General features: G+C 44.3%; 46 protein-coding genes and 2 riboswitches (1 of these 48 only partly in view). Of the genes, 22 read left to right on the top strand and 24 right to left on the bottom strand.

Going from position 1 to position 57,671, the window contains the following annotated elements:
- Positions 1-398, top strand: the end of a protein-coding gene (locus ACP7AA_RS10030) for a ribonuclease D (RefSeq protein ID WP_426223478.1). It extends 934 nt beyond the left edge of the window; only the last 398 of its 1,332 coding nucleotides appear in the window; its start codon lies off the left edge, out of view; it ends in the stop codon at positions 396-398.
- 51 nt (positions 399-449) lie between these two features.
- On the opposite strand, the gene ACP7AA_RS10025 is transcribed toward ACP7AA_RS10030, so the two are convergent.
- From ACP7AA_RS10025 to gcvT, 5 genes are all read right to left on the bottom strand, one after another.
- Positions 450-1,142 carry an esterase/lipase family protein gene (locus ACP7AA_RS10025; RefSeq protein ID WP_426223477.1) on the bottom strand — a complete coding sequence of 231 codons (693 nt, stop codon included), beginning with the start codon at positions 1,140-1,142 and terminating at the stop codon, positions 450-452.
- Positions 1,143-1,321: 179 nt separating this feature from the next.
- Positions 1,322-4,219, bottom strand: coding sequence for an aminomethyl-transferring glycine dehydrogenase (gene gcvP, locus ACP7AA_RS10020; protein ID WP_426223476.1), 2,898 nt, complete (start codon positions 4,217-4,219; stop codon positions 1,322-1,324).
- A gap of 82 nt (positions 4,220-4,301) precedes the next feature.
- Entirely contained in the window at positions 4,302-5,060 is a 759-nt protein-coding gene (locus ACP7AA_RS10015; protein ID WP_426223475.1) for a nitroreductase family protein, read from the bottom strand.
- 274 nt (positions 5,061-5,334) lie between these two features.
- Positions 5,335-5,715: a glycine cleavage system protein GcvH gene (gene gcvH, locus ACP7AA_RS10010; RefSeq protein ID WP_144297111.1), complete on the bottom strand. Its 381-nt coding sequence runs from the start codon at positions 5,713-5,715 to the stop codon at positions 5,335-5,337.
- 69 nt (positions 5,716-5,784) lie between these two features.
- The gene (gcvT, locus tag ACP7AA_RS10005; RefSeq protein WP_426223474.1) at positions 5,785-6,987 is read right to left on the bottom strand and encodes a glycine cleavage system aminomethyltransferase GcvT; all 1,203 of its coding nucleotides are present in this window, start codon (positions 6,985-6,987) and stop codon (positions 5,785-5,787) included.
- A 168-nt stretch (positions 6,988-7,155) separates the two neighbouring features.
- Positions 7,156-7,306: riboswitch (glycine riboswitch) on the bottom strand.
- A 54-nt stretch (positions 7,307-7,360) separates the two neighbouring features.
- Positions 7,361-7,496, bottom strand: a riboswitch (glycine riboswitch).
- Positions 7,497-7,843: 347 nt separating this feature from the next.
- Here gcvT and ACP7AA_RS10000 point away from each other — a divergent pair.
- Both ACP7AA_RS10000 and ACP7AA_RS09995 read left to right on the top strand, forming a co-directional pair.
- Positions 7,844-8,164, top strand: a complete 321-nt coding sequence (locus ACP7AA_RS10000; RefSeq protein WP_201565121.1) for a YcgL domain-containing protein — start codon at positions 7,844-7,846, stop codon at positions 8,162-8,164.
- Positions 8,165-8,516: 352 nt separating this feature from the next.
- Positions 8,517-9,188 (top strand): hypothetical protein, encoded by a 672-nt coding sequence (locus ACP7AA_RS09995; protein ID WP_426223473.1) that lies wholly within the window; start codon positions 8,517-8,519, stop codon positions 9,186-9,188.
- 151 nt (positions 9,189-9,339) lie between these two features.
- Here ACP7AA_RS09995 and ACP7AA_RS09990 read toward each other — a convergent pair whose 3' ends face one another.
- Positions 9,340-10,287: an IS256 family transposase, variant Zn-binding type gene (locus tag ACP7AA_RS09990; protein ID WP_426223527.1), complete on the bottom strand. Its 948-nt coding sequence runs from the start codon at positions 10,285-10,287 to the stop codon at positions 9,340-9,342.
- A 240-nt stretch (positions 10,288-10,527) separates the two neighbouring features.
- Here ACP7AA_RS09990 and ACP7AA_RS09985 point away from each other — a divergent pair, with 240 nt between their 5' ends.
- Both ACP7AA_RS09985 and ACP7AA_RS09980 read left to right on the top strand, forming a co-directional pair.
- Positions 10,528-11,394, top strand: a complete 867-nt coding sequence (locus tag ACP7AA_RS09985) for an AAA family ATPase (protein ID WP_271133945.1) — start codon at positions 10,528-10,530, stop codon at positions 11,392-11,394.
- 106 nt (positions 11,395-11,500) lie between these two features.
- Positions 11,501-12,724, top strand: coding sequence for a vWA domain-containing protein (locus ACP7AA_RS09980; RefSeq protein ID WP_426223472.1), 1,224 nt, complete (start codon positions 11,501-11,503; stop codon positions 12,722-12,724).
- 126 nt (positions 12,725-12,850) lie between these two features.
- On the opposite strand, the gene ACP7AA_RS09975 is transcribed toward ACP7AA_RS09980, so the two are convergent.
- The 3 genes from ACP7AA_RS09975 to ACP7AA_RS09965 form a co-directional block, all read right to left on the bottom strand.
- On the bottom strand, positions 12,851-13,693 hold the full coding sequence (locus ACP7AA_RS09975) for a phosphodiester glycosidase family protein (RefSeq protein WP_426223471.1): 843 nt from the start codon (positions 13,691-13,693) through the stop codon (positions 12,851-12,853).
- A gap of 91 nt (positions 13,694-13,784) precedes the next feature.
- Positions 13,785-15,587 (bottom strand): FMN-binding glutamate synthase family protein, encoded by a 1,803-nt coding sequence (locus tag ACP7AA_RS09970; RefSeq protein WP_201618750.1) that lies wholly within the window; start codon positions 15,585-15,587, stop codon positions 13,785-13,787.
- Between the two features lie 297 nt (positions 15,588-15,884).
- Positions 15,885-16,712: an IclR family transcriptional regulator gene (locus tag ACP7AA_RS09965; RefSeq protein ID WP_426223470.1), complete on the bottom strand. Its 828-nt coding sequence runs from the start codon at positions 16,710-16,712 to the stop codon at positions 15,885-15,887.
- A gap of 175 nt (positions 16,713-16,887) precedes the next feature.
- Between ACP7AA_RS09965 and ACP7AA_RS09960 the strand changes: the two genes are divergently transcribed.
- Positions 16,888-18,072 carry an acyl-CoA dehydrogenase gene (locus tag ACP7AA_RS09960; RefSeq protein ID WP_426223469.1) on the top strand — a complete coding sequence of 395 codons (1,185 nt, stop codon included), beginning with the start codon at positions 16,888-16,890 and terminating at the stop codon, positions 18,070-18,072.
- Between the two features lie 317 nt (positions 18,073-18,389).
- Positions 18,390-19,589 (top strand): CaiB/BaiF CoA transferase family protein, encoded by a 1,200-nt coding sequence (locus tag ACP7AA_RS09955; RefSeq protein ID WP_426223468.1) that lies wholly within the window; start codon positions 18,390-18,392, stop codon positions 19,587-19,589.
- A 52-nt stretch (positions 19,590-19,641) separates the two neighbouring features.
- On the opposite strand, the gene ACP7AA_RS09950 is transcribed toward ACP7AA_RS09955, so the two are convergent.
- Complete coding sequence (locus ACP7AA_RS09950; protein WP_426223467.1) at positions 19,642-20,418, bottom strand: IclR family transcriptional regulator; 777 nt, start codon at positions 20,416-20,418, stop codon at positions 19,642-19,644.
- 262 nt (positions 20,419-20,680) lie between these two features.
- Here ACP7AA_RS09950 and ACP7AA_RS09945 point away from each other — a divergent pair, with 262 nt between their 5' ends.
- The 3 genes from ACP7AA_RS09945 to ACP7AA_RS09935 all read left to right on the top strand — a co-directional run bounded on the left by ACP7AA_RS09945 (position 20,681) and on the right by ACP7AA_RS09935 (position 25,299).
- A complete protein-coding gene (locus tag ACP7AA_RS09945; protein ID WP_298871671.1) occupies positions 20,681-22,153 on the top strand; it encodes an NAD-dependent succinate-semialdehyde dehydrogenase in 1,473 nt (490 codons plus the stop codon).
- 164 nt (positions 22,154-22,317) lie between these two features.
- Positions 22,318-23,580: a 4-aminobutyrate--2-oxoglutarate transaminase gene (gabT, locus tag ACP7AA_RS09940; protein ID WP_426223466.1), complete on the top strand. Its 1,263-nt coding sequence runs from the start codon at positions 22,318-22,320 to the stop codon at positions 23,578-23,580.
- Positions 23,581-23,859: 279 nt separating this feature from the next.
- On the top strand, positions 23,860-25,299 hold the full coding sequence (locus ACP7AA_RS09935; RefSeq protein WP_201618743.1) for an APC family permease: 1,440 nt from the start codon (positions 23,860-23,862) through the stop codon (positions 25,297-25,299).
- A gap of 102 nt (positions 25,300-25,401) precedes the next feature.
- Here ACP7AA_RS09935 and ACP7AA_RS09930 read toward each other — a convergent pair whose 3' ends face one another.
- The 3 genes from ACP7AA_RS09930 to ACP7AA_RS09920 all read right to left on the bottom strand — a co-directional run bounded on the left by ACP7AA_RS09930 (position 25,402) and on the right by ACP7AA_RS09920 (position 29,055).
- A complete protein-coding gene (locus ACP7AA_RS09930; protein ID WP_281490076.1) occupies positions 25,402-26,775 on the bottom strand; it encodes an NAD-dependent succinate-semialdehyde dehydrogenase in 1,374 nt (457 codons plus the stop codon).
- Between the two features lie 291 nt (positions 26,776-27,066).
- Complete coding sequence (gene aguB, locus ACP7AA_RS09925) at positions 27,067-27,936, bottom strand: N-carbamoylputrescine amidase (RefSeq protein WP_426223465.1); 870 nt, start codon at positions 27,934-27,936, stop codon at positions 27,067-27,069.
- Positions 27,937-28,059: 123 nt separating this feature from the next.
- Entirely contained in the window at positions 28,060-29,055 is a 996-nt protein-coding gene (locus ACP7AA_RS09920; protein WP_426223464.1) for a Na+/H+ antiporter NhaC family protein, read from the bottom strand.
- Between the two features lie 8 nt (positions 29,056-29,063).
- Here ACP7AA_RS09920 and ACP7AA_RS09915 point away from each other — a divergent pair, with 8 nt between their 5' ends.
- A complete protein-coding gene (locus ACP7AA_RS09915; RefSeq protein ID WP_426223463.1) occupies positions 29,064-29,345 on the top strand; it encodes a cupin domain-containing protein in 282 nt (93 codons plus the stop codon).
- A 133-nt stretch (positions 29,346-29,478) separates the two neighbouring features.
- On the opposite strand, the gene ACP7AA_RS09910 is transcribed toward ACP7AA_RS09915, so the two are convergent.
- From ACP7AA_RS09910 to ACP7AA_RS09870, 9 genes are all read right to left on the bottom strand, one after another.
- Entirely contained in the window at positions 29,479-30,891 is a 1,413-nt protein-coding gene (locus ACP7AA_RS09910) for a glycosyltransferase (protein WP_426223462.1), read from the bottom strand.
- A gap of 161 nt (positions 30,892-31,052) precedes the next feature.
- Complete coding sequence (locus tag ACP7AA_RS09905; protein ID WP_426223461.1) at positions 31,053-31,937, bottom strand: TIGR03915 family putative DNA repair protein; 885 nt, start codon at positions 31,935-31,937, stop codon at positions 31,053-31,055.
- 52 nt (positions 31,938-31,989) lie between these two features.
- Positions 31,990-33,258, bottom strand: coding sequence for a putative DNA modification/repair radical SAM protein (locus tag ACP7AA_RS09900; RefSeq protein WP_426223460.1), 1,269 nt, complete (start codon positions 33,256-33,258; stop codon positions 31,990-31,992).
- Between the two features lie 119 nt (positions 33,259-33,377).
- Positions 33,378-33,992: a hypothetical protein gene (locus tag ACP7AA_RS09895; protein WP_426223459.1), complete on the bottom strand. Its 615-nt coding sequence runs from the start codon at positions 33,990-33,992 to the stop codon at positions 33,378-33,380.
- A gap of 184 nt (positions 33,993-34,176) precedes the next feature.
- On the bottom strand, positions 34,177-35,106 hold the full coding sequence (locus ACP7AA_RS09890) for a hypothetical protein (RefSeq protein WP_426223458.1): 930 nt from the start codon (positions 35,104-35,106) through the stop codon (positions 34,177-34,179).
- A 413-nt stretch (positions 35,107-35,519) separates the two neighbouring features.
- A complete protein-coding gene (gene greA, locus ACP7AA_RS09885; protein ID WP_079691347.1) occupies positions 35,520-35,996 on the bottom strand; it encodes a transcription elongation factor GreA in 477 nt (158 codons plus the stop codon).
- A 355-nt stretch (positions 35,997-36,351) separates the two neighbouring features.
- Entirely contained in the window at positions 36,352-39,606 is a 3,255-nt protein-coding gene (gene carB / locus ACP7AA_RS09880; RefSeq protein WP_426223457.1) for a carbamoyl-phosphate synthase large subunit, read from the bottom strand.
- 156 nt (positions 39,607-39,762) lie between these two features.
- Positions 39,763-40,995 carry a glutamine-hydrolyzing carbamoyl-phosphate synthase small subunit gene (gene carA, locus ACP7AA_RS09875; RefSeq protein WP_296175659.1) on the bottom strand — a complete coding sequence of 411 codons (1,233 nt, stop codon included), beginning with the start codon at positions 40,993-40,995 and terminating at the stop codon, positions 39,763-39,765.
- Positions 40,996-41,443: 448 nt separating this feature from the next.
- Complete coding sequence (locus ACP7AA_RS09870) at positions 41,444-41,992, bottom strand: phosphatase PAP2 family protein (RefSeq protein WP_426223456.1); 549 nt, start codon at positions 41,990-41,992, stop codon at positions 41,444-41,446.
- A gap of 270 nt (positions 41,993-42,262) precedes the next feature.
- Between ACP7AA_RS09870 and ACP7AA_RS09865 the strand changes: the two genes are divergently transcribed.
- Positions 42,263-42,799 (top strand): gamma carbonic anhydrase family protein, encoded by a 537-nt coding sequence (locus tag ACP7AA_RS09865; protein WP_201625378.1) that lies wholly within the window; start codon positions 42,263-42,265, stop codon positions 42,797-42,799.
- Positions 42,800-42,947: 148 nt separating this feature from the next.
- On the opposite strand, the gene ACP7AA_RS09860 is transcribed toward ACP7AA_RS09865, so the two are convergent.
- On the bottom strand, positions 42,948-43,394 hold the full coding sequence (locus ACP7AA_RS09860) for a hypothetical protein (RefSeq protein WP_201565097.1): 447 nt from the start codon (positions 43,392-43,394) through the stop codon (positions 42,948-42,950).
- A 216-nt stretch (positions 43,395-43,610) separates the two neighbouring features.
- Here ACP7AA_RS09860 and ACP7AA_RS09855 point away from each other — a divergent pair, with 216 nt between their 5' ends.
- The 3 genes from ACP7AA_RS09855 to ACP7AA_RS09845 all read left to right on the top strand — a co-directional run bounded on the left by ACP7AA_RS09855 (position 43,611) and on the right by ACP7AA_RS09845 (position 45,892).
- Positions 43,611-44,312, top strand: a complete 702-nt coding sequence (locus ACP7AA_RS09855) for an HAD family hydrolase (protein ID WP_413499992.1) — start codon at positions 43,611-43,613, stop codon at positions 44,310-44,312.
- Between the two features lie 116 nt (positions 44,313-44,428).
- Positions 44,429-45,524 (top strand): peptide chain release factor 2 gene (gene prfB, locus ACP7AA_RS09850; RefSeq protein WP_201625376.1). Its coding sequence is split into 2 segments (ribosomal slippage): positions 44,429-44,500 and positions 44,502-45,524, totalling 1,095 coding nucleotides; the frame shifts between segments, so codons are not numbered across the junction.
- Between the two features lie 83 nt (positions 45,525-45,607).
- A complete protein-coding gene (locus ACP7AA_RS09845; RefSeq protein ID WP_426223455.1) occupies positions 45,608-45,892 on the top strand; it encodes a pyrimidine/purine nucleoside phosphorylase in 285 nt (94 codons plus the stop codon).
- 109 nt (positions 45,893-46,001) lie between these two features.
- On the opposite strand, the gene ACP7AA_RS09840 is transcribed toward ACP7AA_RS09845, so the two are convergent.
- Positions 46,002-46,454: a GNAT family N-acetyltransferase gene (locus ACP7AA_RS09840; protein ID WP_426223454.1), complete on the bottom strand. Its 453-nt coding sequence runs from the start codon at positions 46,452-46,454 to the stop codon at positions 46,002-46,004.
- 179 nt (positions 46,455-46,633) lie between these two features.
- Between ACP7AA_RS09840 and ACP7AA_RS09835 the strand changes: the two genes are divergently transcribed.
- The 7 genes from ACP7AA_RS09835 to ACP7AA_RS09805 all read left to right on the top strand — a co-directional run bounded on the left by ACP7AA_RS09835 (position 46,634) and on the right by ACP7AA_RS09805 (position 57,670).
- A complete protein-coding gene (locus ACP7AA_RS09835) occupies positions 46,634-47,767 on the top strand; it encodes a DNA topoisomerase IB (RefSeq protein WP_426223453.1) in 1,134 nt (377 codons plus the stop codon).
- 203 nt (positions 47,768-47,970) lie between these two features.
- Positions 47,971-49,719: an AMP-binding protein gene (locus tag ACP7AA_RS09830; protein ID WP_426223452.1), complete on the top strand. Its 1,749-nt coding sequence runs from the start codon at positions 47,971-47,973 to the stop codon at positions 49,717-49,719.
- A gap of 86 nt (positions 49,720-49,805) precedes the next feature.
- Positions 49,806-50,597 (top strand): SDR family NAD(P)-dependent oxidoreductase, encoded by a 792-nt coding sequence (locus ACP7AA_RS09825; protein ID WP_426223451.1) that lies wholly within the window; start codon positions 49,806-49,808, stop codon positions 50,595-50,597.
- A gap of 210 nt (positions 50,598-50,807) precedes the next feature.
- Positions 50,808-51,299, top strand: coding sequence for a L,D-transpeptidase family protein (locus tag ACP7AA_RS09820; protein ID WP_426223450.1), 492 nt, complete (start codon positions 50,808-50,810; stop codon positions 51,297-51,299).
- Between the two features lie 464 nt (positions 51,300-51,763).
- Positions 51,764-54,361 carry an ATP-dependent chaperone ClpB gene (gene clpB, locus ACP7AA_RS09815; RefSeq protein ID WP_201565089.1) on the top strand — a complete coding sequence of 866 codons (2,598 nt, stop codon included), beginning with the start codon at positions 51,764-51,766 and terminating at the stop codon, positions 54,359-54,361.
- Between the two features lie 210 nt (positions 54,362-54,571).
- Positions 54,572-55,822, top strand: a complete 1,251-nt coding sequence (locus ACP7AA_RS09810; protein ID WP_426223449.1) for a PQQ-dependent sugar dehydrogenase — start codon at positions 54,572-54,574, stop codon at positions 55,820-55,822.
- 198 nt (positions 55,823-56,020) lie between these two features.
- The gene (locus ACP7AA_RS09805; protein ID WP_426223448.1) at positions 56,021-57,670 is read left to right on the top strand and encodes a BCCT family transporter; all 1,650 of its coding nucleotides are present in this window, start codon (positions 56,021-56,023) and stop codon (positions 57,668-57,670) included.
- Position 57,671 lies beyond the last annotated feature (1 nt).

Here is a 57,671-nt window from a genome sequence, read left to right as displayed (position 1 = left end):
TGCGCGAGCTGGCACATAAAACCACGATGCACCGTAGTATGCTGCGCCTATATGGTGAAGAGTTGCTAAAGGTCATTAAGGAAGCAAAAAATCTGCATCCTGCTGAACATCCAGACTGCCTATTACCACCGTATCGCTCAAAAAACAAAGTACTGTCAAAAGCGGTACAACACGCGATAGATAAGCAAGCAGAAAAAATCGGCGTACCTGCTAATGTATTGATGCGTAAAAAATGGCTCGCACAGCTCTATGAAGTGATTGCTTTTGATAAAGATTTAAGCGAATTGCCAGAAGGGTTAAAAGGCTGGCGCAATGAGTGGGTGATGCAAGCCTTGATTCCAGTGATTAAGGAGCATAAAACCGAGTTGCAGCAGGGTATGGGTATCAATGTTCGCTAAACGATAAAGAGTAGCGTTTATAAGTGCTTAGTGTCTATAAATGCTTAGTATTTATAAATGCTTAAGATCGCTATGGTCAAACTGTCCATGTTGTAAAAAATATTTGGTTTGTGCGGCCACTGTTTTATCGACCAGCATTCCAGTGTGCGAGACTGGTAATACGATATGGTCAGTGGCTGCCTCTATTTTGGTTTCTTCTATATATACTGTGCCATCGTGTAGCAGATGTTCTGCTGATGGCATGTTATTTGTCTTACACAGTTTGCGATTATGATACTGCAAAAATAACTGCCCTAAGCCATAAGGACGACTACCGGCAATCACGCCTAAGGTAATATGCTCCGGTAAGGGTGCGACCGTGCCATCTAGCGCATCGACGTACGAGCGCCCCACCACAGCTGGCGTCAAGCGCCAAATATAATCTGCACAAACACTCCCTAAATGCGGTGTCCCAAGCGTTACGCAGCGTCCAATTTGCCATTGCGGATATGCAGTGACAAAATCACGAATAATCAAACCGCCCAAACTATGACCGACCAAATCTATCGGTTGGTCTGGATGATGATGGTTTTCTAGCCAGTCATTTAGGCGGGCGCTATTGGTTTTGATGCCGTCACGCATACTACGATAGCCATATTGATGGGTGTCAAATCCTGCTACTTGCAAGCGTTTGGCCAATGGCCGCATAATCCAAGCGGTTTGATGCAGACCATGAATCAGAATAACGCGGTTTTTTTGTTGCATGTTATTTTCCAAAAGTTATTTTACTGATGTTTTATTATATTAGACTCTAGCCACTAATTTAAACGCTAATCACATGACCTTTTAAATTACTAGCCCAGAATAGGCAAAATAAAAACCTCCAAATCAGCTACTGACTTGGAGGTTTGTTTTTATATTAACTGTTTATAGTTGTTTGAAAACTACATATAGTTTTCGATGCTTGGGCAAGAGCACATGAGGTTCTTATCACCATAAGCATCATCAACACGTGCCACACTCGGCCAGAATTTATGGGCACGAATATAAGGCAGTGGGAAGGCAGCCGTATCACGACTGTACGGATGCGACCATTCGCTGCTGGTAATCATCGCTGCGGTATGCGGTGCATTGACCAACGGGTTGTCCTCTAACGTCCAACCATCGTCGCCAGCTTTGGCTTTCATCGCTTCGGCTTTGATAGATTGTAGCGCACTGATAAAACGATCTAATTCTTCTTTCGACTCAGACTCAGTGGGCTCAATCATCAAAGTACCTGCTACTGGGAAACTCATCGTTGGTGAGTGGAAACCATAATCCATCAAGCGCTTAGCAATATCGCTTTCAGTGATGCCAGTTTCTTCCTTCAATGGGCGAATATCGATGATACATTCATGAGCGACGCGACCGTTTTTGCCGGTATAAAGAACAGGGTAGTGGTCTTTAAGCTGGCTGGCAACATAGTTGGCATTTAATAGCGCAAGCTCAGTTGCTTTTAGCAGACCATCACGGCCCATCATGGCAATATACATCCATGAGATAGGTAAGATACTTGCTGAACCATAAGGCGCTGCTGATACGGCTGAGCAATCATTTTGCGCATTATGCACAGGGCTCAACGTATGGTTGGCCATAAATGGTGCTAAGTGTGCCTTCATACCGATAGGGCCCATGCCTGGACCGCCGCCGCCATGTGGGATACAGAAGGTTTTATGCAAGTTCATATGCAGTACGTCTGCTCCAACATCAGCAGGCTGCATCATGCCGACCTGCGCATTCATGTTGGCGCCATCCATATAGACCTGACCACCATGCTTATGAATCAAATCACAAATATGACGAATGCCTTCTTCAAACACACCATGCGTTGATGGATAAGTAATCATTAAGGCACCTAGATTGGCGCTGTGTTCTTCACATTTAGCGGTCAAGTCGTCGATGTCTACGTTACCGTTGTCATCGGTTTTGACCACGACTACTTTCATACCCATCATCATGGCGGTAGCAGGGTTGGTACCGTGCGCTGACATTGGAATCAAGCAAACATCACGATCCGTTTCACCCAATGACTCATGGTAACGACGGATTGCTAATAAACCAGCATATTCGCCTGAAGCGCCAGAGTTTGGCTGCATAGACACTTCATCAAAACCTGTGATGGCTTTCAGTTGCTCTTGCAAGCTATCAATCATCGCAATGTAGCCGGTGACTTGATCGCGCGGTGCAAATGGATGTACATTGGCAAATTCAGGCCACGTAATCGGCAGCATCTCACTAGTCGCGTTCAATTTCATGGTACAGCTACCAAGTGAAATCATGCTACGGTTCATTGCCAAATCTTTGTCTTCAAGCGATTTTAAGTAGCGCAGCATTTCATGTTCGGTATGATGTGAGTTAAACACTGGATGGGTCAAGATGTCATCGGTACGCAAGTGGGCGCTATCAAGTGATACGCTAGCTGCTTCAGGTAAATCATGTGATTTACTAACAAATAGCTGAGTTAAAACGTTAAAGTCCTGCGCATCGCTGATTTCACTGAATGCGACGCCCAATTTACTGTCGCCCAAACGCCATAAGTTATAGCCAACATTGTCCGCATTTTCAAAAATCTGCGTCGCCAGCTTCTCTGAACCACAATCAATAACAACCGTGTCGAAGAACTGCTCATGTACCACGTTTAGATTGCTGTCGTTAGCTTGTTTAATAACATTTGCAAAGGCAGTAGCAAAGGCATGAATACGAGTAGCAATACGCTTCACGCCACCTGGGCCATGATAAACCGCATACATACCGGCTAGATTAGCAAGCAATACTTGTGAGGTACAGATGTTTGAGTTGGCTTTTTCGCGGCGGATATGCTGCTCGCGGGTTTGTAATGCCATACGTAATGCAGTATTGCCTTGTGAGTCTTTTGAGACACCGATGATACGACCAGGTGCTGAGCGCTTGGCTTTATCAGAGAACGCAAAATAAGCGGCATGTGGACCACCAAAGCCCATTGGAATACCAAAGCGCTGCGTACTTCCCAAAGCAACGTCCGCACCCATATCAGCCGGTGACTTTAGCAGTACTAAGCTTAGTATGTCACTAGCAACGCTGACGTAGGTTTTATTTTTCTTCACCGCCGCGATAACGTCGGTTAAGTCTTTTACATCGCCCTCAACACCGACGTATTGAAAAATAGCACCGAAATAATCACCTGATTTAGCCAGTTCGAAATCACCAACAACCACTTCCCAGCCGAAATATTTGGCACGAGTATTGATGACGTCTAAGGTTTGTGGATAGATACGGTCATCAACAAAAAACTGGTTTGATTTGCTTTTGCTTACACGCTTTGACATCGCCATCGCTTCTGCCGCAGCCGTTGCTTCGTCAAGTAATGACGCACCAGCCATCTCCAAACCAGTCAAATCAATACAAACTTGCTGGAAGTTTAGCAATGCTTCTAGGCGACCTTGGGCGATTTCTGCTTGATAAGGGGTATAAGCGGTGTACCAACCTGGATTTTCAAGCACATTACGCTGAATAACCGCTGGCATGCGCACAGGCGAGTAACCTTGACCGATATAGCTCTTATTAACCGTGATGTCGTCTGCCATGGTACGTAATTTAGCAAGCGCGGCATGCTCACTCATCGCCACAGGCAAATCTAGCTCTTTATGTAAGCGCACAGGTTCAGGCACGGTATCGTTAATGAAGCTCGCCATGTCTTTATAGCCAACTGCGCTGAGCAGGTCAGCTTGCTTGGTCTCATTTGAGCCTAGATGACGATAGACAAATTCAGCTTCGTTGAATAAACCTTTAAAGGTATCAAACGTTGGGTTTTGAGAAATAGTCATGAGAGTCCTTGGTTAAGGGAGTAATAAAGGGATGGCTAAAATAACTAATAACAATAACAATAACTAATGACGACTTACGATTTTATACGTAATGGACAAACTGCTCTTGGTTAAAGCGGAACTGGGTGTTGTAGACGCCATTATCAGCGCGCTCACCAGCACCAATCATCATAATGATATGCTGGTCGTTGCTTAAATTTAATAAGCGTTTCATCGCAGGCTCATCAAAGCCGCCCATCGGGCAGCTATCAAAACCGTGCGCGCGTAGGGCAAGCATTAAGTTTTCAGCGGCAAGGGCGGTATTGTTGGTGGCCCAGTTTTTGGTGTCTTCAAAAGTATAATAAGGGGACTTAATCGGACCTTTTACGCGTCTAAATACTTGCGTTGCGCCCCATTTCGCCGCTGATATTACGTTAATTGGTCCGCGTAAAAAGTCCATGGCCACGACTTTGGTGTAGTAGTCTTTGACTTTTTTGGGTACGGGTGTATCAGGGTATTCGCGCAATATCTGCTGAGCGTGATCCTGCCAGATATCGGTACGCGCAACGACCGCAATTAAGCGTGCGGCGGTTTTTGCCGCGTTTTGATTCATGCAATTCTTTACCGCGCGTTTGCGATTGTTAGCATCGTCAATCACATAAAATTCCCACGGCTGTAGATTACTCGAGTTCGGTGCTAGCATGGCCAAACGCAGACAATCTGCTAACACATCGTCAGGTATCGGTGTATCGGTAAAACGACGAACAGAACGACGTGATTCAACCACTTCGCGAAACGCTTGCAGCTGCGGGGTATGAGTAGGCGTCGCAATATTGTCTTTAAGGTCAGTGCTAGAGGTCATATTAGAATCCATACTGGGGATTGAATAATCAACTTAGGTCAGTATTGAGTGCAACTTTTCAATAGTGTCTGACAAGTGGTTAATACGAGTAATCGAATAGCGATTGGCAGTAGTCAATTGAGCGATAAATAGGTTAAAAAAGGCGTACAGATATCAGCTGACGCCAATATCTGTCATAGCAAGTTACATTTTTCAAGCGACATTTTTAAGATTGCAAATAGCGATATTTCATTTCAGTCAAATAGCGCTTTTCAGCAAGAAAGCAAAGCTGATATTACAGCTCGTTTTCGTACTCATCAGCAGTTAGCAGCGCTTCGTAGTCAGCGATGTTGTCAGGCTTCATTCTAAAGAACCAACCTTCGCCGTATGGGTCAGAGTTGATGATTTCTGGATCATCTTCTAATGCTTCGTTGATGGCAACGACTTCACCTGAGAGAGGCGCGTAAACGTCAGAGGCCGCTTTTACTGACTCTACGACTGAGATTTCGTCATCAACGGCGATGATGTCACCCACGTCTGGCAATTCAACAAACACCACGTCACCCAATAGGTCTTGAGCATGGTCAGTGATACCAACAGTGATAGTACCGTCGTCTTCTAGGCGTAGCCACTCGTGGCTGGCGATGTATTTTAGTTCTGCTGGGATATTGCTCATGGTCTCTCTCCTAAGTGATAGAGGATGGTTAACAAAAATAGTGGAAGCTAATAATAGAATTTATAATGACTAAGAGTCAAACTGCTGCTTGCCATTACGCACAAAGGGCAGCTTGACAACGCGGACGTCGACGAATTTACCCTTGCCGCGCAAATCGACCTGCACGCTATCGTCATCTGATAAGCTGGCAGGAACGCGGGCGATTGCAATTGAGTTTTTTAGGCTAGGGGAGAAGGTGCCACTGGTAATAAGACCAGTTTGCTCATTGTCCGTGCCTTGATTGATGGTGACGGTCATGCCTTCACGCAATACGCCGCGCGTCGTCAATAGTAAGCCGACTTGTTTCATGGCGGTGTTGTCGTCTTTTGCTTGCTGACGTTTGCTTACTAAGGCTTCACGACCGATAAAATCACGCTCGTCTTTTAGCGCCAGCGTCCAGCCCATGTTGCACTCATAAGGGCTGGTTTCTTCATTCATATCATGACCATAAAGGTTCATGCCCGCTTCCATACGTAAAGTATCACGCGCGCCAAGGCCAGCAGGTTTAACGCCATTGGCTTTTAATTGCTCAAAGAACGCTGGAGCATCATCGCCATGCATAATCACTTCGACGCCATCTTCACCAGTGTAGCCAGTACGAGCAACGAACCAATCTGTGCCTTCGATGTCTGTTAAATCAGCACCAACGAAAGGCTTAAGTCCCGCCAAGGTATCCGCCCAGCTCGGTTTAACTTGCGCCAGTTTTTCAACCGCATTTGGTCCTTGTACGGCAATCATCGCAAGCTCTGGACGCTCGGTAATAGTAATGTCAAAGCCTTTAGCGACTTTTTCAAACTGAGCCATGTCTTTATCGCGAGTAGCAGCGTTTGAGACGATACGGTATTCGGTAGCGTCTGCATTCATCAGGTAAACGATTAAGTCATCGATGATGCCGCCTTGCTCATTGAGCATGCCAGAATATAGCGCTTTACCGACGGTTTTTAGTTTATCAACATCATTGGCAAGCAGCTTTTGTAGCCATGCTTTAGCGTCAGCGCCTTTAACATCGGCGACGACCATATGTGAGACATCAAACATACCGGCATCGGTACGTACCGCTTCGTGCTCTTCGATTTGTGAACCATAATGGATTGGCAATTCCCAACCAGAAAAATCCACCAGTTTGCCATCACTATCAATGTGAGACTGGTAAAGAGGCGTGCGTTTAGGGGCTGAAGTACTTGCGCTTTGAGGGCTGGCGTTTTGAGAATTGGCGTTTTGAGTGGCGGTCATAACAAATCCTTATGTGTACATCAGTCGTACTCGGTAGAGTAATGAGCGATGTGCAGTATCATAGTAGCGAGAAGCAATATTGCAGGGTGCAAGCATTGCAACCAAGGGTAGCACAGAAAAAAAAGATAAAGCAGTAAGCCAAACCAGCGCTGAACGTCGGTTTAAGCAAAAGCCCTATCTGTCCTGTAACCTGAGATTTTCAACACGAACCATCATTTTTTTAAGCATCTATTTGCAAAAAAATAGCAATGATGTCGCATTTTCTCCCCTTCGGTGGGTAAGGCGTCGTCCGTCCTTACCGCTCTCCAGATTTGTTATGCCTTGTGTTTGGGTGTGCTACGCGATTGACGGTAGACAGCGAAACAGTCGTGGCATGTGTTTTTCAGTCCTTTTACCTGAGCGATTGGCAGGGTATATGCGCCTTCGGTGGTCTTGTTACAACTATCAACGCAACTCATTAAATGAGTGCATCTGACATCGTGCCCAAGACTCTCTCCTGAAAAACGCTTTTATTATGAAAGGTTAATGGTTTTTTTACAAGCCACCGCATGGATTAAAGTGAATAATTTAACCAAAATGCGCTTTTTTAGAGGTATTTAGGCAAATAAACCGCTAAAAAGGTCAATTTTTTGCGCCTGTACAAAGCAACATAAGGCAATCAAAAGCCATCTCGTTAAAGCCTGCTACGCAAAGCCACTATTGAAAGTCGGGCAAATTATGCTAGGCTAGCAACCATTATTCCCATATTCCTAATTCATTTCATCTAAGCTATTTAATACAGGCTATTTAATACCAGTCATTTGATAACTGTTTTAATTGATGGTTTTTAACCTTTCGTGCTCAATAGGTGCCCCTTATGCATTGCGATATTTACAAATTTCCCAAACACAATGATATGTACGTCTATATTGCTCGTCCTGATTATCCTAACGATACCGACGAGATTAAAGACTGGCTTGGCGTATTACCAAAAGACTTCCGTGCAGGCTTAGGGCGCAGTCAGTTTGTCATGCATCTAGATTTGGCAACCACGGCAACGCTTGCTCGTGTTGATAAAGAAGAAGTATTGGCGAAATTACAATCACAAGGCTATTTTGTACAAATGCCGCCGCAAGATGTTATGCGCCGTCAAGCCGAGTTGCGCGCCCGTGAAGCACAAGACAATATCTACGATTAATGCGCTTGTTTTAAAGTATTTCTTTTAAGTTTTATGGCAAGCTTCTTTTATAATGTGTCTTATTTTATAAAGCAACTGAAGGTAAATATAGGTCAGCGGCCAAGTGGCAGCAATTCATAAACACTCATAATCGGTGTTAATAACAAGCCAACTGGCGATGCGACCAATTGATAAAAAACGTTACCAAACAGTGGTCAGCATGCACTTTATTTAGAAGTCGTGATAAACTAGCAGCCTATTCAGTACAGATGTCGATGATGTAGTCGGCCCCATTTTTAGTACGACAGAACGTACCCTATACCGCTAGACACATAACGTGTCGCCGGTGATAAATGCAGGTAACCAAACACGTATGGACTGGTTTAAAAGTATCTTACACAGCTTACCATTGGAAGCCATCAGTGACATTCTCGGCGAGATTGCGATTTGGTGGGGGCAGCTGGTAAAAGACGTTCCAGCCGCAGACCTACCCATGTATGCGTATTTGGGCGGTGTCATCATCGTCTTGATACTTTGGCTACTGGTTGCTCGGGTCTTGCCGCGTCCACTCGGCGGTATGAGTTGGATGATGCTCTTTGCTGTTTTACTAGCTCCCGGTACAGCGCTTGGTGACCCTAGCGTGATTGCACCAGCCAGTATTAGCGTTGTCTATGCCATTATGATGAAAGACACGGCTGGCGCGATTGCTAATATGTTGCCGATATTGGTGGTATTGGTCGTCGGCTTGTTTGTGGGTTTTGTTTGGCAACTGATTCGCGGCGCGTTTGAGTCAAGCTTAGATAAAGCCCGCAGCCGAACGGCAGAAGATACGCAAGCGACGATGCAGCTAACCACGGGTAATTACTTAACAGACAATGCGAGTTTAGCAGAGTCATCCGATGACTCAGTATTAATGTCTAAGTCTGAAATAACCAAACCTGAAATGGCTAAGGCGGAAATAAATAAGCCTGAAGCTGAAGTCAGTTTAAAAAAAGACAATAAGCCATTGAAGCAAGCGGATAGTAATAAATCTAATAAGCTTTAAAGTAGAATTAAGCTGCATTAGTTAAAATAGAAGACACCGTGTGTGTCTTTTTTTATGTGAAGCCTTTTTTATGTAAAAGCATTTTTTACGGTGTAATGGACAAAATTCATGCTAAAAAGTAGAAGGTAGTCGCTAATGGACATAATTCATGCTATTTGAGTGATTTTGCCCCTAAAAAGTCTTTAATAAACCGCAACTTACGCTGCTCATTTAGACCATGATGACTGTGTAATTGTCGCTTTAACTCACTGAATAACCCTTCAAGAGAATTGATGGTATTTGGTATGTCTAAGTGCTCATATTCTTGATAAGTGAATAGCCAATCGCTATTGGTTCTGAGGCTGCGATAAGCACTTCTAAGACGCTTATGCGTGTACCAACTTCTACCCGTATCTTCATTGGTACTACGCTCACTCAGATAGTCTTCATGAGTTAACATCCAATAATCTAAGTGCTCTATGAAGTCAGCTTTATTAAGCTGTGTTAAGTTTAAAGTGAGCCGTCTAAGCTCAATACTTGCGATATTCTTAGGTCGACGAGTGAGGTAACGAGTCACTATTTGCACCTGATGAAACTGGCACATCTGGCAAGGAGTGTGGGTAAACAGGGTTCTAAGCCCTCGTCTACCATCACAGGTAATGCTTTGTACATCAACGCCTAACGATGCTAGATGATCAATTCCTTGCTTGTAGGCACTGTTGGTTTCATGACTGACTATCGCGTAGTAAAGAACGGCTTTAGTGGTATTGTCCATAAAAACCATTAAACCGAACTTACGACCGAAGTAAGTGGTATCCATAATGATATTAGCAGTATTCGGTCGCTTAACTTGATACTGGGTACTGACTTTGTCTAAGCGTCTTTGAATGGTTTTAAGACTACAGCTATACTTGTCAGCCAGTTGTTTGTAGGTCTGTTTTCCTTGGGTGTATTCAGTCCAAAGGGTTTGGTTATTGAGTCTTTTGCCACCTAAAAACTGCCGTCTGCAAACTAGACATTGGTACTGTTGTTTGCCTAGCTTGCGTCCATTCTTCTTGGTGTGTTTATCACGACAAAAAGGGCAGTTTTTTGATTCATGGCGTTGATTCCTTGCAAATATAGACAGTATATAGCGTTAGACCCTACGCCAGCATGAATTTTGTCCATTACACCTTTTTTACCGATTGAGGATATAAGTAATTAATGACTATTAAAACGATATCAGTATTATTTTTTTAGCAACTGCGAACGCATGAGTATTTTGGCAATTAAGGCAGCTGTGCTAGTCTAATTCATTATTTCTTATTCACCAATTGCCCCTCAATCCCTGTAATGTATAACAATAACTGAGACTTAGTTTATGACAAACACGACCGATAAAACCAAGAAAACCTTTACCGGTACGCAAAGCTATATCGCTACCGATGATTTGCAGTTGGCAGTCAACGCAGCGATGACTTTACAAAAGCCGCTGCTTATCAAAGGCGAGCCGGGCACCGGTAAGACGTTATTAGCTGAAGAAGTAGCAGAGAGTTTGGGTATGCCGCTGATTACATGGCATATCAAATCAACCACCAAGGCGGAGCAAGGTTTGTACGAGTATGATGCGGTATCGCGCTTGCGAGATTCGCAAATGGGTGATGATAAGGTTTATGAGATTGGCAACTATATCAAGCCGGGTAAGTTATGGGATGCCTTTACCAGTAAAGAGCGCAGTGTGTTATTGATTGATGAGATTGATAAAGCTGATATCGAGTTCCCCAATGACTTGCTGCATGAGCTGGATAAGATGTCGTTTTATGTCTATGAGACAGGTGAGACCATTACCGCCGAGCAGCGTCCTGTAGTCATTATCACCTCAAACAATGAAAAAGAGCTGCCAGATGCGTTTTTGCGTCGCTGTTTCTTTCATTATATCGACTTCCCAGAAGAAGCAACCATGCGTCAAATCATTGAGGTGCATTTCCCTGATATTCAAGAAAAGCTGGTCAATGATGCATTAGATATCTTTTATAAGCTACGTAATGTTCAAGGGCTTAAAAAGCCACCCTCAACGTCAGAATTGGTTGACTGGTTAACGTTATTATTAGCCGATGATATGGCACAAGAAGAGCTGCAAGAAAACTTGCGCGGTGAAAAGTCTATCCCGCCATTATATGGTGCACTGCTTAAGAATGAAGCCGATGTCAACTTATTGCAGCGTTTTGCCAATATGATGCGTCGCTAAGCGACAGACCATTTGTCATGATTGAAGTTAATGAAACGGCTTTATTCGTAACCATATCAGCAACGTCGCCAGATAATAATGTCAGCCAATAAGTGATACGTGTCTTATGTTTATCAAATTGTTCTATACCCTACGTACTTACGGCGTGCCCGTCAGCACCCGTGAGCTGCTTGACCTAAACGCTGCGTTAGATCAGGGGCTGATGATGCAGCCGCATCCTGAGAATCCAGAGCTATCTACCTTTGCCAGTCGCGAGGATATGTATCGGCTGATTCGCCTCTGTATGGTCAAAGATGAGCGTCACTTTGATAAGTTTGACCGCGCCATGGCAGACTATTTTGAAGGGGTGGATAGCCTTGATATGGACGAGCTGTTGGCCAAGTTGACGGACGTCCCAAAAGAATGGCTCGATTTAAAGCTCGACCCAAAAAATCTGACCGAAGAGCAGCGGCGCTTGCTAAAAAAATACGGCTCGCTAGAGGAGTTGATGAAAGCGCTTGAAGAGCGTCTTAAAGAGCAAAAAGAGCGTCATCAAGGCGGTAGTAAATGGGTCGGTACAGGTGGGACATCGCCATTTGGTGCCTATGGCGACCATCCAGAAGGGGTGCGCGTCGGCGGTGAATCGCGTAAACGTAGCGCTGCCAAAGTTTGGGAGCAGCGAAAATATCGCAACCTCGATGATGATAATCAGCTTGGTACGCGCCAAATTCAAATGGCACTGCGTAACTTGCGCCAGTTTGCGCGTACCGGAAGCGCGGATGAGCTAGACATTCATGAGACCATCAAGCGCACCGCCAAAAAAGGCATGCTCGATATTCATATGCAAGCTGAGCGCCGTAACCGCGTCAAGGTACTAATGCTATTTGATGTCGGTGGTAGTATGGATATCCATGTAGAGGCATTAGAAAAACTGTTTTCAGCGGCGAAGAATGAATTTAAAACCTTAGAGTTTTTTTACTTTCATAACTGTTTATATGATTATGTTTGGAAGGATAATAATCGTCGTCATAGTGCACCGATGCCTACCTTTGAGCTGCTCAATAAATACGGCCGAGAATATCGCGTGATATTCGTCGGTGATGCATCGATGTCGCCCTATGAGCTGATGACGGTCGGTGGTAGCGTTGAATATATGAATAATGAGGCGGGTATCGTTTGGCTTAAGCGGGTGCTGGCGCATTTTGATAAAGTCGCTTGGCTGAATCCTGAAAACCCCGCGTACTGGCAATATACGCAAACCATCGTCGAGATTAAAAAACTGTTCGATAATAAGATGTATCCGATGACTTTACATGGTGTGGAAGACATGACCAACTATCTGGCGCGCTAACGGCTAACTATAGATAACGATAAGAATCCTTTGCTTTATTTCTTATTGAAACACGCATAAAAATAGCCGTTATAAAATATAGCGGCTATTTTTTCTTTATATTTTTTCGTTTTTACCTTTCCTTTTCTAGTTTTTTGTTTCTATCAGTCCAATCATAACGCCCATCTCTTTTTTATCATGCTTATCGATAGTCGGTGCATACAATGCCGAAGCAATGCCGCCATCTAAAAATAATGCATTTGGACAGTTTAAATCATCCTTAAACAGGGTGGCAAATTGATAAAAGCTCACAGGCTCTTCGCTATTGACAAATTGTAGGCTGCCATCGCTGCAAACACCGGCACCATTACGCAGTTTAATCGAGGTACTGTCAGGATTGAACTGCGGGTGAATCTTATTATTGATGACCAACATGGGACCTGATTGCGTCGCATACCAAGGCTGTGCTGTACCACTTTTGAGCTGCTTATCTAAAGCATTGCTTTCAGTAATTTGCACCTTGCCAGACTTATCCCACCACATAACGCCATTGGGCAATAAGTGAAAGTTGCCGCCGCCTTCTTTAATATTTAACGCCCGCAGCTCTTTACCTTCGATAACCGTATAGCCAATCGGCGCATAATTTTCATTATACATACCGGCGTTCATGGCAAAATTCAGCGTTTGCTCAGACGGTAATCTCGCTAACAAAGTATCAAAAGTCAGCAGCGGCTGGGTGTTATTAGCACTGCTATTTGCTTGCTGCCAAAACAGCTGTAAAGAATAGCGTGGGTCTGATAACGTCTGCGCGTCGATACGACAAGCGCTATAAGTAAAGGGCACGTTGTGCGACTGGCATGACCAATGCTTTTTGCTATTATCAGTGCTGCTATCATTTGTGTGGTCTGTTGGCTGACAGGCGCTGATGCTTAATGCAATCAGCGCTGCCGTCAAAAGAGTGTGGGATGAAGTGAAAATGGCGCTTGGCATCAATGACTTGCCTTGTGGCAGGTGGATAGAAGTTATCTATTGTAATGCTTCTACCATATTTTGTCGCTTATTTGCTGCTTCGCTTATCCATTTAGTCATCTGTATGGGGTAAGTCGCGAAAAGTATTATTGACGTTGCCAATTAACATGCCACCATCGATGATGTCTACTGAATCATCAGGGTGTTTCGTGGTCGGCGCGCTGGTTTCTTTGCCTCTATCGCGCGAGTCTTTATTATAAGCAATCAGCGCATCGTTATTGGCAAGGAAGCTATCAGGATTTGCCATGACCCACATTTGGTTAAAGACGTCGGCGCGAGCGTTTTGCGCAAGCAGTGCGCCTTGGTCAGCAAAATAAAAGAATTTTGATAATAGCTTAATTTGTCCATTATCTAAACGGCGCGCAATATGATAAGGCTGTAATTGACTTGGATGCTGGAGGCCAACCGCGCCAACGATGCTGGCCAGTGATTTCAGCGTATTTTTATGGAAGCTTGCCACGCGCTCAGCTTTACTTGGCACATCGAGCGCTTTTTGGCGATACGGGTCTTGGGTCGCAACCCCCGTCGGGCAAGTGTTGGTATGACACGAGCGTGATTGAATACAACCAACGGCAAACATAAAGCCGCGCGCTGAGTTACACCAATCAGCGCCAAGCGCAATCATGCGCGCAATATCGAAGCCTGAGACGATTTTGCCACTGACGCCAAGCTTGATTTTGTCACGGATACCGGCGCCAACCAAGGTATTGTGTACCAATAAAAATCCTTCAACCATCGGCATACCGACGTTGTCCATAAATTCAACGGGCGCTGCACCTGTGCCGCCCTCTGCGCCATCGATCACGATAAAATCAGGATAGTTGTTGGTTTCAATCATGGCTTTAACAATCGCCATAAACTGCCAAGGTTGACCTACGCATAGCTTAAAGCCGACAGGTTTGCCGCCTGATAAATCACGTAGCTGCTGCCAAAAAGCAACCAACTCTCGCGGCGTGCTAAAAGCGCTATGCGAAGAGGGCGACACGCAATCTTGACCGGTTGGTACTTCACGGGTATCAGCGATTTCTTGGGTAATTTTTTCGGCGGGTAACACACCGCCTTGACCGGGTTTGGCACCTTGTGAGAGTTTAATCTCAATCATTTTTACTTGCGGGTCAACAGCTTTTTCGGCAAACGACTGCGGATCAAAATTACCCTGAGCATCACGGCAACCAAAATAACCGGTGCCGAGCTCCCAAATCAAATCGCCACCAAATTTACGGTGATAAGGGCTAATCGCACCTTCGCCGGTGTCATGGGTAAAGCCGCCCATCTTCGCGCCTTGGTTGAGCGCCATAATGGCATTGGCAGATAAACTACCAAAGCTCATTGCCGAGATATTAAATACCGACATATCATGCGGCTGCTTACAACGATCACCACCGACCACGATGCGAAAATCTTTGTTTTCTAACGGCTGGCTGACGGCGGATTGTAAAAACCACTCTTTATCATGGGCGTATAAATTGTCTAGCGTACCAAAAGCATTGGTGTCACTGACGTTTTTGGCACGTTGATAAACCAGCGCGCGCTGCTGGCGTGAAAACGGCACTTGTTCTTTATCGTTTTCCAATAAATATTGGCGAATTTCAGGGCGGAAGTCTTCGAGCACGTAGCGGATGTGGCCGGCAACCGGATAGTTTCTCAAAATAGCGTGCTTTAACTGTGTGATATCGTAAATCCCCAAGCACACACCGAAGCCGCCAAGAATGATTAGCCACCAATTCGTCAGTAACAGTCCGGCTAAAAACAGCAAGACCGCGGCAGCAAAGGTACTATAGCGCAAAAATACGCCGACTAAATAAGGAGAACTGGTTTTTGATTCTGGATTCAAATTGGTACGAGATTGGGGCATAACGATACTCAACAGTAAAACATTGGAATTAAAAATGCGGCAGAAAGTTATTTCGTAACTTTGCCGCTATTCATTATTCAGTATAAAAGGATTGGATAATACTCATTAAAACAAATTAAAGCGCCACCAACTTAAACACTGACAATAAAGGCAGGGGCTCAAATTGATGGCGTACATCATACGCCTATAATATCACGGCTCCATATTAATTGAGTAACGGCTTGCTAATAATGACGTGATAACGCCGTTTTTAAAGGTTTTAGCATGGCATAAACGGCTTATTAGCCAGATAAGCGCTTAAATACCGCGCCCAATTTTTTCTGCTAGCGCCTGCAACTTAGGTACAATCGTCGCCGCATATTCATCTGCTTTCCAGTTGGCACTCGGCACACTGGCATTGAGCGAATACGCATACTGCCCAGTGGCAACATCAAATACACCAACGGCCACGGCCAATATATCGGTAGAAAACTCACCGTCTGATACCGTATAACCATGCAATCTATAATGCTCTTCTGCATCAGATAAAGCCAACTGCGCGTGTTTATAATCCTCTGTAGATAAGTGCTGTTGTAAATTACTAAGAATCACACTCTGTCTTGCTGGCGAGCTGGCCGCATAAAAAGCGCGCCCAATAGCAGTACGGGCGACGGGCACTGCCGAGCCAACTTGCAAATTGACTGACAGGCGAGCAGGGCTACGACAACAAGCGTGATAGCGCATTTCTCCTTCGACTTCGGTTGCTAAATTCACCGATACTTCATTGCTACTGGCAAACTGTCGTAGCAACGGCTCAGCTGCCGCCACCATGTCGTGACGACTCCACGCCGTTGCGCTGAGTCTCACCGCGCTACTGCCTAATTGATATTGTCCATGCTCGGTCATGCGTAAAAATCCAAGCGTCATCAAAGTATGAATAAGACGGGTGATGGTCGCTTTTGGCAAGGAAGTCATTTGACACAATTGCTGGTGGCTGAGTTGCTCATGCTGCTCAAAGGCTGCCAATAAAGTCAGTCCACGCCCCAGTGCGGTGACAAACTGCCGGTCGTTATCGTCCTTACTTTGCTCAAGAATGGTGGTCATTCGATCGAGTAGTGGCAGAGCTGCCGATACATTTTTTGTCATTTTATGCTCATTTTTTTTGATAAAGGTTTACAGCGCGGTAAAACTTTGCTTAAATAGATTTAAATTATGAAACTAAGTTTCGCACAGCGGAATAAGCAAGTCAATAACCTGTGCAGTCAATTTACTTATTAATCACTACTCGTCGGTCAGGAAGACTGACATCAAGGAGATCCACATGGCAACATCTACGCGTCCAAGTTTCGATTGGGAAGATCCGTTTTTATTACGCAACCAGTTGACTGATGAAGAGCGCATAGTCACGGACAGCGCCCGTCAGTTTTTTCAAAAAGAGTTGATGCCTGGCATTTTAGAGGCTAATCGTAACGAGAACTTTGACCGTAATATCATGCGTCAAATGGGTGAGATGGGCTTGCTTGGCGTAACGATTGAAGGTTATGGCTGTGCTGGTTTATCAAGTGTCGCTTACGGTCTGATTGCCAAAGAAATCGAAGCCGTTGACTCTGGCTACCGTTCAGCGATGAGCGTGCAATCAAGCTTGGTCATGCATCCTATCTGGGCGTACGGCACCGAAGAGCAAAGAGAGAGATATCTGCCTAAGCTTGCTACTGGCGAATATGTTGGCTGCTTTGGTCTGACTGAGCCGGATTCAGGCTCAGATCCTGCCTCGATGTCGACCCGTGCGCGCGCGGTTGATGGCGGTTATGAGCTGACAGGTAATAAGATGTGGATTACCAACAGCCCTATCGCTGATGTGTTTGTCGTTTGGGCAAAGGACGATTCCGGTGAGATTCGCGGTTTTGTTTTAGATAAAGGTATGAAAGGGTTATCAGCGCCGAAGATTGAAGGTAAGTTTTCACTACGTGCTTCAGTCACCGGTGAAATCGTTATGGACAAGGTATTTGTCCCTGAAGCCAATGCTTTCCCAGATATCCGTGGTCTAAAAGGTCCATTTGGTTGCTTAAATAAAGCCCGTTACGGTATCGCTTGGGGCGCGATGGGGGCAGCTGAATTCTGCTGGAAAGCAGCACGCCAGTACACGCTAGACCGTAAACAGTTTGGTCGTCCGCTCGCCGCAACGCAGCTCGTACAATTGAAGCTTGCCAATATGCAAACAGAAATTACCTTGGGTCTACAAGCGGCATTGCGTGTTGGTCGTCTGATGGATGAAGACAATGCGGCGCCTGAGATGATTTCACTGATTAAGCGTAATAACTGCGGTAAGGCGCTCGATATCGCGCGTATTGCTCGTGATATGCATGGCGGCAACGGTATTTCGGATGAGTTCCACATTATTCGTCATGTGATGAACTTAGAAGCGGTTAATACCTATGAAGGTACGCACGATATTCATGCGCTTATCCTAGGTCGTGCACAGACTGGCATTCAAGCGTTTTATTAATAAGTGCTAGCTAGTCAATGCTAGCCAGTTTTAGACCATTAACGTACGTTGCTGTTTGGCTTTTTATAAGCTGTTATAAACAGGAACGTACGTTTCTGAGTTTTTAAGCATTTTTTAAGCACTGTTCTTATGCATAGTTCCTATGCATAGTTCTTATACATTGTTTTCATCCATCGTTGTTATGCATCATTTATTTAGCAGTGTCTATTCTTAAAAGGTATTCAGGCATTGAAGAAAAGACAGTAAAAGCTAAATGATACATGGCAATTTTTTATCAAATTTTTATCAAAGAATAAGTTACATAATAAGGGAAGATTATGACTGATATGGCAAATGGTGCATTACACGGTATCAAGGTGCTCGACTTGTCGAGAGTGTTGGCCGGTCCTTCTTGTACTCAAGTGCTTGCAGATTTGGGCGCTGAAGTCATCAAGGTTGAGCGTCCACATATTGGTGATGAAACGCGTCATTGGGCGCCGCCAAAATTCAGTGATGATACCTCCGCTTATTACGCCACTATTAACCGCAATAAAAAATCTCTCACCGTCGATATCACCACGCCTGCCGGACAAACCATTATCAAGCAGCTTGTTGCCGATAGCGATATCGTCGTTGAAAACTTTAAAGTGGGTGGTTTAAAGAAATACGGCTTAGATTATGACAGTCTAAAACAAGACAATCCGCGCCTTATTTATGCGTCATTAACGGGTTTTGGTCAGACAGGTCCAGACGCCAAGCGCCCCGGTTATGACTATATTATTCAAGGCTTGTCAGGACTGATGAGTATTACTGGTCCAAGCGATGGCGAACCGCATAAGGTAGGCGTGGCAGTCGTCGATTTATTCGCCGGATTGCAGCTGACCATCGGTATTCAAGCGGCCTTATTAGCGCGTCAAAATACGGGACTTGGGCAGCATGTCGATGTGGCATTGCTTGATAGCGCGCTTGCGATGCTCGCCAACGTCGGTATGAATTATTTGGCATCCGACAAAGTCCCGCCAAGACTCGGCAATCAGCATCCTAATATCGTGCCTTATCAAGTGTTTGCAGGGCAGGGTGACGCGCACTTTATCTTAGCCTGTGGTAATGACAGTCAGTTTGCCAAGCTTTGCACTGTGTTGGGCGTTGATTGGCATAGCGACAGCCGTTTTGCGACCAATCCTACCCGGGTTGCCAATCGTGAGCTACTTTGTGATGAGTTAGCTAAGAAGTTTGCCGAGCAACCTCGCAGCTATTGGTTAGAGGTGTTAGATAAAGCAGGTATTCCTTGTGGCGCGATTCATAATATCTCTGAGGCATTGGACATGCCGCAAGCGCTGGCACGTGAGATGGTGGTTGATTTTGCCAGACAAGGCAGCCCTGTTCGTGCCCTTGGGAATCCGATTAAATTATCCGCCTCACCAGTTACTTATCGTACGCCGCCACCGCAATTGAGCGAGCATACCGATAGTACGCTTGCTGATTTGGGCTATGACAGCGACATGATAGCCAAGCTGAAAGCCGATGGGATTGTTTAAGCTTATTTTTAAATCATAGATATCAGTAGCGGACGTTTAATAATATTTATTGCTATCTCAGTTTTAAATACTCGGCCTTAAAACCCAAACGCTGCTCAATTTGCTCTGCCAATTCAATCAGTACCGCACTGACCTCAGCTCGCTTGGACTCATACTCTGCTTGTAAAAAGCTGACAGCCATACCTGCTACCGCGTTGCCTGAGGCATTGCGAATATAAGTGCCTAAGCAATACATGCCCTCGCGCAGTTGTCCATCGTCAAGGGAGATGCGACTGTTTTGAATAGCCGTCAGCTCAGTGGACAAGTCATTAAAGTTATCGACACCATGCTGGGTAATAGGCGTAGGGAAACCGCTGGCATAGATGGACTTTATGCTGTCCATAGAAAAGGTGGAAAGCATGGCTTTACCAGTAGCAGAAAATACTGCTGGTACGCGAACACCAGCGCGGAAAGTAAAGCCAAGCGGAGCAGGCGCTTCATGGCAAGCTAAAAATACCACTTCACCAAAATCGAGTTTGGACAAAGTCACCGTATGTTGAAGCAGGGTAGGATACTGGACAATAAGGTCTTTAAATAGCTGAATGACACCTTGCTGCTGCTCATACTTACCCGCCCAATACATCAAATACGAACCCAAATGAAAGCGGCTGTCGCTGTCTTTATAGATCACATGCTTAGTCAGGAGGGTTTGCAAAATATTGTGGGTCGAGCTACGCGGCAGGTTAAGCTCTTTGGCAATATGAGCCGCTGTTAAAGGCTGGGTGCTATCGGTAATCAAATCTAAAATCTGAAAAGTCTTGTCCAAAGCAGGAACGGCAGTGGTGCTCATAAGGAACCTATAAAAGTCGGTAAAATTAAAAAAACATCAAAATAAAGCGATAAATCATCACAAAGTTGATAATAGGGGTTGCAAATATGCGTCCATCATTCTTATAATGATGTCTCATATATAGAATAGATGTTCAGTATATTGAACAAATAACAAGTTATCAATAATTATTTAAGTTATAACCTTTTATTTATTGTTAGTTTTTTATCGCTATAAATTTGCAAACCCTATCTGCAAAATAACATTGACAAGGAGTGTCAACATGTCACAACTGCCACATACGCTACCGCTATCAAACCCAGACCTACTCAAACAGCAATGCTTCATCAAAGATGGCTGGCATGGTGCTAGTGATGACGCCACTATTGACGTCAGCAATCCTTTTAACAGCGAGATTATCGGTAGCGTGCCAAGCCTGACGACCGACGATGTCAATGATGCGGTTGCGGCTTCTCATGAAGCGCAAATCACGTGGGCGGCCAAAACCCCAAAAGAGCGCGCTGAGCTACTACAAAAGTGGGCCGACCTTATCGATGCCAACAAAGAAGATTTGGCCATCATTATGACCGCCGAGCAAGGCAAGCCTTTAACCGAGTCACGCGGGGAAGTTGGCTATGCCAATAGTTTTATCCGCTGGTTTGCTGAAGAAGGCAAGCGTGTATACGGCGATGTTATCCCTGCCAATCAAGCACAGCTGCGCCATGTCATCCTAAAACAGCCTGTGGGTGTTTGCGCGGCTATCACGCCTTGGAACTTCCCAGCAGCGATGATTACCCGTAAAGCAGCCCCTGCCCTAGCAGCAGGCTGTACCATGATTATCAAACCTGCAACCGAAACGCCATTTTCTGCCTTGGCACTGGCTGCCTTGGCTGAGCAAGCGGGTATTCCTGCAGGCGTTATCCAAGTCGTCACAGGCAAATCATCAACCATCGGCGATATCCTAACTGGCGATGCACGCATTCACAAACTATCATTTACCGGCTCTACCGAAGTCGGTCGTACCTTGATGGCTCAATGCGCGCCAACCATCAAAAAACTGTCATTAGAGCTCGGTGGCAATGCGCCATTTATCGTCTTTGATGATGCTGATCTTGAAAAAGCCGCTGAAGGATTAATCGCCTCTAAATATCGTAACGCCGGTCAAACTTGTGTTTGCGCCAACCGCGTCTACGTGCAGGACAGTATCAAAGACAAATTCCTAGACGTATTTGTGAAAAAAGTCGCTGAGCTTAATGTCGGTAATGGCATGGACGAAGGCGTCGATATCGGTCCGTTGATTAATAAAAAAGCCTTGGAAAAAGTGCAAGCACTGCTAAAAGACGCGTTAGATAAAGGCGCAACCCTTATCACGGGCGGCAGCACCAATGGCGCATCAGAGCTGACTTATAATCCAACGGTGATTACCGATATCAGCAGTGACATGGATATCGCCCACGAAGAAATCTTTGGCCCTATCGCCACTATCTTTACCTTTAAAGATGAAGCCGACGTCATTCGTCAAGCTAACGATACTATTTATGGTTTGGCTGCTTACTTCTACAGTGGTAGTTATGCACGCTCATGGCGCGTTACCGAAGGTTTAGAGTACGGCATCATCGGTCATAATACCGGTCTAATTTCTACCGAAGTCGCACCATTTGGCGGCGTTAAGCAGTCGGGCTTTGGCCGCGAAGGCTCAAAATACGGCATCGAAGAATATGTTGTGACCAAATACTGGTGCTCTGATGTTAGTTAATAGCTGGAGCTAATAGTTAGCTATTTTATGTTTTAACCGTTTAATTTTCACTCAGTATTTAACGGGATTCAGCAGCAGGAATCCCCAATATTGCTAAACCTTATTTTATAAACCGCCATCACATCACTGGCATTTACGTAAAGAAGAAAGAAAAGGATATTCTTATGACTACTACCAATCAATCATTACTTGAGCGCCGTAAAGCGGTTTTGCCAACAGGACTTGGCGTTGCCTTTCCTGTCTTTGCCGAAAAAGCAAAAAACTCGGAAGTTTGGGATATTGAAGGCAATCGTTATATCGACTTCGTCGGCGGTATCTCAGTATTGAATACCGGTCACAGCCATCCAAAAATCACGCAGCGTGTGCATGAGCAGCTAGACAAATTTACCCATACTGCCGCGCAAATGATTAACTATGAATGCTATGTTGAGCTTGCTGAAAAGCTTTGCCAAAAAGCCCCTATCAGCGGTCAGACAAAGGCATTCTTTTTGACCACTGGCGCAGAAGCCGTTGAAAACTGTATCAAGATTGCTCGTGCAAAAACCGGTCGTCCGGGTGTCGTCTCTTTCGTTGGCGGTTGGCATGGTCGCACGCTGATGTGCATGAGTCTAACGGGTAAAGTATTGCCATATAAAAAGAACTTTGGTCCGATGCCAGGCCCAGTCTTTCATGCGCTATTCCCAGCTGAAGAGCTAAATGTCACTGAAGCACAAGCATTGCATAGCCTTGAGATGATTTTCCAAGCGGATATCGACCCAAGTGAAGTGGCGGCGATGATTATCGAGCCAGTACAGGGCGAGGGTGGTTTCCATCAAGTGACGCCATCGTTTGCCAAAGCCTTGCGCGAGATTTGCGATGAGCATGGCATTGTGCTGATTTTTGATGAAGTACAGTGTGGTTTTGCCCGTACCGGTACCTTGTTCGCCAGTGAGCAGTTGGGCGTTGAGCCGGACCTAATGACCAGTGCCAAGAGCTTGGCGGGTGGTTATCCTATCTCTGCCGTTATCGGCCGCGCTGATATTATGGATGCGCCGCAAGTAGGCGGTTTGGGTGGTACTTATTCTGGTAACCCACTGGCTTGTGTGGCAGCTTTAGCAGTCATGGAAGTCATCGAAGAAGAAAACCTGCTTGAGCGTAGTGTTGAGATTGGCGATAAAATCGAAGCTTTCTTAAAGGGTTTAAACTTAAGCAGCATCGGTCATATTCGTCATAAAGGCGCGATGTTAGCGTTTGAGTTAATCGACAGTGATGGCAAGCCTGATGTTGAAGCAACGGCCAATTTAAAAGCCAAAGCATTTGAGCAAGGTCTGTTATTAGCCTCTTGTGGCATGTTCGGTAACGCCATTCGCGTGATGGTGCCACTAACGGTTGAAGATGAAGTGCTCCAAGAAGGCCTTGATATTATCAAAGGTATTTTGACTGCTTAAAGGCGTTAAGATTTAACAATAATGGATGCTTAAGGTTTGGATGATGACAGTTCTGCTTTGAGCGGTGGTTTTACAACGGCGCCTTGCAAGTCAAGACGCCGTTGTTGTCTCTGCTATCAATATATAAAAACATTATCAAGCTTCTCAGTCGAGAAGTATGGAAAGATAAATATGAGGGGCGATGCCCTGTTACATAAATCCTGTTATATAAAATACATGTCACTCTAGGTGTAATGAGCAAAAGATTCACATGGATTAAACACGGACAAGGAGTAGATTATGTCTGAATTAAAAAAATCTTTAGGGACGCTAGACGTTATCGCGTTGGCATTTGGGGCGATGGTCGGTTGGGGCTGGGTCGTCTTAGCGGGCGGTTGGATTTTGTCTGCTGGTACGTGGGGTGCCATGCTGGCATTCTTGATAGGCGGACTGGCAGTGATATTGATTGGGGTGACTTATGCTGAGCTTGCCGCATCGATGCCAGTCACCGGCGGTGAGCACACTTATACCCATCGCGCATTAGGGGTCAATGTCTCCTTTATCTGCTCATGGAGTATTCTATTTGGTTACTTCTCAGTGGTCGCGTTTGAGGCGGTCGCACTCCCGACAGTCGTAGAATATTTTATCCCCAATTATAACCAAGGTTACCTCTGGACCATCGCTGGCTGGGATGTCTATGCCACTTGGGTCGGCGTCGGTATGCTGGGCTCCGTTATTGTAACGTGGCTCAATATCCGCGGTATGGAAGTCAGTGCTTGGTTCCAAAAAACGGCCGTATTAGGCATTTTATTCGTCGGGACGTTATTGTTTATCGGGGCGGTACTGTTTAATCCTGAAAGCTCAAACTCAGTACAAGCGCCAGCATTCATTGGTGGTATCGGCGGTATAATGGCGGTTATTGTTATGGTGCCGTTTATGTTTGTTGGCTTTGACGTTATCCCGCAGGCAGCAGAAGAGATTGATTTAACGCGGCCCAATATCGGTAAATTTTTGATTATCTCGATTATCGTTGCGGTGATGTGGTATGTGGGTATTGCGTGGAGTGTGGGCACGACTTTACCACTGGTACAAGCAGAGAGCTCAACCCTCGCCACGGCTGATGCCATGACCAATGCATGGCAAGGCAAATGGGCGGGTATTTTGTTAGTGATTGGCGGTGTGCTTGGTATTTTATCGAGCTGGAACGCCTTTTTAATCGGCGGCAGTCGTCTGCTGTATGCGATGTCCAGAGCACATATGTTGCCAGCCTTTTTAGGTAAATTGCATCCAAAATATAAAACGCCATCAAATGCCATTTTATTAATTGGCGGTTTGGCGACGCTTGCGCCGTTATTTGGTCGCAAAATGTTGGTTTGGATTGTCGATGCCGGTGGTTTTGGTATCGTTATCGCTTACACCTGCGTGGCTATCTCATTCTTAGTACTGCGCTACCGTGAGCCTGATATGGTTCGTCCGTTTAGAATACCAGCAGGCAAACTGGTCGGTATGCTGACGATTGTGCTAAGTTTTGGTTTATTGATGCTCTATATGCCAGGTATGCCATCTGCGTTGACCGCTGTTGAATGGTGGATTTTCTTTGGCTGGACCGTCTTAGGTATCGTGTTATATAGCTATGCAAGGATAAAATATCCTGGTATCAGTGAAGCAATTATGGCAGAAGAGCTACGCGAATTAAAAATTGTCAATCAGCTATGGTTAAAGGATAATCCAAAGAAATAGCTTTTATTTTAAACTGATTATAGTAATAAAATTCCGCTGCAAAAAAAGCCTAACAGTGAATGTTAGGCTTTTTATTATTCTCAAAATCAATCAATCAATCGATTAGGATTTATCACGAATCAATTTATAATTTAAAAACTCAGTGATACCAAGCGTACCAAGTTCGCGGCCAAATCCTGAGCGTTTGACACCGCCAAATGGCGTGTTTGCTTCACTACCAGAAGGAGCATTGATAGTAACCATACCGACTTCTAGTTTGTCAGCAATATCAGCAGCTAGGGCAGCATCTTGCGTTTGGATGGAAGCCCCAAGGCCGAAAGGCACGTCGTTGGCTATCTTAATCGCATGCTCAATATCACGCGCCTTATAGACGACTGCGACAGGACCAAATAGCTCTTCACGGTAGACATCCATAGACTCATCAACGTCTGTCAGTACGGCAGGCGCAAACCAAGCACCCGGCTTGTCTTTGACCATGCCACCTTTGACCAATACCGTTGCGCCGGCTTGAACGGCACTGTCTAGCTGCTCTTGTAAATTAACTGCCGCCGCTTTTGAAGACATTGGACCGATAAAAGTACCTTCATCAAGCGGATCAGCCAATGTCATGTTACGTACGGCATTGGTAAAGCCTTCGACGAATTTATCATAGACCGATTCAACGACGATAAGGCGTTTGGCCGCATTACAAGCTTGCCCTGTATTACCAAAACGACCTTCGATTGCGCCTTTCACAGCTTGTTCGATATCGGCATCGGCTGCGACGATAAAGGCATCTGAACCACCAAGCTCTAGCACTACTTTCTTCAGCGCGCCGCCTGCAACTTTAGCAACCGCCTGACCTGCGCGCTCAGAGCCTGTTAATGAGACGCCTTGTACGCGGCTGTCTTCGATGATGGTCGCTGCTTGCTCATTGGTGGCAAACACATTGTTATAGACGCCCTCAGGTAAGCCTGCCTCTTTTAGGATATCAACGATGGCTTCGGCAGTCTTAGGGCACTGCGGCGCGTGTTTTAGGATAATGGTATTGCCCGCCATAAAGTTTGGCGCGGCAAAACGTGCTACTTGATAATGCGGATAGTTCCACGGCATGATACCTAATAGAGCACCTACAGGGAGTTTTTCTACAGAAGCAGAACCACTATCAACATCGATGCTATGCGGTGCTAGTAGCTGCTCAGCGTTGTCTGCGTAGTAGCGATAAATCTCAGCAACCAAGCCAATCTCGCCTTTTGCTTGGGCGACAGGTTTGCCCATCTCATTGGCCACGATACGAGCCAGCTCATCTTGGCGTTCAAGATAAATATCGGCAATTTTATGCAGCAAGGCACTGCGTTCAGTGAGTGAAACCTGACGCCAGTCTTGATAAGCGCTGTGCGCTTGTTCAATAGCGTTTTGGATGTCTTGCTCAGTTGCTGTCGGGTAGGTGCCTTCTACTTCGCCAGTTGCTGGGTTGTTTACTTGATAATCGCTCATCATTATTCCTTAGGGTTAGATTCAAAATCCGTTTATGTTTTTTTCTATGCCTTTCTTTCTATGTGTGTATTCCTATACTTATCTATCTATACTTATCTATCTATACTTATCTTTCTGTGCTTGTCTGTTTAAGTTTATCTTTTTAAGCAGATAATGTTGGTTGCTGCTGAGTAACGTTATGAGTCTTGCTACCAGCAAAAACGATTTGTCTTATGCGTACATCCATAACCTGATGCTAAAGAAAGTCTATTTCAAGTGCTACAAAGGCTTCATTTAGGCATCGCTTATCATTTAGCCATGAGTCAGTAACGTGCCATACATTGATGGACGGCGATCACGGAATACGCCCCATTGGCGGCGCGCGATAGCCAGTTCATCTAAATCAAAAGTAGCAGTAAGAACTTCTTTTTTATCCTTCGATGCTTCTTGGATAATCTCGCCGCGACCATCGGTGATAAACGAGCTACCGTAGAATTCTAGCGTGCTGTCATTGCCATTTTGACTGATGGTTTCTGTACCGATACGATTCGCCGCGATAACTGGCATAAGGTTGGCGGCGGCATGACCTTGCATACAGCGCTGCCAGTGACCTTTTGAGTTAATGCCCAATGTCGGCTCATCGCCAATCGCTGTCGGATAAAACAGTAGCTCTGCACCCATCAGCGCCATGCTACGCGCGCACTCAGGAAACCACTGATCCCAGCAGATACCGACGCCGATTTTGGCATATTTGGTATCCCAAACCTTAAATCCAGTGTCGCCTGGGGTAAAGTAAAACTTTTCTGCATAAGGAATACCATCTGGAATGTGGGTTTTACGATACGTGCCCAGTATCTCACCATCGGCATCAATCACGGTGACACTATTAAAAAACGTATTGCCAGACTTTTCATAAAAGCTGATGGGCAATACTATGTCTAACTCTTTGGCCAATGCTTTAAAGTGGTTGATAGCGGCATTGTCGGCAACTGAAGTCGCCATTTTAAAGTAATCAAAATCATGAACTTGGCAGAAGTAAGGGGTTTCAAACAGCTCTTGTAGCAAGACAATATTAGCACCCGCTTTTGCAGCCTTGGTCACTAATTCAGTGGCGGTATCGATATTTTGCTGTTTATCCCAACCGCACGCCATTTGGGTTGTCGCAACGGTGACAGTTCTCATTATCTAATTCCTTTTAGTTATTGAGAGAGGTGGGCGGTCTTCTGAGAGGACTATCTATGGGTAATAATTGATAAAGTATTTATCCATAGATAGCGCTCATTGGAATGCTTGTAATAGTCCAAATTAAGCCATCATATAACCCAAGCCTAAGAACGTCACGACGGATAAACCCGCGCCGAGCATGGCATAGGGGAACTGAGTAAAGGCATGTTGCATCGGAGAGCAACCAGCGCCTTGGGCAGCCAATAACGATGAGTCACTAAAGAAACAGGCATGACTACCAAATGAAGAAGCTGACAATAAAGCCCCAATCATCAGTGGCGTGCTGACACCAAGTGCTAACGATATTGGGAATACAATTGGCATGGCAAGGACATATATTCCCCAGCTTGATGAGGTGGCAAAAGTTAGGAATGCCATGACCGCAAAGATAACAGCAGGGAAGATGACAATCGTCATATATGGCGTGATAGCCTCAACTTGAGTCTCAAAGCTTAAAATACCTTGTATCCAATACACCACAACCGTAATAAAGCAAGTCAGTAATGCGCCACGTAATAAATCAATTTCAAAATAAACCGTTGAAACAATCAATAAAATCATTGGAAAAGCAAAGTTCATGATATTGGCTTTAAACGACAGCTTACGTTTGGCTTGAATGTTTGAAACCAATTGCTCTTCTACAAATGCTTCAGGGACAGGATTACCCGCTTTGGCGCGAGCCTCGGCTTTTTTCATCGGACCCCAGTCACCCAAAATGCCATAAGCTACTAAGAATACAATCAACAGTGCAAACCAAGCATAAGCCATATAAGGAATGGCACTGATATAAAGCCCGATACCGTCTCCAGCCACACCATTCTCTTCTAATAGACCGGCAAAATAGACCGCCCAAGTAGAGATAGGAACGATGATACACATAGGTGCGGCGGTTGAATCGACAATATAAGCGAGTTTCTCACGCGAGACGTTATAGACGTCAGTGAGCTTTTTGACAGAAGTTGATACGGCTAGACAGTTTAAATAATCATCAATAAAAACCACGACGCCTAAGGCAAAAGTAGCTAATAATGATTGACGGCGTGATTTGATAAGACTTGATAGAGCTGAGCGAGCCAAGCAGTAAAGTGTCTTTAAAGCAGGTATATAATTGTAGCACCACCAAAAATCTTGGGTTTTTGATTGAGACTTATCAGCCAAATAGCTCCACGGAAGAAAAAATCGCTCACGAAGGTGAAGAGATTGGCACTGTCATTGAAGGCAAGGTATTTATTCGTATTGAAGAGACGACTTATCTGCTGAATGAAGGTGACAGTTATGTGATTGATACCATTAAACCGCACACCTTTATCAATCCTACTGACGGCGTAACTCGTATCGTAAGTGCGCATACGCCCACGACTTATTAAGTTAATGTTAGAGCTTAATTAACGTTATTGGGTATTTTAAAAGAGTTTTAGAAATTATTCATTATCATGTAAAGCGCTACGTCTAAAAATAGAAGCAGCGCTTTTTTGTTAAAAATGAGGACTTGTAAGCATGCTATTCGGTATTGTCTTGAGTTGCTTTTGAATCATCAGCTGGTTTGGTTATTTGTGTAATTTTAGGCTCTAATACTTTAGTATCTGTCGCTTTCATGTCTGCGGTTTTAGCCTCTAGCACTTTAGCATCGGTCGTTTTAGTAGTGTCTTTAAGCAGCCTGACTTTGGTGATTTTATCCGCTGGTTCGATTTTTACATAAGGGGATTCAGGAATGGATTTAGACGCCTTGCTAAGGCCTTTCTTAATTTTTTTAATCGCCGCTGCATCCGCCTGCGCTTGTTCTTCTGCAAGCGATTGGTCATATAACCCTTGATAGACGAGTAGCGTTTGTTCAATCATTTCACGCATGGTGAATTTATTGGTCATCTCAGGACGGGTAACACTCTCTAGCTGGTTACGCACCGCTTTACAGAGCGCTTTGGCATTATATTTTTTCACCAATCCTTGCGGATATAAGGGTTGTAAAATTTCGCTAAATGCCGCTTGATCCCAGCCAATGACTGGCGTACCTAAATGAATCGCTTGCAGGGCATTGATACCGATAGATTCAGGCTCGTTAGCAAGCGCCATGACGATATTTGCGGCTGACAGCCACTCGCGCATGTCGTTACGCTTACTACCGACATAGGTAATACGCTCAGAAAGCCCTAACGTATTGCTACGTTGGCGAAAGTCTTCATGCGCGACGTCGCCCTCGCGGTAATCTTCATCCATAATAATGGCGTGAATATTGGGAAACTGTTCTTGTAGATTGCCCAGAATATCAATCAGCCATTCTTGCCCATATTCATTGCCAATGATGGTCGGAAAGACCAGCCATTTTTTGTGCTCAAGCTCAGGATATTCAGCAAAAGTGTGCCGCAACCAATAAACAGAAGGATTATGCCGATACGGATAACGGCGCGTATCGACACCGCGATAGATACGCTTAATGACCTTGGGTTCTAGATCTTCACGGCGCAGGCCTTTTTTTAGATAATTGGTGACGCTATCAGAGACCGTGATGATGGTATCGACATCAAGCAACGCTTGCGAGTATTTATTAATCGGATAAAAGCCATACATGGTCGAGACCAGTTTTGGTCGACGCTTGACGCGCGCGCGGCGCAGTGCCAAATGCAGTATCCATGCGGGTGTGCGTGAATGCACATGAATGACGTCGGGGTCGTATTTTTCAATCAGGCGGCGCAGCGGGGCAACTTGTAGCAGCGACAGCCAAGATTTTTTATTCATATAGAGCTGATGGTAGATATTGCCGTCACGCTTTAGACGTTTGACCAAGTCATTTTCTTCATCAGCGCTGGAGATAATGATGGAAGTATGCTCATTTTTAACCAAAGCGCGTCCAAGATGAAAAATACCGCGCTCGGATTCATCATGCTTTAAAGACGACAGTAAGCGCATAACTTTCATAATAGCGTCGGTCACCAAATAAGATATCAAGCTGCTATTGTCAGTTAAAAGTGCCGAAAACTCAACCACCAAGATAAAAAGATAAGGTCGGATTTGCTATACTTTTTTTAGCTAAGATTAATCATTTAATGACTGTTAACCTTATTCTCAATCTTAATAAACTAGCGGCGTTTTTGTAGATGCTCAGCATTTGGCAGCACTTGCTTCTCACTGAGATATTTCCAATAGCGCTGCGGCAAATATTGCTTATGCAGCCGCGGATTTTTACGCTCCTTGATATTGACGTTGGTAAAGTAACCTTGCCAAAACTTTTGATAGCGCTGCTCATCTTGACTATGGATACTAGCAGGATTACGCAGTACGGCATCGTCTAGGTCAGTGATGGTTTGCAAGGCAGCAGGGCGCGACGGCGTACTTTTACTTTTATCATAATAAATGCCATAGCCGCGCGCCACATCATAAATCGCCCAATGCTGGTCTTGGTAGCGCTGCCGAAAATGCTCGCCAATTAAGGGTAACACATTAAAATCAGGCTCAACGCGGGCAAAGTAAATGTCATCAGTCGTATGCTCAAAGCGCACAAAGGCTTCCATGCGGTGCTTTTCTCTACCGACAGACTTGACGGTTTGTACCAGATCCAAGACATTCAGGTTACCCAAATCTTCCATAATAGCGCGGCTAGGGTAGTCGATGGCATATTTAACCACCTGAAATAAAGTCGTGCCGATATGGTCTTTTTCTGATAAAAATCCCCACAGAATATTACGCATACCTGAACGACCTAATAATTTATGCAGTTTTGTTAGTACGCGTTCGGCATAGTCTTCATTAATGGTAACGCTGTCTGCCTGAGCGATTAACGAGGGGACATAGCAGTCTTGAGCAATTAACTGTAAGGATTCATCATCTTGTAAGCGATTGGCATACACATAAAATACCGCACTCAGCCAACCTTCAAAACTTGGCTCATAAAGCACAATACTGGGTGTCAATTGACCTAGCTGATAGTTTTGGTTTCTGGCAAGCTGTAACAGTGATTGCGACATTATGTATCCCAAGACAATCTCATTATTGTAGTTAACTTTATCAATAATTTTACTAAAATAAAGCCAGCTGCCCACTGCGTTGATCATTAAACTTCGTCTGCGTTTGTGCCAGTACATATTGACGGAAATTATCGCGTGTTAAATGGGCAAGATGTTCGTTTTTACCCGTTGTAGCGATAAAGTATTTGGCGCGATTAACCGCCGCACCCATTTTCTTCAAGTGATAAAGCGTCAACTGATTAAACTTGCGTGCCTTGACTATCTTTTTAGCGGTTTTGGTACCGATCCCGGGAATACGCACAATCATCTCGTAAGTGGCGGTTTGAATATTAACGGGAAAGTGCTCACGGTGGCGGATTGCCCACGCCAGCTTTGGGTCGCAATCCAAGTCTAGAAATGGCGAGTCCGGCTCAACGATTTCGTGCGCGCCAAAACCATAAAAACGCATGAGCCAATCGGCTTGATACAGACGGTTTTCGCGTATCATAGGGACAGGTGTACCGATAGCTGGCAGGCGACTATCGGACAGCATTGGCACATAGCCAGAGTAGTAAACCCGTTTAAGATCATATTGTTTATAAAAATGGCTTGATAGCTGAATGACCTGCAAGTCGGTCTCGTTACTCGCACCTACGATCATTTGACTGGTCTGACCCGCTGGCACAAATTTCGGCGCTTTTTTATGGGTTTTACGGCTTTCACGGATAGTGATAATTTCTTCTTTTACCGTTTGCATTGGTGCTTTTAATTGCTCATGCGACTTTTCTGGTGCCAATAAAGCCAGACCAGACTTAGTAGGAATCTCAATATTGACGCTAAGACGATCGGCATAGAGTCCTGCTTCTAATAACAATTCTTTTGACGCGCCGGGGATGGTCTTTAGGTGGATATAGCCGTTAAAGCGTTCACGGGTACGTAATATTTTGGCGACTTCGACCAAGCGCTCCATCGTATAATTACCACTTTTAAAAATACCTGAGCTGAGAAACAGTCCTTCGATATAATTACGGCGATAAAATTGCATGGTTAAATCAACGACTTCTTCGACACTAAAAGCGGCGCGCGGGGTGTCATTACTTTTACGTGACGTACAATAAGCACAGTCGTAAATACAATGATTGGTCAGCAGAATTTTAAGGAGGCTGACGCAGCGACCATCTTCAGTATAGCTGTGGCAAATACCGGTTGCTGAGGCATCACCGAGGCCACCGCCTTGATTTTTACGCGTACCAGCCGAAGAGGAACAAGAGACATCATACTTAGCAGCGTCCGCTAAGATATTGAGTTTGCCTTGTAGCCGTTCATAATTGATGGTGGCCATAAGATTACCAATTCATTTATTGGTTATTATTTTAGCAAATAGGCTTGTAAGTCACTGGAATTATTGAAGAAATATTGATTTCATGCGACAACTGTTGTCGTGCTATTTATGAGATTTTTTTAATTATGAGAGCAGGGATTAGGCAACGTTTGAACCACTTCCTCTGAGAAGTGGTTTTTAATAATCAGACGTCCTTTTTTATCGAACTCAGCATCGTACTTGGGATAAATCGCAGATTCACTATTGCCACGAGTTGAAGATAAAGCTACCTCTTTATCGGAGAAAAAATGACGGGCAACCCAGAGTTTTTGGTCATTGTTATACTCAACACTACACTGACTTTTTGTATCAAAGTCAAAGTATAGGTCAAAATTTTGTTTTTTATCCCCACGACCAAATAGTATATTAGTGCCGCACGGACTACCACAGCCGATATAGACATGATAAGTATCTTTATCGATTCTTTTGAGCGAAGTATGGTTCCAGCCGTAGCCACCGATGCCATCCATAAGCACGGTTTCTATTACTTCACCATTATTTAACGTTTCGCTTTTAAGGATATAACCATCATCGCAATATTCATGACCGTCTTTACTCATATAGGCAGTACAAATTTTCGACATATAAAAGCTAGCGTCAAATTTTGGTTCGGCAGCCTCAGCCCAAGATATAGAACTAAAAATACAGCTATAAATAATAAAAACCAATGAATAGAGAGGAGTAAATTTATACATGGAAATAATGACCGGATATTTGTTTTGAGTTAATAGCACTATAGCAAAAGGTTGGTTGTTAAGGAATAAGGTACACTCATCAAAAAGGTCTTGCTGACTAGGAAATTAGCCGGCAAGACCTTTTATTAATTTTAAGATTTATTAAATAACAATGCTTTCAAATCTAAACTTTTAGATCTAATTTTTACTGAACCTTCGCACGTATAACAACCGTTTGCGGTGCGTTAGCAGGAAGGTCAACCAAGTTCCATTTTAGTCCAGAATAGTTTTCCGTAACGACTACAGTATTGCCAACTTGTTGAATAGTTTGATAGCTATCGCCGCCAGTGGTCGCAAGCGTCGGTAATGGACTGTTTAATGATACCAATTGCACGCCATTTGGCAATGACACCATCGCATTGATACCAGTGACAGGCTGCGCGGTGGTATTGGTATAAGTGGTGTGATATTCGATGACGTCGCCAGGCGCGATATGATTCGCTGGTACGGCCATTTCACGACCGTCCTTGTTTTTTAATATCTTCATCACTTTGGTTTGTGCATTGACCACGCCAGGCGTACTAAAAGTCGGGGTCAGTTGCAGAGCGTCTAAAGAGGTAGATACGATTTGCGTCGTTGCAGGTTGGTTCGTCACTACGGTTGTCGTTGGCGCATTGAGGACTGGCAATTGGGTAGCCGTCGTCACAGGCAAGACTTCCGTCACGCTAGTCGTCGGCACGGCTATGACATCTACTCTGCTGGTTTGATTGGTCATCTGGTTGGTCACAGGCACGCTCGTCACCGTGGCACTGCCTTGGGTGACGACGGTATTGCTAATACCGTTACTGGCGACTTGACGAACCGTATAGCGCGGCACATTGGTCACTTGTGTTACCGCAAACGGCATGCCATCTTGCATAGTGATGCTATTCGGCGTTGCGGTGATGACCGCCGTTTTACCATCAGAATATTGCTCAACCACCGTCGTGCTACCAACAGACGAGCTAACCGCTATCTCAGGCGCGGCATTGGCTGTGACGATAGACATCACTGCGCCTGCCAACAGTGCTGATACTGCAGTAAATGTCGCTGTTTTTTGCATATTACCTGATGAGCGATGAATAGTAGTGGTCATAATAAAGTCCTTTAAAGTTATAATAAGTAAAACAAAAATGACAAACACTTAGATAAAAATACCCTCGTTGACTCTACAGAGCAGGTCAACGAGGGTAGCAGTATTAATGCAGTACTAGCAATAGTCATAAACCGCCAAACAATATAAGCTATTTATCGAAGCGTATTATCAAACGATTAAATCATAAACTATCGAATTACTGATTTATCCGTCATTATTTTAATGAATAGCTAAGCATGTGCCATGCGCCTAATTATTTAGCCATCTCAACTCAACAATTATGCGCTAAAACGAATTGAGTAGAAAAGCAGCGTTGTGTAACTGCTCTCCTATAAACGATAACTTTTTGTGTGCTTTACTTTATATATTTCTTAAGAAAATTACTATTTTACTCACTATAAAAACCAATCAGATTAATCGTAAATCACTTTCATGATTTCGTATTCGACCACACCTTTTGGCGTTTCGATACGGGCTTCGTCGCCTTCAGATTTACCAATCAAACCACGCGCGATAGGTGAATTAACAGAGATTTTACCAGCTTTAAAATCAGCTTCGTCGTCACCAACGATTTTGTACTGTTTTTCTTCTTCGGTGTCCATATTTTCAATAACGACGCTGACGCCGAATATCACACGACCATCTTTTGGTAAAGTCGTCGGGTCAATCACTTGCGCGCCGCCAAGTTTTGCTTCGATATCACGGATACGCGCTTCACAAAAACCTTGTTGTTCGCGGGCTGCATGATATTCAGCATTTTCTTTTAAATCGCCGTGTTCGCGAGCTTCAGCGATAGAAGCGGTGATGCGTGGACGGTCGACACTTTTTAACTGTTTTAATTCGGCTTCTAGAGCCGCATGTCCTTGCGGAGTCATGGGATAACGTTGCATGTTTTTTCCTTAAACCAATAACACCACACCATCTCCTAGTGAATAGTGAGATGGTGTCAGTGTTGTTGCAATGAGTATGTGAAGATATAAAAAGAATGAGGTTTAGACGGTGTCATAAGTAAATGCGCGCTTATCTATGAGCGTATATACACTGATAGATGATACACATGAACCTTACGTAATAAAAAGCATAGTCGCAGTTTAGCCACTATGCTTTTTAGGTCTATCTTTTTAAAACTTTGTTTTTTTAAGCACTACTGTTATATAAAAATAGATAACAAGTTTTGCAGCAGCGATTAAACAAGCACTGCAGTTATGCTTAATCTACTGAAATTATACCGCCAAGTCAATAGAGCTATGCGATAGTCTTTGCTTGTTCGTGCAAATCTTGTAGCTTATACACATCAAACGGTAAGTCGATGGCATAAGATTTACAAACCGCATCTGCCGCGCCTAAGGTTGTCACATAAAAGACTTTGCCTTGTAGGGCACTACGGCGGATAGAGAATGAATCCTCTTGTGCCTGTTTGCCTTCAGTGGTATTGATAATAAGGTCGATTTTACCATTTTTCAAGGCATCGACGATATGTGGGCGACCTTCGGTGACTTTATTGATTTGCTTACACTCAATACCGTTATCGCTAAGTACTTTTTGCGTACCCGTGGTGGCAACGATTTTAAAGCCATAGTCGATTAGCTGACGGGCGATAGGGGCGACTTGTTCTTTATCGCTATCACGTACCGAGATAAAGACAGTTTTGGTTTCGCCCTCAACAGGTAGACCTGGCAGACGCTCGTTACTACCGATAACCGCTTTGTAGAATGCTTCGCCAAAGGTTTTACCAACGCCCATCACTTCACCGGTTGATTTCATCTCAGGGCTCAAGATTGGGTCAACACCAGGGAATTTAGCAAATGGGAATACTGCTTCTTTGACCGCGAAAAATGCAGGAACAATCTCGGTAGTAAAGCCTTGGTCTTTTAATGACGTGCCAGCCATACAGCGCGCTGCGATTTGTGCTAAAGAAGTACCAATACATTTAGAGACAAACGGCACGGTACGCGCAGCACGTGGATTCACTTCTAAGATATAAACGGTTTCACCTTTTACCGCAAACTGGACGTTCATTAGACCAATTACGCCAAGCTCTTTTGCCATCGCAACGGTTTGCGCGCGCATGACGTCACACAATTCATCAGACAATGAGTAAGGTGGCAATGAACAGGCTGAGTCACCAGAGTGCACGCCAGCTTGTTCGATATGCTGCATGATACCGCCAATGACGACATCAGTACCGTCGCTAACACAATCGACATCGACTTCAATAGCATCATCTAAGAAACGGTCTAACAATACCGGTGCTTCATTCGATGCTTGTACCGCAGTACGCAAGTAGTGTCTTAATTCATCTTCGTTATAAACGATTTCCATCGCGCGACCACCAAGTACATAAGATGGGCGTACTACTAATGGATAACCAACGTCTTTTGCTTTGACCAGACCATCTTCTAAGCTCGTCGCTAGAGCATTGGTTGGTTGCACAAGATTCAATTGCTGAATCATATGCTGGAAGCGTTCGCGGTCTTCAGCACGGTCAATCGCATCTGGGCTAGTACCGATGATTTTAACGCCAGCAGCTTCAAGCGCGCGCGCCAGCTTCAATGGCGTTTGGCCACCAAACTGTACAATCACGCCATCAGGATTTTCGATACGCACAATTTCTAACACGTCCTCTAAGGTGATTGGCTCAAAGTATAGACGGTCTGAGGTATCATAATCGGTTGAAACCGTTTCAGGGTTACAGTTAACCATGATGGTTTCATAACCATCTTCGCGCATGGCAAGCGCCGCATGGACACAGCAATAGTCAAACTCGATACCTTGACCGATACGGTTAGGACCACCGCCGATAACCATGATTTTCTTATTATCCGTTGGATTGGCTTCACATTCGCTGTCGTACGTTGAGTACATATAAGCGGTGCTAGTTGCAAACTCTGCGGCACAGGTATCGACGCGTTTATAGACTGGATAAACGTTTAAATCCCAACGCTTAGTGCGTAGCTGCTTTTGTGAGACACCAAGCAGTTTCGCCAAACGCAAGTCTGATAAACCTTTACGCTTAAAGCTACGTAAATTATGCTCAGTTAAACCGCCAAAACCTAAGGCTTTAACTTGTGCTTCAGTTTTTACGATATCTTCGATTTGTACCAAGAACCATGGGTCAATTTTGGTTAAGTTAAACACTTCATCGACGCTCATCCCAATACGGAAAGCATCGGCAATATAATAAATGCGTTCAGGGGTTGGAATGGTTAAGCGATTGTTAATCTCGCTACGTGCTTTTTCAATACTTACTTTTGATAAGTCGATTTGCTCATCAAAACCATCATTGCCAGTTTCCATACCGCGCAAGGCTTTTTGCATCGACTCTTGGAAGTTACGACCGATTGCCATCACTTCGCCAACCGATTTCATCTGCGTTGATAAAACATTATCGGCTTGTGGGAATTTTTCAAAGTTAAAACGAGGGATTTTCGTCACAATGTAATCAAGCGCAGGCTCGAAGCTTGCTGGCGTTTTGCCACCCGTGATATCATTTTGCAATTCATCTAGCGTATAACCAATCGCCAATTTTGCTGCGATTTTAGCAATCGGGAAGCCAGTGGCTTTTGAGGCCAATGCTGATGAGCGTGATACGCGTGGGTTCATCTCAATAACGACCATACGACCAGTCTCAGGGTTGATACCGAACTGCACGTTTGAGCCGCCCGTTTCAACGCCGATTTCACGCAGTACTGCTAATGAAGCATTACGCATGATTTGGTATTCTTTATCGGTTAACGTCTGCGCTGGCGCGACTGTGATGGAGTCGCCGGTATGCACGCCCATCGGGTCAAAGTTTTCAATCGCACAAATGATGATGCAGTTGTCGTTTTTGTCACGAACCACTTCCATCTCATATTCTTTCCAACCGATGAGTGACTCATCGATAAGCAATTGATGGTTTGGTGATAAGTCAAAACCGCGCTCACAAATCTCGATAAATTCGTCACGGTTATACGCGATACCGCCACCTGAACCACCCATAGTAAATGACGGACGAATGATACATGGATAGCCCATTTTTTCTTGGGTCGCAAAGGCTTCTTCCATGGTCTCAGCCGTTTCAGCACGTGGACACTCAAGACCAATACGCTTCATGGCTTTATCGAATAAGTTGCGATCTTCTGCCATCTCGATTGAATCTTTGGTCGCGCCAATCAGCTCACAGTTATATTTGGTCAAGACGCCATGTTTGTCTAGGTCTAAAGCACAGTTTAGCGCTGTTTGTCCGCCCATCGTTGGCAGGATAGCATCCGGACGCTCTTTAGCTATAATTTGTTCAACCGTCTGCCACGTAATCGGCTCGATGTACGTCGCATCAGCCATGACAGGGTCAGTCATGATGGTTGCAGGGTTTGAGTTGACCAAGATGACGCGGTAGCCTTCTTCTTTTAGCGCTTTACACGCCTGCGCGCCTGAGTAGTCAAACTCACATGCTTGGCCGATGACGATAGGGCCTGCGCCAATGATAAGAATGCTTTTTATGTCGGTACGTTTTGGCATAGTTAGGGCTACCTTCGTTTGGGTGATATTTTGAGTAATCTGTATTTTAACGATATGTTCAATAACGCTTATCGTGTCTGCTATGGTGCAGCTTGAACCACCATCTGTGCTTCAAGCTTTATATTGATTATTTGCTTACGGCTAATTATCGATAACTTACGCTTTCGCCGCTGCCATCATATCGGCAAATTTATCAAACAATGGCGCAGCATCATGCGGGCCAGGGCTGGCTTCTGGGTGACCTTGGAAACTAAAGACTGGCTTATTGGTCAGCTCAATACCTTGGTTGGTACCGTCAAATAATGAGCGATGGGTCGATTTAACGTTGTCAGGCAGGGTGTCTTCATCAACGGCAAAACCATGGTTTTGACTGGTAATCATAACCGTACCTGTGGCTAGGTCTTGAACTGGATGGTTGGCACCATGATGACCGGTTTTCATTTTGATGGTTTTTGCACCGCTGGCAAGACCAATCAGCTGATGACCTAAGCAGATACCAAAGGTTGGAATGTCCGTTTCTTCAATGATATGACGTACCGCATCGATAGCGTAATCACAAGCCGCTGGATCGCCAGGACCATTTGATAAGAAGATACCGTCTGGATTCATCGCCAGCACGTCTGCGATAGGTGTTTGCGCAGGTACGACAGTGACATGACAGCCGCGGTCTACTAGCATACGTAGGATATTGGTTTTGCTACCGAAGTCATAGGCGACGACATTGTATTTTGCTTCGACGTGCGTGCCCAAATGTTTAAAGAAGCCGCCTGTACCGCTATCATGGCTACCAGCTACATCACGGTTAAGTAAGGTGTCTGATAAATCCCAGCTACCAGCGGTCCATTCAAATATCGTCGGTGTACAGCATTCTTTTGCCAAGTCCATACCTTCGATACCAGCAAATTCTTGTGCCAATTTAATCGCTTGCTGTTCATCTTCGCTGCTAATCGTTGCGCCGTTAGAAGCCGTCATGATACAACCGTTTTGTGCACCTTTATCACGTAATAGGCGGGTCAATTGACGGGTATCAATATCAGCAATGGCGACGGTATTATGGCTCTGTAAATAATCACTCAATGATTGAGAGTTGCGGAAGTTTGAGGTCACCATGGTCGCATCACGGATGATAAGGCCTTCAGCCCATACTTGATGACCATTACCAGATTCGACATCTTCAGCGTTGGTACCAGTATTACCAATGTGCGGATAAGTAAGCGTGACCAGTTGGCGTGCGTAACTTGGGTCAGTTAGGATTTCTTGATACCCTGTCATGGCTGTATTAAATACCACCTCACCGACACGATGACCAAGACTACCGATACTCAAACCGCGAAAAATCGTACCGTCTGCTAGTGCCAAAATTGCTTGTATTTCTGCCGATGAATTCAAGGGTTGCCTCCGCTGTTATTAGTGAGTGCTGTGCTATTTTTTGGTTAAAATAAAGCGCTGCTTTTTTGATTATTGCTATTTAACTGCGGCTAAATAACCATAATAAAAGAGACAGCGCCAAAATTTTTCCACAAAAAAGCGAGAAGACATCATAGATGAAAAGGTACAGGATTCACTAAGGGGTGAATAAGTAACTTACATCATGTCCGCTCGCTTTGGCACAGATTTTGCGCATTATACTAGAGTTTTGCGTTAAGGGCTAGCACCTTAAGGTGAGGAAGGCGGATAAAATGGGCATAATGTTAAAACGGTTGTTATTTAATCAAAAACTGAGGCAATACCAAAAGCGTTTTTATTCTAAACAGGTTGTATAGTTGATGCCAAATAAAATAGACTCGCCATATCGTTTTTACATCGAACTGACTATATCTACAAGCAATCTAAAGCCTTAAAAATTATAATGAACCGATAAGCCGTAATAGTCGGGTGCTAAATTGGTGGCGATATGCAATTGGTCATCATAATAGCTTTTGGTTAAATACATACTGCTGGCAACCCCTAAGGCTGCTCCCGCCAATACGTCAGTCACATCATGCTCGTCGGCTTCAACGCGGCTATAAGCCACGAAACCAGCACCAATATAGGCAGGAATGCTATATTCTAAGCCATAGCGTTTATGAATAAAGCTTGCGCCCTGAAACGCCATTGAGGTATGACCAGAGGGGAAGGATTCCTCATCACGGCCATTGGGTCGCTCTTTATCTATCACTGACTTTAGCACTTGCGTCGCAGCAACGTTGGTCGCAAATGAATAATAAAATTGCTGACGACCCTCTTTATCATCCATATAATAAGTGCTACCGTAAGCAGCTGCTGGTATGGCAAAGGCCAGCACATCGCCTACCTTGCTAGTAGAGCTACTGTCTGCGTGGGCAGGGATGGCAGCCATCAAGCTGGTCGATAATAAAATGATAGGGGCATATTTTTTGCTGATCATCACTGCGATCCTAAAAAGGGTTGGTGAGCGTTGATTGTCCATATAAAATTTTATGGTTGTTTTATAGGGATAAATGGCATACGACTTTATGCTAATTGCTACTTGCTCTATTGATTGGCGGCAGCATTATACTATAAAGTTTTTATCTTTCTTTACAACTATTACGCTTTAGGTCAAATTTATTTATGACACGTTTTTTACGCTAGGCTTTTTTACCACGCACTTTTACTATGTATAAACTTATATAAAAATAACGATTAAGGATGGATGATGATTTATCAATATTTAGACAAAACGCCAGAGTTTGCAGCACCTTTTAATGGCTGGGTAGCTGATTCAGCACGAGTGATAGGCGATGTGTATTTGGGTCATAAAGCCAACGTGTGGTTTGGAGCGGTGATTCGCGGTGATAACGAGCGCATTCATATCGGTGATTATAGTAATGTGCAAGAAAACAGCGTCATTCATACCGATGCAGGCATTGAGGTTAAAATCGGTAATTATGTCACCATTGGCCATTTAGCGATGCTGCATGGCTGCGAAGTTGGTGATAATAGCTTGATAGGTATTGGTGCGGTGGTGTTAAATAATGCCAAAATCGGCAAAAACTGTATCATTGGTGCCAAAGCTTTGGTCACCGAAGGTAAAGAGATTCCGGATAATTCACTGGTGATGGGCGCCCCTGCAAAAGTGGTCAAAACCTTGACCGATGAGCAGGCGGCAATGTTAAAACTGTCAGCGTTACACTATGTTGAGCGTTGTCAAAAATTTAAAACTGGCTTAACAGAAATAGCGATGCCTGATTAATTGCTATAGATGTTTGAAAAATAGAAGTCAGAACAATTTTATGAAAAAAGGATGGCTTTCATAAAAGGGATTGCTCAATAGTGAGCAATCCTTTTTATGAATGTTAACTTATTTTTTGACGTTGTGATGCTTTTTATGCAAACGGTCGTTATGCCAGTAGCATCATGATAAGCCAAATAACGGCAAAAATGATAATGCCGATAATCAGGCCGCGAAAGATATCATGGCGAATAGAATGGTCACTAAGATAATGATTATTACCGGTATCGTCGATATTTAAGGCATTGACGCTTTCAGCACCGGCGCTTTTACCGACGATAAAACCTGTTAACGCCCCCAAAATTAGCATAAACGGCGTAAATAGCCAGAATATCTCGCCATTGCCCATACCGGCTATTGAGCGAATAACAACGATGGCAAGGTCGATAAGTAAGCCGCCAAAACCATATAACAGAGCGTTTAACAGCGCATAAAGTAGACGCTCTAAAGGCGATTGATAGCTTTTGCCTAACTGCCGTCGCCTGATTTCTCTGATTGAGCGGGCAGGAGGTCGCGGTCGGTTGGACAAAGCAGTTTTATCATCAGGCGCTTTCATAAATTTCTCTATTGTTATTATTCAGCAGGCTAAAGATAAGCTAATGGGATATTAAAGTAAACAAGTTAGCATAATTTTGTTTGGTAAACAGTGGGCTTCTAAAAGTTTATTCAGCAAATTTTATATTCATCAATACTTTTACATTAAGCTCTTTATTTCAAAAATCATTTATATCTAAAAAATCATTCCTTTAATAAACAAGAATAAGGTTCCATTATGCAGGCAACACAAGCAGGGCATGCGCCAAAAGAGTTGGCACTTTTTGATTTAGACCATACTTTACTCGATGTCGATAGCGATTACCTATGGGGTGAGTATATCGTTAAGCATAATCTGGTTGACGAAGCTGAGTACCGCACTGCCAACCAAAAGTTTTATCAAGATTATATCGAAGGTACGCTTGATGCGACCGAATATAATGAATTTGTCGCACAATTCTTAAGTAGCTTACCGATGGACAGGCTGCATGAGCTGCGCGAAGATTATATTAAGACGGAAATCGAGCCGCACATTCGCCCAAAAGCCATGGAGGTGCTCTGTCATCATGTCGAGAAGGGTCATGAAGTAGTGATTATTTCTGCCACCAATAACTTTGTAGTATCAGCCATTGCCAAGCGTTTTGGTATTGAAGACGCCAATGTGCTTTCGACGCCGCTTGAAATAAAAAACGAGCGCTATACCGGCAAATTAACGGATAAGCCTAATTTTAAAGAAGGTAAAATTTACCATCTCAATAAATGGATAGATAAGCGAAAATCAGCGGGTATGGATTTTGATAAAACTTATGCCTACTCAGACTCCAAAAATGACATTCCATTGCTCGAATGGGCGGATGTGGCTATTTGCGTGTCACCCGATGATGCGCTACATGCGCACGCGCTTGCCCATCGTTGGGCAGTAGAAGATTGGTCGATTTAGGCAGCTTAAAGTTATTTAATATACAGGCAGTACTAATTAGCCAACTATTTAGCGTCAATCTCATTTAAAATAGCGCCATATCAGTGAGATATCTATTTAAAAAGACAGGAACACTTATGGAAATCAATCCGTATCAAGAACAAATCAAAGATTTATCTGAGCGTGGGCAGGATTTGCGGAGGTATCTTTGACTTCGACGGTAAGCAAGAACGCTTAGAAGAAGTCAATTTAGAATTAGAAAACCCCGAGCTATGGAATGATCCAGAGCGCGCAACCAAGATTAATAAAGAAAAAAGTCAGCTTGATGGCGTCATCGACGTGGTGGTTTCGCTTGAGACTACTTTGGAAGATGCTGCTGCCATGCTAGAGCTGGCGGTAGAAGCAGAGGACGAATCATTGCTTGCTGATGTGCAAGCAGAGCTCGACAATGCAGAGAAGCGCGTTGCTGATTTAGAGTTCCGTCGTATGTTTAGTGGCGAGATGGATCCAAACAATTGCTACTTGGATATCCAGTCAGGCAGTGGCGGCACGGAAGCGCAAGATTGGGCTGAAATGCTACTGCGGATGTATACGCGCTGGGCGGAATCACATGGCTTTAAGGTTGACGTGATTGAAGTGTCTTCTGGTAGCGTTGCTGGGATTAAATCAGCCACGATTGAGATTAAGGGGGATTATGCGTTTGGTTGGTTACGTACCGAAATTGGCGTGCATCGCTTAGTGCGTAAATCGCCATTTGATAGTAATAATGGTCGTCATACTTCGTTTGCTGCCGTTTTTGTGTCGCCTGAAATCGATGATAACGTCGAGATTGATATCAATCCAGCCGATTTGCGTATCGATACTTACCGCTCATCGGGCGCGGGTGGTCAGCACGTGAACACCACCGATTCCGCCGTACGTATCACCCACGAACCAAGTGGCGTGGTGGTGACTTGTCAGAACGAGCGTAGCCAACATGGTAACAAAGCGACAGCGATGAAAATGCTCCGTGCTAAGTTATATGAGCTTGAGATGCAAAAACGTATGGAGTCACAACAAGCAGTCGAAGATGGTAAATCTGATGTCGGTTGGGGCAGTCAAATCCGCTCTTATGTACTCGATGACTCGCGCATTAAAGACTTGCGTACTGGCGTTGAAACCTTTAACACTGGCGCGGTGCTAGATGGTGACCTCGACCAATTTATCGAAGCAAGCCTAAAAGCGGGATTGTAAAGTTAGACTATTATTAATACCATTTGAAAGACCGCTTTTAAGACAACTTTAAAATATCAACCAACATTTAATTAAGGAAAATTATGCCAAGCGTTAATAACTATTTTGATGATAAAGTCACTTCTATCGCCTTTCAAACAGCGACCAAGCCGGCTACCGTTGGCGTGATGGAAATTGGCGAATATGAGTTTGGTACCAGCGAATTTGAAACCATGTCAGTCGTTAGCGGTGCCTTGACGGTCAAGCTGCCAGAAAGTGATGAGTGGCAAACCTTTAATGCAGGCGAGCAATTTACCGTTGAAGCCAATCAAAAGTTTCAAGTAAAAGTAGAGATTGAGACCGCTTATTTATGTGTTTATGGTAAATAATCGTTTTTAGATACTTATTAGAACAATCAACGCCAAGTGTTTAATGCTTGGCGTTTTTTTTGTGGCTGTCTTTTGAGGTAAGTTTGAGTCATAAAATATTTGGTAACCGTTATAGGTTTTTACGATATTGCACCATATCCGTTTGACTGGCGATTGCATCATAGAGTTTGCGCGCGGTGGTGTTTACTTCTTGCGTCGTCCAATAAACACGATTACAGTTTTTCTTATTGGCAAATTCATATACGTGTTCAATCAATGCGCGCCCGAGGCCTTGACCGCGAACCGCTTCACTGACGTATAAATCTTCTAAATAACAACACTCTGTCGTATTCCAAGTATTGGGATGTAGCACCACATGCGTGATACCTACCAAATTTTCACCTTGCCACGCCCCAAAGCCATAAATCGGTGCGTTATTATCAAGCAAGTTGCGCCACGTCGATTCTGTCGTACTCAGTGGCAAACTGGTTTCATAAAATGCCAGATAGCGCTGCCATAAATTTAACCAAGAGTCGTAATCAGCTTTAGATAATGGGGTTGTTTTTATAGAGGTATTTTTCATGATATTTATTTAACTTAAGTGGTGGTGGTTATCGAATTATGGCTCAAAAGCTCATTATTTAGAACCCTTTAAAGAGTGTTTCTTACACATCGATTACACTTTGCTCGTGGCAAACAAACAGCAAAAACAAGCGCAATTGATTATGCTAAAACGACTATTTTATCAATCGAGTATGTATTATGGCGAAGCTAGATGACCAAACAACCACGCAAGATGTGCGCCATGATTATGAATATTTGGCTCGCTTGGCTAACTTACGCTATGTCAGTGATAATGAGCCTGGGTTTACACGCAGGCGTTGGGGACGCGGCTTTACCTATAAAGACGCCATAGGTAAAACGGTCAAAGATAAAGCGTTGCGCAAGCGTTTTGCTGCGCTGGTGATACCGCCGATGTGGTCAGAGGTTTGGATATGCCAAGATGATAAAGGGCATCTGCAATCGACAGGCCGCGATGATAAAGCGCGCAAGCAGTACTTGTATCATCCCGAGTGGGATCGCGTGCGGGACCAAGCTAAGTTTAATGCCATGATAGGATTCGCCGAAGCACTACCTAACCTACGTGCGCAAGTAGAAAAAGATTTAGAAGCCCAGTCGTTATCACGCGCCAATGTACTAGCTGCCGTGGTTAAATTGCTGGAAACTACGTTAATTCGTATCGGTAATAGCCGCTATGCTAAGCTCAATAAGAGCTATGGTCTTAGTACGTTACGCAGCAAGCACGTCAGCGAAACGGATAATGGCTTGGCGTTTGATTTCGTCGGTAAAAGTGCTAAAGAGCATCATATCGAATTGCAAGACGAGCGTTTAATTGACATTGTGCAGGCCTGTAGTGAGTTGCCTGGTTATCAGATTTTTAAATATTTGGACGATGATGGCAACAAGCAAGTTGTCGACAGTAGCGATATCAATGACTATCTACGCACACATACTTGCGGTCATGATTGTGAAAGCAAAATGTATAACGGCAATTTATATAGTGCAAAGGACTTTCGTACTTGGATGGCAAGCGTTCTTGCAGCCAGTCATTTATACGATGAGCTGCAAACCTCGAAAGGGCAAGCAATATTAGCTAGTGAACCCAATAGCGATGAGCGTCAACAGCTGGTTACTGCTATGGTCAAAGCGGTGGCGGAGGAGCTTGGCAATACACCTGCTGTCTGCCGAGCTTCTTATATCAATCCAGTTATTATCGAGCGCTTTTTAGCAGGACAGTTTTTTGAGCCTTATAAGCAAGCGCGCCGTGGACGTACGAAGCAATATCAAAGCTGTGAAGAGAAAGCGTTGCTAGGATTTTTAAGTGCTATAAAATAAGTTTATCTTCCCTAAGAAAACCATATTAAAATTAAAAATGATACGTTATGTATTGAAATAAATATAAAAATGCGTTACTAATAGAGCATACGCAACTTAATAAGTGCAGACAATAAGAGAAAACAGTCTATAGGATATGACTGTTTTACTCCTGATAAAGCGCTGATATCGTCAGTGACCCTCGATTGCTAAAGGATTAGCTTATGAATACCTCTTCTATAGATTTTTCGTCCTCAACCAATTTGTCTTCAGACAACCTGTCTCAAAGCAATTCGTCTTCTTCAAACCCAACTGGCTATAGCGACTACTATAATAACTTTGATATGAATGCGCTATTAACAGAGATATTTGGTGAAAACTTAGATGACCGTCTAAATGCCTATATGGCCTGTTGTGGTCGTCATGTACGTGATGGTCGCGGCGATAACTTGGCGTTAGTGCATGAAGATACTGCTGGCAACGTAACGCGCATGACTTTTGCAGAACTGGATAAGGCAAGTGCGCAAATTGCTCATTTATTACTGTCTTATGGCGTAAAAGTCGGTGAGCAAGTAGCGACCATGCTACCGCGTACGCCTGAGCTGCTCACCATTGTATTGGCGACTTGGCGGATTGGGGCGGTTTATCAACCATTATTCACCGCTTTTGGTTATGATTCGATTAAATACCGGATGGATAAAGCCAATACCAAAGTGGTTTTTACCAATCAGGAAAATCGTGGCAAGTTTGAAGACTTAGCTGAGCAAACCAAAATGGTCATGGTTGGCAGTGAGAATAATGTGCAAGCTGATAATGAAAGCAAATGGTCTGATGATAATTATGCTCAGATGATGGCGACCCAGCCGCAAACGGTAGAGGCTGTTTTGTTAGATGAAGATGCGCAATTTTTGCAAATGTTTACCTCAGGTACCGTAGGTAAATCAAAAGGCGTCAGTGTGCCATTGAGTGCGCTATCAGCTTTTTATCTATATATGCGCTATGCGATTGACTTGCGCGCCGATGATAAGTACTGGAACATGGCCGATCCCGGCTGGGCATATGGATTATATTACGCGATTACGGGTCCTTTGCTGATGGGTGTCACTACCTATTTTAATGAATCGGGCTTTGACGCTGCCAATACCCGCGACTTTATGGTCCGTCATAAGATTACCAATTTGGCATCTTCACCGACTGCGTTTCGGATGATGAAATCGAGCGGCGTGTTTGAAGAAGCTCATAACGATGCCAATGCCAAGCTATTACTACGCTGTGCCAATTCAGCAGGCGAAACCTTGAATACCGAAGTCGTCAACTGGGTGGAAACTTATCTAAACTGCAAAGTGTGCGATCAGTACGGGCAGACCGAAACGGGCATGACCTGCTGCGAGCACCATGCATTAGCTCATGAATGTCCCGTAGGCTCGATGGGCTTGGCGTTACCGGGGCACACATTGGTCGTATTAGATGATGACATGCAAGTATTGCCTGATGGTGAGCAAGGACAGCTGGCAGTGGTCGTCAGTCAATCGCCGGCGTTTTATTTCCGCGGTTATAGTTGGAATGAGAAAGACGCCTTTGCTGAAGATTACTATTTAACCGGCGATGTGGTCGAGCGCCATAGCGATGGCAGCTATTGGTTTTCAGGACGTGATGATGACATTATTATCACGGCAGGCTACCGCGTAGGGCCTACGGATGTGGAAAACACCGTGCTTGAGCATGAGGCAGTGGCAGAATCCGCAGCAGTTGGTGTGCCAGATGAAGTGCGCGGTCATACGATTAAGTCTTATGTGGTGCTAAAGGACGGTATCGAGGGGACGGACGAGATTGCTAAAGAGATTCAAGACTTGGTCCGCAGACGTCTTTCAACTCATGCTTACCCACGTGAGGTTGAATTTGTCGATGCGTTACCAAAAACGCCAAGTGGTAAAATCCAGCGCTTTTTGCTGCGTAGTTTGTCTGCTGCATAAACGAATCGAGGTGTTAATAGTAGTTGAAAATAATAAAATAGTTAGCTTATAAAAATAGTAATAAAACATCAATTAAAGGAATAATTATGCAAATTGAACAACACAGCTTTTTGGTTACTGGCGGTGCATCAGGTCTAGGTGAGTCAGTGGTTCGCGCTATCGTGGCTCAAGGCGGCAAGGTCGTTATTGCTGATTTGAACGAGTCAACTGGGCAAGCTTTGGTTAATGAACTGGGTGATAATGTACGTTTTGTACGTTGTGATGTGACCAGTGGTGATGAGGTGCAAGCGGCTGTTGAGTTGGCTGAAAAAGAATTTGGCGGTCTGCAAGGTTCTATTAACTGTGCAGGTATCGCTGTGGTACAAAAGCTGCTTGATCGTGAAAATAATCCAGCAGATCTTGATGCTTTTAGTCGAGGGGTTAATATCAACCTCGTTGGCTCTTTTAACGTGGCACGTTTGGTCGCGGCTAGTATTGCTAAGCGCGTGGCGAACGGCAATAATACAGAAAGCGCTAATGAGAAGAATGCTGATAATGGCATCATTATCAATACCGCATCTATCGCGGCTTTTGATGGGCAAGTAGGGCAAGCAAGCTATTCATCGTCTAAAGCGGGCGTCGTTGGTCTGACCTTACCGCTAGCGCGTGAGCTGGCGCGTCATGGTATTCGCGTGATGACCATTGCACCTGGCGTCTTTGCCACACCGATGATGGAGACTATCCCTGAAAAAGCACGTGAGCAGTTAGAGGCCGGTGTTCCTTATCCAAAGCGTTTAGGCAATCCAAATGAGTTTGCCAAACTGGTCACGCACATTATTGATAATGCTTACCTAAATGGTGAAGTGATTCGCCTAGATGGCGCGATTCGTATGGTATAAAGTGATTTTAGATTTTAGATTTTGAGTGCAGCAAATTTACCCTTAATTCATAAAGCTTGCACAAACTTGGCATAGTCTTTTGCTATCTTATAAAAGATGGTTTTATCAATGAACGCTTACCTTTAAGAAGCAAAAACTATGTCTTTTTTCAATATAAATAGTAAATATTCACATTGGTTATTTATTGTCATGGGTTTTAGCCTCGCTATCATGACTAGCACGAGTGCCATTGCTGATGAGGGTGTTTCAGAGAACAAACAAGCCATGCTTAACAATATTGTGATTGATAAAGTCTTTGTCGATAAGTCCGCTCGTACCCTGCAGTTGTTAAGCGATAATAAAGTGATTAAAACTTATCATATTGCGCTCGGTGGCAATCCTGTCGGTCATAAGCAGCAACAAGGTGACAAACGAACGCCGACAGGCTCTTATATACTCGATTATAAAAATGAAAAATCTAAATTCTACCGCTCTATTCATGTCAGCTATCCTAATGCGGCGGATAAAGCCCGTGCCAAATCACGAGGTATTAGTCCTGGCGGCGATATTATGATTCATGGGCAGAAAAACGGTTTTGGGCATTTAGCAGCTATAAATCAGCAACGTGATTGGACGGATGGCTGTATTGCCGTTACCGATAATGAGATGGATGAAATCATGGCGGCTGTAGAGATTGGTACACCTATCGAAATTGTGGAATAAGCACCTTGTTAACGTATGTTTATTCAGCTCATATTTAACGTACTTTCTACTTCTATAGATATTTCTAAATCACTCATTTAAGGTTTTTTCGATAATTTATTCATACTCTTAACATACTCATCTCTTTCTTTCTGAAAAACTCCAAACTTCCTATTTTTTCTTTTCTATCTTCCCTTGAAATCTCCCATAAATGTGCCTATTAATGCTTTATCGTCATATCATTGTTATAAGTAAGGTTTATATTGATAAGGTGATATATTAGTGTTTTGTATGGTCTATTTAATTGAAAGCAACTGACGCTCATAAGCCACTAAATATTACTCAGAACAGTTAAATTAACATTGAAATACTACTTAACAAACCCGATATAGATAACAACGAAAAGCTTACGGCACCTTAATACTTATAAAAAGCCGCAGCTACTATCAGATATAAAATATTATTAATTATAAGAGGAAACAAATATGAGATTCGAGAAGTTTACCCAAAAGTTGCAATCTGCCATTCAAGAAGCACAAAGTCTGGCGTTAGGGCGCGACCATACAGGTATCGACCCTGTGCATTTGCTTGCCGTATTGCTGCAAGATGAGTCTAACTTGTCTATTTGCCAGCAAGCTGGCGCGTCTATTCCTGCGCTAAAAAACGGCGTGGCAAAAGCGCTCGACAATCAAGCAACGATTAGTGAGCCGACCGGCGACGTTAATTTAAACCCAAACTCAGTTAAGATTTTGAACTTGGCAGATCGTCAAGCACAAAAAGAAGGTGATGATTTTATCGCCACTGAATGGGTGATGTTGGCACTTGCTGAACAAGGTGACACCAAAAAGATATTTGAAAGCGCTGGCGTAACGGCAAGTAAGTTAAAAGCAGTCATTGAACAATTACGTGGTGATGAAACGGTGAACAATCAAAATGCAGAAGATCAGCGTGATGCGTTGAATAAATATACGATTAATTTAACTGAGCAGGCGGAGCTTGGTAAGCTTGATCCGGTGATTGGTCGTGACGAAGAGATTCGCCGTACCATTCAAGTACTATCGCGCCGTACCAAAAATAACCCTGTACTGATTGGTGAGCCGGGTGTTGGTAAAACGGCTATTATTGAGGGTTTGGCACAAAAAATCATCAATGGTGATGTACCAGAAGGACTACGCCGCAAAGAAGTGTTGTCGTTAGATTTAGGCTCATTGATTGCGGGAGCAAAATTCCGTGGTGAGTTCGAAGAGCGACTCAAAGCGGTACTTAGCGACTTATCAAAGCAAGAAGGCAATGTCATCTTATTTATCGATGAGTTGCATACGTTAGTCGGTGCTGGTAAAGCCGATGGCGCGATGGACGCTGGTAATATGCTAAAACCTGCGTTAGCTCGCGGTGAGTTACATTGCGTTGGTGCGACAACACTCGATGAGTATCGCCAGTATATCGAAAAAGATGCCGCGCTTGAGCGTCGTTTCCAAAAGGTGCTGGTCGATGAGCCAACGGTCGAGGATACCATTGCGATTTTGCGTGGTCTAAAAGAGCGTTATGAGCTGCATCACGGCGTTGATATCCAAGACAGCGCGATTATTGCTGCCGCGCGCATGAGCCATCGCTATATTACCGATCGTAAGCTGCCAGATAAGGCGATTGATTTAATTGATGAAGCGGCAAGTCGTCTGCGGATGGAGATGGACAGCAAGCCTGAGTCACTTGGCAAACTTGATAGCCGTCTCATTCAGTTAAAAATGCAGCGCGAAGTGCTCAAAAACGAAGAAGACGCTGGTGCGCAAGCAGAGCGTAAAGTGCTTGATGCACAAATTGAAGAGCTTGAAAAAGAGTACGCTGATCTTAATGAGATTTGGCAAGCAGAAAAAGCACTGGTCAAAGGCAGTCAGCAGTTAAAAGACGAGCTCGATAAAGCGCGTATTGCTTATGATAAAGCCAGTCGTGAAGGCGATTACGAGACCATGAGTAAGCTGCAGTATGAAACCATTCCGCAGTTAGAGCGCCGTATCCATGAGTCGGATTTGGCCGAGCAAAAAGAGCAGACTGGTGAAAATAGTGGTATCAAACTGCTGCGTAATAAGGTCACGGATAATGAAATCGCCGAGGTCGTGGCGGCTGCGACTGGTATTCCGGTCAGCAAAATGATGCAAGGCGAGCGTGACAAGATGATAGCGATGGAAGAAAAACTCCATGAGCGCGTCATTGGTCAGGATGAAGCGGTCGAAGCAGTCGCTAATGCGGTACGCCGTAGCCGTGCAGGTTTGTCTGATCCGAATCGTCCTTCTGGATCGTTCTTATTCTTAGGGCCTACTGGGGTCGGTAAGACTGAGCTGACTAAGTCACTGGCAAACTTCTTGTTCGATAGTGAGGATGCGATTGTTCGTATCGACATGAGTGAGTATATGGAGAAGCATAGCGTCAGTCGTTTGGTAGGCGCGCCTCCAGGGTATGTTGGCTATGAAGAGGGTGGGGCATTAACTGAAGCGGTACGTCGCAAGCCTTATAGTGTGATTTTGTTTGATGAAGTCGAAAAAGCCCATCCTGATGTGTTCAATATCTTACTGCAAGTATTGGACGATGGTCGCTTAACGGACTCGCAAGGTCGCGTGGTTGACTTCAAAAACACCGTCATCATTATGACCAGTAACTTGGGTTCGCATAAAATCCAAGAAATGGTCGGCGAAAGCTACGAGGATATCAAAGCTGAGGTGATGGAGTCAGTTGGACAGCATTTCCGCCCAGAGTTCGTCAACCGTATCGATGAGATTGTGGTATTCCATCCGCTCGGTATGTCGCAGATGTCAGGTATTGCGGCGATTCAGTTGGATCGCTTGCGTCAGCGCTTGCATGAGCGTGAGTTGGATATCGAGCTATCAGCCGATGCGATGAACAAGCTGGTGGCAGTTGGTTACGATCCGGTTTATGGTGCGCGTCCACTAAAACGTGCTATCCAGCAAGAGATCGAAAACCCATTGTCATTGAAACTGCTGGCGGGTGATTTTGTCGCCGGTGATATCATCAAAGTCGATGTGAGCGCCGATGATAAATTGACCTTTGATAAGCTTAGAATGAGCTAACAGCAAATGCTAAATGACTGTCGCTAAATGACGGTTATGCTTTAAAACAAACCCCTTATTTGCCTATATTTTACATGGGTGGATAAGGGGTTTTTGCGTTTGGTGCAAGCATTATTTTACCGTTGTTATACTTTGCCCGTACTTTGATTATGCTATAAATAATTATAGTGCAAATAAGAATGCAACAAAATTAAGGGAGATGACATCAGGATGATGAACCATAAAAAACAGATAAATAGGCTAATAACATTACCGTTGACTCTTACCGCACTGCTGTTTAGTGTCTCTGCGTGCTCTAATCCTTCAGCCGTCAATACCAATAAAGATCTGAGCGAGTATAAAGAAGGGCAAGCTTCTGTTGATGCATCCATAGCAAATATGGAAAAACCTACCTTTGCAACGAAAGCCGTGACCACCTTTAATGAACCTTGGGCAATGACCGCGTTGCCTACCGTCAATAGTAAAGCAGCCAAACTGCTTGTGACCCAAAAGACAGGCGAGCTATTGATTGTTGATACAGCAACAGGTACGAAAACAACAGTCAGTGGGATACCGAAAGTGGCTTATGGCGGGCAGGGTGGTCTTGGCGATATTATCCTTGCGCCAGATTTTTCTACCTCTAATAATATATATCTTAGCTACGTTGAAGCAGGCAAGGGCGCTGATAGTAATAAATTCGGTGCAAAAGTCATTAAAGCGACATTGACGGGGTCAGATACTGACAGGCCAAGCTTGCAAGCTATGACGCCCATTTGGGAGCAATTTCCGAAAGTGAAAGGGCAGGGGCATTATAGCCATCGCTTACTGTTTTCACCTGACGGGCAGTATTTATATATCAGCTCAGGCGAGCGCCAAGAAAAAACCCCAGCGCAGGATATGAGCGTTAATTTGGGTAAAATTATCAGATTAAATCCTGATGGCTCAGTGCCAGCCGATAATCCCTTTATGAATACAAATAATGATATCGCTGACCAGTTTTGGACCACGGGTCATCGTAATGTACTTGGCATGGCTTTCGATGACAAAGGCAGACTTTGGGCGCATGAAATGGGGCCACGCGGCGGTGATGAGTTTAATCTTATTGAAAAAGGTAAGAACTATGGCTGGCCAATCGTTTCGAATGGCCGTAATTATACAGGAACCGATATTCCGGATCACGATACACGTCCTGATTTTGCAGCGCCTGAAATTACTTGGACGCCCGTTATATCACCTTCTTCTATGAGTATTTATCAGGCCGGTAAACATAATGACTTTCCAGCGTGGCAAGGCAATGCACTCATCAGTGGCTTATCATCAAAAGCGCTCATCGTGGTGAGTTTTGAGAAAAATAACGGAGCGGCAGAACGCTATCGCTATGATGTGGGTGAACGTATCCGTGGCGTCTTAAACGTCGATGGGCAAGTATGGTTATTAGAAGATGGCGCTAAAGGTAGGCTGCTGCGATTATTGCCGAATTAGTGATTTATCTAATGGCCTGCATTAATAGCTGGCTAAATAATCCAACTGAATAATTGATTAAAATGTCTAAATCGAGATTTAAAATAGCCAAGCAAATTGTCACCAAAAAAATATCTTTATTGAGTTTATTTTGTAGTTAATTGATAGTTAAAGGTTAGTTTGTTAAGGTGACCTTTCTTAAATATGAGGTTTTAGCGAATGAACGAAGTAAAAGTAGGTAAGCTCGGCCCATTTCCAAGGGTAAATAAGCCTGTATTTATCACATCAGGCATCTTAATTGTCGGCTTCATCATTTTTGGCTCGTTATTTACTGAAACTGCAGCAGCGCTTTTTAGCTTCTTACAGGACTTTATTGCCGAAAAATTCCGCTGGCTATTTATCATCTTATTCAACGTGGCGCTGGTTTTCTGTATTTACCTTGCCGCCAGCCGCTACGGTGATATTCGCTTAGGTAAGCAGACGGAACAACCGCAATATACCCTGTTTTCATGGATTGCGATGTTATTTTCGGCGGGTATCGGGATTGGATTGGTCTATTGGGGCACAGCGGAACCCTTATACCACTTTATGGCACCGCCCGTTGGTGAGGGACAGACTGTAGAGGCGGCAAAGCAAGCGATGAATCTGTCGTTTTTGCATTGGGGGCTGCATGCATGGGCGATTTATACCGTCGTGGCACTGTCGTTAGCCTATTTTCACTTCCGCCGTGGTTTGCCGTTATCGATTCGCTCAACCTTGTATCCTATCCTCGGGCAAAAGATTTATGGTAAATGGGGTCATACCGTCGATATTTTGGCGGTATTTGGGACGATGTTTGGGGTTGTGACCTCGTTAGGTCTTGGGGTTATGCAGATTAACTCGGGTCTAGAGGGTCTATTTGGTATTCCTAATACCTTGACCGTACAGTTTATTATCATTGCCTTCGTAACTTCACTGGCTTGTGGTTCGCTGATGCTAGGTCTTGATAAAGGGATTAAGCGCCTCAGTGATATTAATATGGGGCTGACCGGTATTCTACTGGCCTTCATGGTGATTTTGGGTCCCACCTTATTTATCTTTGACAGCTTTATTGAAAACGTTGGCAACTATCTGGCAAACATCGTCACGTTATCGACGTGGAGTGAAGCCTATAGTGGCACTGATTGGCAAAGCGCTTGGACGATATTTTATTGGGCATGGTGGGTCAGCTGGTCACCATTTGTCGGCGTATTTATTGCGCGTATCAGCCGTGGTCGTACCATTCGCGAGTTTGTATTTGGCGTGCTACTTATCCCGATGACGATTTTGTTTTTCTGGTTTACAACTTTTGGTGGCGTTGCGATTCAGATGGAGCTATTAGCCGCTATTAGCACTGATTTGGTCAGTCCAGGATTGGTCGCCGCGGTGCAAGCGGATACCGGTAGTGCCATTTTTAAATTGGTTGAATACTATCCGCTTACCAAACCTATCACCTTATTGATTGTGGTGATGATTGTACTTTGGTTTGTGACCTCGTCAGATTCGGCCAGCTTTGTCATCGATATGTTGACCGCTGGTGGCGATACCAATCCACCCAAAATCCAACGCTTATTTTGGGCCATTATGCAGGGCGTGATTGCGGCAATTTTATTAGCGGCAGGTGGATTAGGAGCATTACAAGCGGCGGCCATCGTGGCAGGATTGCCCTTCGCTTTGGTCATATTTGTGATGATGTATGCGCTGTTACGTGGCATGAGTCGCGACCGTCTTATCTTATATCGCAACCAGCAGCGTTACATTACTGACGAGTCAGCCGACCATAATTCAGCCAATGAGTTTGTGGATGAAGAGCTATTAAAAGGTCCGCCTAAAATTGTGAAAGGTGATTAAT

This window comes from Psychrobacter sp. DWR1-2-3 (assembly GCF_049896465.1).
In the GTDB taxonomy this organism is placed as follows: domain Bacteria; phylum Pseudomonadota; class Gammaproteobacteria; order Pseudomonadales; family Moraxellaceae; genus Psychrobacter; species Psychrobacter maritimus.
This window is presented reverse-complemented; position numbering and strand designations above follow the sequence as displayed.

Coding starts and splice junctions, on each gene's coding strand:
- ACP7AA_RS09835 (WP_426223453.1), top strand. CDS start 46,634: ATGGCGAAGCTAGATGACCAAACAACCACGCAAGATGTGCGCCATGAT.
- ACP7AA_RS10025 (WP_426223477.1), bottom strand. CDS start 1,142: ATGCAACAAAAAAACCGCGTTATTCTGATTCATGGTCTGCATCAAACC.
- carB (WP_426223457.1), bottom strand. CDS start 39,606: ATGCCAAAACGTACCGACATAAAAAGCATTCTTATCATTGGCGCAGGC.
- ACP7AA_RS09935 (WP_201618743.1), top strand. CDS start 23,860: ATGTCTGAATTAAAAAAATCTTTAGGGACGCTAGACGTTATCGCGTTG.
- ACP7AA_RS09895 (WP_426223459.1), bottom strand. CDS start 33,992: ATGTATAAATTTACTCCTCTCTATTCATTGGTTTTTATTATTTATAGC.
- ACP7AA_RS09840 (WP_426223454.1), bottom strand. CDS start 46,454: ATGAAAAATACCTCTATAAAAACAACCCCATTATCTAAAGCTGATTAC.
- clpB (WP_201565089.1), top strand. CDS start 51,764: ATGAGATTCGAGAAGTTTACCCAAAAGTTGCAATCTGCCATTCAAGAA.
- gabT (WP_426223466.1), top strand. CDS start 22,318: ATGACTACTACCAATCAATCATTACTTGAGCGCCGTAAAGCGGTTTTG.
- ACP7AA_RS09945 (WP_298871671.1), top strand. CDS start 20,681: ATGTCACAACTGCCACATACGCTACCGCTATCAAACCCAGACCTACTC.
- aguB (WP_426223465.1), bottom strand. CDS start 27,936: ATGAGAACTGTCACCGTTGCGACAACCCAAATGGCGTGCGGTTGGGAT.
- ACP7AA_RS09975 (WP_426223471.1), bottom strand. CDS start 13,693: ATGCCAAGCGCCATTTTCACTTCATCCCACACTCTTTTGACGGCAGCG.
- ACP7AA_RS09820 (WP_426223450.1), top strand. CDS start 50,808: ATGACTAGCACGAGTGCCATTGCTGATGAGGGTGTTTCAGAGAACAAA.
- gcvP (WP_426223476.1), bottom strand. CDS start 4,219: ATGACTATTTCTCAAAACCCAACGTTTGATACCTTTAAAGGTTTATTC.
- ACP7AA_RS09810 (WP_426223449.1), top strand. CDS start 54,572: ATGATGAACCATAAAAAACAGATAAATAGGCTAATAACATTACCGTTG.
- ACP7AA_RS10015 (WP_426223475.1), bottom strand. CDS start 5,060: ATGACCTCTAGCACTGACCTTAAAGACAATATTGCGACGCCTACTCAT.
- ACP7AA_RS09930 (WP_281490076.1), bottom strand. CDS start 26,775: ATGAGCGATTATCAAGTAAACAACCCAGCAACTGGCGAAGTAGAAGGC.
- ACP7AA_RS09900 (WP_426223460.1), bottom strand. CDS start 33,258: ATGGCCACCATCAATTATGAACGGCTACAAGGCAAACTCAATATCTTA.
- ACP7AA_RS09910 (WP_426223462.1), bottom strand. CDS start 30,891: ATGAAAGTTATGCGCTTACTGTCGTCTTTAAAGCATGATGAATCCGAG.
- gcvH (WP_144297111.1), bottom strand. CDS start 5,715: ATGAGCAATATCCCAGCAGAACTAAAATACATCGCCAGCCACGAGTGG.
- greA (WP_079691347.1), bottom strand. CDS start 35,996: ATGCAACGTTATCCCATGACTCCGCAAGGACATGCGGCTCTAGAAGCC.
- ACP7AA_RS09860 (WP_201565097.1), bottom strand. CDS start 43,394: ATGAAAGCGCCTGATGATAAAACTGCTTTGTCCAACCGACCGCGACCT.
- ACP7AA_RS09955 (WP_426223468.1), top strand. CDS start 18,390: ATGACTGATATGGCAAATGGTGCATTACACGGTATCAAGGTGCTCGAC.
- gcvT (WP_426223474.1), bottom strand. CDS start 6,987: ATGACCGCCACTCAAAACGCCAATTCTCAAAACGCCAGCCCTCAAAGC.
- ACP7AA_RS09980 (WP_426223472.1), top strand. CDS start 11,501: ATGTTTATCAAATTGTTCTATACCCTACGTACTTACGGCGTGCCCGTC.
- ACP7AA_RS09965 (WP_426223470.1), bottom strand. CDS start 16,712: ATGACAAAAAATGTATCGGCAGCTCTGCCACTACTCGATCGAATGACC.
- ACP7AA_RS10000 (WP_201565121.1), top strand. CDS start 7,844: ATGCATTGCGATATTTACAAATTTCCCAAACACAATGATATGTACGTC.
- ACP7AA_RS09905 (WP_426223461.1), bottom strand. CDS start 31,937: ATGTCGCAATCACTGTTACAGCTTGCCAGAAACCAAAACTATCAGCTA.
- ACP7AA_RS09970 (WP_201618750.1), bottom strand. CDS start 15,587: ATGCCCCAATCTCGTACCAATTTGAATCCAGAATCAAAAACCAGTTCT.
- ACP7AA_RS09865 (WP_201625378.1), top strand. CDS start 42,263: ATGATTTATCAATATTTAGACAAAACGCCAGAGTTTGCAGCACCTTTT.
- ACP7AA_RS09825 (WP_426223451.1), top strand. CDS start 49,806: ATGCAAATTGAACAACACAGCTTTTTGGTTACTGGCGGTGCATCAGGT.
- ACP7AA_RS09950 (WP_426223467.1), bottom strand. CDS start 20,418: ATGAGCACCACTGCCGTTCCTGCTTTGGACAAGACTTTTCAGATTTTA.
- ACP7AA_RS09830 (WP_426223452.1), top strand. CDS start 47,971: ATGAATACCTCTTCTATAGATTTTTCGTCCTCAACCAATTTGTCTTCA.
- ACP7AA_RS09805 (WP_426223448.1), top strand. CDS start 56,021: ATGAACGAAGTAAAAGTAGGTAAGCTCGGCCCATTTCCAAGGGTAAAT.
- ACP7AA_RS09870 (WP_426223456.1), bottom strand. CDS start 41,992: ATGATCAGCAAAAAATATGCCCCTATCATTTTATTATCGACCAGCTTG.
- ACP7AA_RS09985 (WP_271133945.1), top strand. CDS start 10,528: ATGACAAACACGACCGATAAAACCAAGAAAACCTTTACCGGTACGCAA.
- ACP7AA_RS09960 (WP_426223469.1), top strand. CDS start 16,888: ATGGCAACATCTACGCGTCCAAGTTTCGATTGGGAAGATCCGTTTTTA.
- ACP7AA_RS09855 (WP_413499992.1), top strand. CDS start 43,611: ATGCAGGCAACACAAGCAGGGCATGCGCCAAAAGAGTTGGCACTTTTT.
- ACP7AA_RS09845 (WP_426223455.1), top strand. CDS start 45,608: ATGCCAAGCGTTAATAACTATTTTGATGATAAAGTCACTTCTATCGCC.
- ACP7AA_RS09890 (WP_426223458.1), bottom strand. CDS start 35,106: ATGACCACTACTATTCATCGCTCATCAGGTAATATGCAAAAAACAGCG.
- ACP7AA_RS09995 (WP_426223473.1), top strand. CDS start 8,517: ATGGACTGGTTTAAAAGTATCTTACACAGCTTACCATTGGAAGCCATC.